Origin of the sequence: Flavobacterium sp. Root901 (genome assembly GCF_001429765.1) — a bacterium.
Classification (GTDB): Bacteria; Bacteroidota; Bacteroidia; order Flavobacteriales; family Flavobacteriaceae; genus Flavobacterium.
On record NZ_LMJB01000001.1, the window covers coordinates 173,015 to 230,685 of the forward strand.

Annotated in this window: 54 protein-coding genes and 1 other RNA gene (2 of these 55 running past the window's edge); 25 read left to right on the forward strand and 30 right to left on the reverse strand. The window is 33.9% G+C overall.

The features are described from left to right. The 5 genes from ASE21_RS00585 to ASE21_RS00605 all read right to left on the reverse strand — a co-directional run. On the reverse strand, positions 1-1,723 hold the 5' portion of the coding sequence (locus ASE21_RS00585; RefSeq protein ID WP_057120623.1) for a GNAT family N-acetyltransferase. It extends 665 nt beyond the left edge of the window; 1,723 of the gene's 2,388 nt are visible here — the first part of the coding sequence; it begins with the start codon at positions 1,721-1,723; the stop codon falls past the left edge of the window. A 62-nt stretch (positions 1,724-1,785) separates the two neighbouring features. Further along, a complete protein-coding gene (locus ASE21_RS00590) occupies positions 1,786-2,901 on the reverse strand; it encodes a heparan-alpha-glucosaminide N-acetyltransferase domain-containing protein (RefSeq protein WP_057120624.1) in 1,116 nt (371 codons plus the stop codon). A 2-nt stretch (positions 2,902-2,903) separates the two neighbouring features. Further along, a complete protein-coding gene (locus ASE21_RS00595; RefSeq protein WP_057120625.1) occupies positions 2,904-4,235 on the reverse strand; it encodes a lysine N(6)-hydroxylase/L-ornithine N(5)-oxygenase family protein in 1,332 nt (443 codons plus the stop codon). Positions 4,236-4,241: 6 nt separating this feature from the next. Then, complete coding sequence (locus ASE21_RS00600; protein WP_082603422.1) at positions 4,242-5,774, reverse strand: pyridoxal phosphate-dependent decarboxylase family protein; 1,533 nt, start codon at positions 5,772-5,774, stop codon at positions 4,242-4,244. Between the two features lie 172 nt (positions 5,775-5,946). After that, positions 5,947-6,573 carry a LuxR C-terminal-related transcriptional regulator gene (locus tag ASE21_RS00605; RefSeq protein ID WP_057120627.1) on the reverse strand — a complete coding sequence of 209 codons (627 nt, stop codon included), beginning with the start codon at positions 6,571-6,573 and terminating at the stop codon, positions 5,947-5,949. Positions 6,574-6,798: 225 nt separating this feature from the next. Here ASE21_RS00605 and ASE21_RS00610 point away from each other — a divergent pair, with 225 nt between their 5' ends. Continuing rightward, a complete protein-coding gene (locus ASE21_RS00610) occupies positions 6,799-7,545 on the forward strand; it encodes a polysaccharide deacetylase family protein (protein WP_242410200.1) in 747 nt (248 codons plus the stop codon). Between the two features lie 59 nt (positions 7,546-7,604). Here the strand turns inward: ASE21_RS00610 and ASE21_RS00615 are convergent, their stop codons facing one another. Continuing rightward, a complete protein-coding gene (locus ASE21_RS00615) occupies positions 7,605-8,627 on the reverse strand; it encodes an LLM class flavin-dependent oxidoreductase (protein ID WP_057120629.1) in 1,023 nt (340 codons plus the stop codon). A gap of 256 nt (positions 8,628-8,883) precedes the next feature. Here ASE21_RS00615 and ASE21_RS00620 point away from each other — a divergent pair, with 256 nt between their 5' ends. The 4 genes from ASE21_RS00620 to ASE21_RS00635 are packed head-to-tail and all read left to right on the forward strand — an operon-like array spanning position 8,884 to position 9,786. Further along, a complete protein-coding gene (locus ASE21_RS00620) occupies positions 8,884-9,063 on the forward strand; it encodes a DUF3606 domain-containing protein (protein WP_057120630.1) in 180 nt (59 codons plus the stop codon). Then, positions 9,032-9,271: a hypothetical protein gene (locus ASE21_RS00625; protein ID WP_199858492.1), complete on the forward strand. Its 240-nt coding sequence runs from the start codon at positions 9,032-9,034 to the stop codon at positions 9,269-9,271. The genes ASE21_RS00620 and ASE21_RS00625 overlap by 32 nt, the downstream gene beginning before the upstream one ends. Next, positions 9,261-9,479: a hypothetical protein gene (locus ASE21_RS00630; protein WP_057120632.1), complete on the forward strand. Its 219-nt coding sequence runs from the start codon at positions 9,261-9,263 to the stop codon at positions 9,477-9,479. Before ASE21_RS00625 ends, ASE21_RS00630 begins: the two co-directional genes overlap by 11 nt. A gap of 49 nt (positions 9,480-9,528) precedes the next feature. Then, on the forward strand, positions 9,529-9,786 hold the full coding sequence (locus ASE21_RS00635) for a hypothetical protein (protein ID WP_057120633.1): 258 nt from the start codon (positions 9,529-9,531) through the stop codon (positions 9,784-9,786). Positions 9,787-9,906: 120 nt separating this feature from the next. Here the strand turns inward: ASE21_RS00635 and ASE21_RS00640 are convergent, their stop codons facing one another. The 4 genes from ASE21_RS00640 to ASE21_RS00655 all read right to left on the reverse strand — a co-directional run bounded on the left by ASE21_RS00640 (position 9,907) and on the right by ASE21_RS00655 (position 12,812). Continuing rightward, a complete protein-coding gene (locus ASE21_RS00640) occupies positions 9,907-10,629 on the reverse strand; it encodes an SDR family oxidoreductase (protein ID WP_057120634.1) in 723 nt (240 codons plus the stop codon). Between the two features lie 89 nt (positions 10,630-10,718). Then, entirely contained in the window at positions 10,719-11,315 is a 597-nt protein-coding gene (locus tag ASE21_RS00645; RefSeq protein ID WP_057120635.1) for a Crp/Fnr family transcriptional regulator, read from the reverse strand. Positions 11,316-11,430: 115 nt separating this feature from the next. Beyond that, positions 11,431-12,120, reverse strand: a complete 690-nt coding sequence (locus ASE21_RS00650; RefSeq protein WP_057120636.1) for an SIMPL domain-containing protein — start codon at positions 12,118-12,120, stop codon at positions 11,431-11,433. Between the two features lie 53 nt (positions 12,121-12,173). Beyond that, on the reverse strand, positions 12,174-12,812 hold the full coding sequence (locus tag ASE21_RS00655) for a rhomboid family intramembrane serine protease (protein ID WP_057120637.1): 639 nt from the start codon (positions 12,810-12,812) through the stop codon (positions 12,174-12,176). A gap of 113 nt (positions 12,813-12,925) precedes the next feature. Here ASE21_RS00655 and ASE21_RS00660 point away from each other — a divergent pair, with 113 nt between their 5' ends. Beyond that, positions 12,926-13,801 carry a lysophospholipid acyltransferase family protein gene (locus ASE21_RS00660; RefSeq protein ID WP_057120638.1) on the forward strand — a complete coding sequence of 292 codons (876 nt, stop codon included), beginning with the start codon at positions 12,926-12,928 and terminating at the stop codon, positions 13,799-13,801. Positions 13,802-14,004: 203 nt separating this feature from the next. After that, the gene (locus tag ASE21_RS00665) at positions 14,005-15,489 is read left to right on the forward strand and encodes a glycosyl hydrolase (protein ID WP_128414637.1); all 1,485 of its coding nucleotides are present in this window, start codon (positions 14,005-14,007) and stop codon (positions 15,487-15,489) included. A gap of 60 nt (positions 15,490-15,549) precedes the next feature. On the opposite strand, the gene glmM is transcribed toward ASE21_RS00665, so the two are convergent. Continuing rightward, positions 15,550-16,938 carry a phosphoglucosamine mutase gene (glmM, locus tag ASE21_RS00670; RefSeq protein WP_057120640.1) on the reverse strand — a complete coding sequence of 463 codons (1,389 nt, stop codon included), beginning with the start codon at positions 16,936-16,938 and terminating at the stop codon, positions 15,550-15,552. Positions 16,939-17,178: 240 nt separating this feature from the next. Between glmM and ASE21_RS00675 the strand changes: the two genes are divergently transcribed. The 10 genes from ASE21_RS00675 (at position 17,179) to ASE21_RS00720 (ending at position 33,665) form a co-directional block, all read left to right on the forward strand. Next, complete coding sequence (locus tag ASE21_RS00675) at positions 17,179-17,763, forward strand: ACP phosphodiesterase (RefSeq protein ID WP_057120641.1); 585 nt, start codon at positions 17,179-17,181, stop codon at positions 17,761-17,763. Positions 17,764-17,795: 32 nt separating this feature from the next. After that, a complete protein-coding gene (gene ggt, locus ASE21_RS00680; RefSeq protein ID WP_057120642.1) occupies positions 17,796-19,478 on the forward strand; it encodes a gamma-glutamyltransferase in 1,683 nt (560 codons plus the stop codon). An 84-nt stretch (positions 19,479-19,562) separates the two neighbouring features. Beyond that, positions 19,563-21,347 carry a chloride channel protein gene (locus ASE21_RS00685; protein WP_057120643.1) on the forward strand — a complete coding sequence of 595 codons (1,785 nt, stop codon included), beginning with the start codon at positions 19,563-19,565 and terminating at the stop codon, positions 21,345-21,347. Positions 21,348-21,410: 63 nt separating this feature from the next. Then, a complete protein-coding gene (locus ASE21_RS00690; protein WP_057120644.1) occupies positions 21,411-22,367 on the forward strand; it encodes a Fic family protein in 957 nt (318 codons plus the stop codon). Between the two features lie 97 nt (positions 22,368-22,464). After that, positions 22,465-25,296, forward strand: coding sequence for an excinuclease ABC subunit UvrA (uvrA, locus tag ASE21_RS00695; protein WP_057120645.1), 2,832 nt, complete (start codon positions 22,465-22,467; stop codon positions 25,294-25,296). A 284-nt stretch (positions 25,297-25,580) separates the two neighbouring features. Beyond that, complete coding sequence (locus ASE21_RS00700) at positions 25,581-26,435, forward strand: hypothetical protein (RefSeq protein WP_057120646.1); 855 nt, start codon at positions 25,581-25,583, stop codon at positions 26,433-26,435. 340 nt (positions 26,436-26,775) lie between these two features. After that, positions 26,776-26,979: a cupin domain-containing protein gene (locus ASE21_RS22160; RefSeq protein WP_242410201.1), complete on the forward strand. Its 204-nt coding sequence runs from the start codon at positions 26,776-26,778 to the stop codon at positions 26,977-26,979. Between the two features lie 309 nt (positions 26,980-27,288). Next, complete coding sequence (locus ASE21_RS00710) at positions 27,289-28,017, forward strand: TIGR00730 family Rossman fold protein (protein WP_057120647.1); 729 nt, start codon at positions 27,289-27,291, stop codon at positions 28,015-28,017. 301 nt (positions 28,018-28,318) lie between these two features. Beyond that, complete coding sequence (locus ASE21_RS00715) at positions 28,319-31,066, forward strand: hypothetical protein (protein WP_057120648.1); 2,748 nt, start codon at positions 28,319-28,321, stop codon at positions 31,064-31,066. Positions 31,067-31,253: 187 nt separating this feature from the next. Further along, positions 31,254-33,665, forward strand: a complete 2,412-nt coding sequence (locus tag ASE21_RS00720; protein WP_057120649.1) for a thiamine pyrophosphate-dependent enzyme — start codon at positions 31,254-31,256, stop codon at positions 33,663-33,665. A gap of 163 nt (positions 33,666-33,828) precedes the next feature. On the opposite strand, the gene kdsB is transcribed toward ASE21_RS00720, so the two are convergent. The 3 genes from kdsB to ASE21_RS00735 all read right to left on the reverse strand — a co-directional run bounded on the left by kdsB (position 33,829) and on the right by ASE21_RS00735 (position 36,977). After that, positions 33,829-34,563, reverse strand: coding sequence for a 3-deoxy-manno-octulosonate cytidylyltransferase (kdsB, locus tag ASE21_RS00725; RefSeq protein WP_057120650.1), 735 nt, complete (start codon positions 34,561-34,563; stop codon positions 33,829-33,831). A 61-nt stretch (positions 34,564-34,624) separates the two neighbouring features. Continuing rightward, complete coding sequence (gene ygiD / locus ASE21_RS00730) at positions 34,625-35,455, reverse strand: 4,5-DOPA dioxygenase extradiol (protein WP_057120651.1); 831 nt, start codon at positions 35,453-35,455, stop codon at positions 34,625-34,627. Positions 35,456-35,567: 112 nt separating this feature from the next. After that, complete coding sequence (locus ASE21_RS00735) at positions 35,568-36,977, reverse strand: ATP-dependent RecD-like DNA helicase (RefSeq protein WP_057120652.1); 1,410 nt, start codon at positions 36,975-36,977, stop codon at positions 35,568-35,570. Positions 36,978-37,192: 215 nt separating this feature from the next. Between ASE21_RS00735 and ASE21_RS00740 the strand changes: the two genes are divergently transcribed. The 3 genes from ASE21_RS00740 to ASE21_RS00750 all read left to right on the forward strand — a co-directional run bounded on the left by ASE21_RS00740 (position 37,193) and on the right by ASE21_RS00750 (position 39,058). Further along, a complete protein-coding gene (locus tag ASE21_RS00740) occupies positions 37,193-38,014 on the forward strand; it encodes a DUF3822 family protein (RefSeq protein WP_057120653.1) in 822 nt (273 codons plus the stop codon). Then, positions 38,011-38,616: an RsmD family RNA methyltransferase gene (locus ASE21_RS00745; RefSeq protein ID WP_057120654.1), complete on the forward strand. Its 606-nt coding sequence runs from the start codon at positions 38,011-38,013 to the stop codon at positions 38,614-38,616. The genes ASE21_RS00740 and ASE21_RS00745 overlap by 4 nt, the downstream gene beginning before the upstream one ends. Before the next feature lie 247 nt (positions 38,617-38,863). Next, positions 38,864-39,058, forward strand: coding sequence for a hypothetical protein (locus tag ASE21_RS00750; protein WP_008467912.1), 195 nt, complete (start codon positions 38,864-38,866; stop codon positions 39,056-39,058). Positions 39,059-39,170: 112 nt separating this feature from the next. Here ASE21_RS00750 and ASE21_RS00755 read toward each other — a convergent pair whose 3' ends face one another. Together ASE21_RS00755 and rnpB are read right to left on the reverse strand one after the other, a co-directional pair. Then, a complete protein-coding gene (locus ASE21_RS00755; RefSeq protein ID WP_057120655.1) occupies positions 39,171-40,421 on the reverse strand; it encodes a cation:dicarboxylate symporter family transporter in 1,251 nt (416 codons plus the stop codon). Positions 40,422-40,452: 31 nt separating this feature from the next. Beyond that, an RNA gene (gene rnpB / locus ASE21_RS03395) (RNase P RNA component class A) lies at positions 40,453-40,769 on the reverse strand. A gap of 125 nt (positions 40,770-40,894) precedes the next feature. Here rnpB and ASE21_RS00760 point away from each other — a divergent pair. Next, positions 40,895-41,188, forward strand: a complete 294-nt coding sequence (locus ASE21_RS00760; protein WP_057120656.1) for a hypothetical protein — start codon at positions 40,895-40,897, stop codon at positions 41,186-41,188. A gap of 92 nt (positions 41,189-41,280) precedes the next feature. Here the strand turns inward: ASE21_RS00760 and ASE21_RS00765 are convergent, their stop codons facing one another. Both ASE21_RS00765 and ASE21_RS00770 read right to left on the reverse strand, forming a co-directional pair. Beyond that, the gene (locus tag ASE21_RS00765; protein WP_057120657.1) at positions 41,281-41,652 is read right to left on the reverse strand and encodes a LysM peptidoglycan-binding domain-containing protein; all 372 of its coding nucleotides are present in this window, start codon (positions 41,650-41,652) and stop codon (positions 41,281-41,283) included. A gap of 6 nt (positions 41,653-41,658) precedes the next feature. Continuing rightward, entirely contained in the window at positions 41,659-42,138 is a 480-nt protein-coding gene (locus tag ASE21_RS00770) for a BON domain-containing protein (RefSeq protein ID WP_057120658.1), read from the reverse strand. A 334-nt stretch (positions 42,139-42,472) separates the two neighbouring features. Between ASE21_RS00770 and dnaX the strand changes: the two genes are divergently transcribed. Further along, on the forward strand, positions 42,473-43,558 hold the full coding sequence (gene dnaX / locus ASE21_RS00775; protein WP_057120659.1) for a DNA polymerase III subunit gamma/tau: 1,086 nt from the start codon (positions 42,473-42,475) through the stop codon (positions 43,556-43,558). A gap of 404 nt (positions 43,559-43,962) precedes the next feature. Next, positions 43,963-44,250 carry a DNA polymerase III gene (locus ASE21_RS00780; protein ID WP_242410202.1) on the forward strand — a complete coding sequence of 96 codons (288 nt, stop codon included), beginning with the start codon at positions 43,963-43,965 and terminating at the stop codon, positions 44,248-44,250. A gap of 63 nt (positions 44,251-44,313) precedes the next feature. Here the strand turns inward: ASE21_RS00780 and ASE21_RS00785 are convergent, their stop codons facing one another. The 6 genes from ASE21_RS00785 to ASE21_RS00810 all read right to left on the reverse strand — a co-directional run bounded on the left by ASE21_RS00785 (position 44,314) and on the right by ASE21_RS00810 (position 49,731). Further along, complete coding sequence (locus ASE21_RS00785) at positions 44,314-44,892, reverse strand: NAD(P)H-dependent oxidoreductase (protein WP_057120661.1); 579 nt, start codon at positions 44,890-44,892, stop codon at positions 44,314-44,316. Between the two features lie 178 nt (positions 44,893-45,070). Next, the gene (locus ASE21_RS00790) at positions 45,071-45,631 is read right to left on the reverse strand and encodes a Crp/Fnr family transcriptional regulator (protein ID WP_057120662.1); all 561 of its coding nucleotides are present in this window, start codon (positions 45,629-45,631) and stop codon (positions 45,071-45,073) included. Between the two features lie 7 nt (positions 45,632-45,638). Further along, complete coding sequence (locus ASE21_RS00795; protein WP_057120663.1) at positions 45,639-46,214, reverse strand: TMEM175 family protein; 576 nt, start codon at positions 46,212-46,214, stop codon at positions 45,639-45,641. 20 nt (positions 46,215-46,234) lie between these two features. Beyond that, positions 46,235-47,125, reverse strand: coding sequence for a Ppx/GppA phosphatase family protein (locus ASE21_RS00800; RefSeq protein ID WP_057120664.1), 891 nt, complete (start codon positions 47,123-47,125; stop codon positions 46,235-46,237). Between the two features lie 36 nt (positions 47,126-47,161). After that, entirely contained in the window at positions 47,162-49,240 is a 2,079-nt protein-coding gene (gene ppk1 / locus ASE21_RS00805) for a polyphosphate kinase 1 (protein ID WP_057120665.1), read from the reverse strand. 5 nt (positions 49,241-49,245) lie between these two features. Beyond that, positions 49,246-49,731 carry a SixA phosphatase family protein gene (locus tag ASE21_RS00810; RefSeq protein ID WP_057120666.1) on the reverse strand — a complete coding sequence of 162 codons (486 nt, stop codon included), beginning with the start codon at positions 49,729-49,731 and terminating at the stop codon, positions 49,246-49,248. A 548-nt stretch (positions 49,732-50,279) separates the two neighbouring features. Here ASE21_RS00810 and ASE21_RS00815 point away from each other — a divergent pair. Both ASE21_RS00815 and ASE21_RS00820 read left to right on the forward strand, forming a co-directional pair. Beyond that, the gene (locus ASE21_RS00815) at positions 50,280-51,197 is read left to right on the forward strand and encodes a type IX secretion system membrane protein PorP/SprF (protein ID WP_057120667.1); all 918 of its coding nucleotides are present in this window, start codon (positions 50,280-50,282) and stop codon (positions 51,195-51,197) included. 10 nt (positions 51,198-51,207) lie between these two features. Further along, entirely contained in the window at positions 51,208-53,142 is a 1,935-nt protein-coding gene (locus ASE21_RS00820) for an OmpA family protein (RefSeq protein ID WP_057120668.1), read from the forward strand. 118 nt (positions 53,143-53,260) lie between these two features. On the opposite strand, the gene ASE21_RS00825 is transcribed toward ASE21_RS00820, so the two are convergent. The 6 genes from ASE21_RS00825 to pyrR all read right to left on the reverse strand — a co-directional run. Continuing rightward, the gene (locus tag ASE21_RS00825; RefSeq protein ID WP_057120669.1) at positions 53,261-53,761 is read right to left on the reverse strand and encodes a CAP domain-containing protein; all 501 of its coding nucleotides are present in this window, start codon (positions 53,759-53,761) and stop codon (positions 53,261-53,263) included. Positions 53,762-53,932: 171 nt separating this feature from the next. Continuing rightward, complete coding sequence (pdxH, locus tag ASE21_RS00830; RefSeq protein ID WP_057120670.1) at positions 53,933-54,577, reverse strand: pyridoxamine 5'-phosphate oxidase; 645 nt, start codon at positions 54,575-54,577, stop codon at positions 53,933-53,935. A 75-nt stretch (positions 54,578-54,652) separates the two neighbouring features. Then, the gene (locus ASE21_RS00835) at positions 54,653-55,558 is read right to left on the reverse strand and encodes a ribonuclease Z (RefSeq protein ID WP_057120671.1); all 906 of its coding nucleotides are present in this window, start codon (positions 55,556-55,558) and stop codon (positions 54,653-54,655) included. A gap of 87 nt (positions 55,559-55,645) precedes the next feature. Then, entirely contained in the window at positions 55,646-55,978 is a 333-nt protein-coding gene (locus ASE21_RS00840) for a hypothetical protein (RefSeq protein WP_057120672.1), read from the reverse strand. A 222-nt stretch (positions 55,979-56,200) separates the two neighbouring features. After that, a complete protein-coding gene (locus ASE21_RS00845) occupies positions 56,201-57,127 on the reverse strand; it encodes an aspartate carbamoyltransferase catalytic subunit (RefSeq protein WP_057120673.1) in 927 nt (308 codons plus the stop codon). A gap of 181 nt (positions 57,128-57,308) precedes the next feature. Continuing rightward, on the reverse strand, positions 57,309-57,671 hold the 3' portion of the coding sequence (pyrR, locus tag ASE21_RS00850) for a bifunctional pyr operon transcriptional regulator/uracil phosphoribosyltransferase PyrR (RefSeq protein ID WP_057120674.1). 177 nt of this gene lie beyond the right edge of the window; only the last 363 of its 540 coding nucleotides appear in the window; the start codon falls outside the window, past its right edge; it ends in the stop codon at positions 57,309-57,311.

The following is a 57,671-nucleotide window of genomic DNA, read 5'->3' on the forward strand; positions in this document are numbered from 1 at the left end:
GTTTTGCCACGGGACTTTCTCTCCACAATGAAGCGATCATTTTGTTGTACGGATTGTGTTTTCCAAAACTTTCAAAATACGGATTGATGTAACTTACAGAAGCGACTTCGCCCAACATTCCAAAACCAACTTTTTGCAGATACTGATCGCCGCTTAATAATTGATCCAGCCATTCTGCCATTTCAGGAGCTGTTCCTAAATAAAATACCGGTAAACCGCGCATAAAGCCCATATTTAGGATTGAAAGCGATGTTTTGGTATAGAATTTTTTAGGATTGCTTAAGTTGAATAATGTCCTGATGGATTGCTGCGCCTGATATAAATCGGGTCCGTAACCTACACAAATCAGTTTTTGTTTCGCAATTTCAGGCGAAAATAAATTGGCCAGTTTATTAAACCATTGCCATGGATGAACGGGAATAAAAAAATAATCGTTTGGATTTTGTCCTTTTTCTGAGATTACTTCATTGAATTTCGCAATTGTTTCAGTTCCTAATTCCTGCTGTATTAAAGTACCGTAATCCAGTTTTTGAGTTCCCGCATAAACGGTTCTGTCGCGGTGTCCTGCAAGCCATAAAATTCTAAACGGATTTCCGGCTTCGGGCGCGTAGGCTTTGTAATCCATGCTGTTGTAACCAATTCTTCCATTGTTCGCCACAAATCCCGGATGACCTTCCATCATCGCTTGTTCGATGGTTTGAAAGTCTGAATTGGCAAGCGATTTTGAAGTTGAATTTTCTTTTAATAATTTATAACAGCTTCCGTAAAGTGTACTTATAATTTCTTCAAGGTAAGAAGGAATGAGTTGTTCTGAAATTCCTAAACTTATTTTGAATTCCTGAATAAAATCAACAGCATCTAAAGGAATTACTGTTTCATTTTTATATTTTGAAATTGAATTTACTTCAATATTCAAATGATTCATGGCAAGTAATTGTGCCTTAAAAGTATATTTTACCAATTTATCATCAGCAAGCAGAGTATATTTATTTTCTGATTCTGATATTGGTTGTATTAAAAATTCGTGCGAAAACTCACAAATGGCTTTTTTTACCAGTAAACGATTGGCTTTTTCCCAAACATCCGACTGTATATGTGTTATGGCTTTTTGCGGAAATTCCAGTTGATTTTCGTTATTCATTTCGGTATAATTGAGGTTAAATGAATCTATTTTTTTAATGAATTGCTCTCTTGTACAAAATGCCAGTAAAGCGGTTTTATGCGGAAGATTGACAACGTGTGCATCTTCAAAACCTACACGATGGCAGATGTCAAACATTTTTTTATTTCGAATATCCGGCTCTACAAGAATTCTTTCGATAGTAAGATCCCTGAAAATGAATTTCATTATACTCGAAAAAATATGCCATGTAAACTGATGTACCGGTTTTGAAGGCGGCGCAACGATAATATGAATGCCGCAGTCGTAATCCTGAACATTATAATAGTTCCCAATACTGTCTTGTTTTGGATTATATCGTTCTAATAAAAACGAAATTTCTCCATTTACAAGTCCAATATAAACATCCGATTCTTTGCTTATTTTTTCATATTCTAAACGGACTTCTTCCAGATTTTTTCCCTGCATGCCCCAATATTGTGCATAATCCCGATTGACCCAGTCATGAATTATAACGGCATCTGTCGATAACTGCAGCGGCCGAAAATCGATAGTCCCGAAATTTGGAATGGCGGTGCTGTAAATAGGTTTATATGTGCTCATTTTTAATTTTAGATTCCTGATTTTAGATTTTAGATTTCTTAGTTTTTTGTGCTTTTTGACTATTAACTATTAACAATCAATTCATTGTTGTTTTTATTATCCCATTTTGCTTTTAATAACACCCTGATTACATTATAAACAAGCTGAATTCCTATACTTGATGCGATGACAACCGGAAATAAGCTTAGAACAAACCACTGGTCGTGCTGCCAGAAACCTAAAACATACATACCCCAGTTAATTAAAACCCATTGAATTACATATAAACTTGTTACATGTTTACTGCAAAAAATCAATACGTTGAATACGCTGTTATTTTCTTTAAACAAATGCACAATAATGTTTATGAACCAATATAAAACGAGATTTGCACCAAGTAATAAAATGCTTCCGCCTGGTCCTAAATGGTAATAATCGCCAAAATGATATTCCGGATTTGAGAAATTCAAAAGTCCGCCAACAGCTATAAAAAGTAAACCAACAAATAGCATTTTCTTAAAAAATACTTCCTGGTTTTCGTTTAGTTCTTTATACCATCTCCCTAAAAACATTCCAATTAAAATAAAAGCGCTCCACGGAAAAACAGGGAAATAAACATTAAACTGATTGCTGAAAAGTAAATCGCAGATATAATCTAATCCTGCAATTCCAACTCTAAAACCGCTTAATTCTTTTGAAACAGAAATGATTATTAAGGCTATAATCAGCGGGACATATTTACTTTTGCTATAATGATTAATAAGTCCCATAATAAACAATGTGATTCCGGCCAACTGCAAAATATCGCCCAAAAGCAAAAAGAAAATTCCTGTTTCTAACGTACCTGATTTTAAGCCATAAGCAGAAACGAAAGCTTCCGGAAGTCCGCCAAAAATAAATTCAGGAACCAGAAATTTTAAAAAATTCATTCCGTAACCTACAGCCAGAATGTATAAAGCTCTTTTGCAAACGGCTGCAAAAGTCTGTCTTCTGGATAATACAAAAGAAATTCCCATACTGACTAAAAACATGGTAGTTCCGCGGCCCAGCCACAAAATGATTTCTCCCAAAACGGTATTTGTCTGTGTTGGAATGCTGCCGTAAATTAACATGGTGTGAATCATCATCATCAAAATCACACTTATTCCTCTGGCAATATCAATTGCCAGAACTCTCTTTTTTTGTTGTACTGTTTCCATATTTATGCGATCGTTTCAAATGCGGGAGATTCAATAACTTCTGCTGCAGGAACACCAAATTCCTGAAAAGCAATCTTGGTTTCTACAGCATAATATTCAATTCCGGTTATTTCTTTAATGATGTATGAATTTCGATAACATGCCATTCCTAAGTCGGGCGTTACAAAACCGTGCGTATGTAATTCAGCATTTTGCACAAAAATTTCACTTGCATTATTGTCAATCGTGTAATTTCTGTTTACTGCAAAACGACCTTTTTTGTCCCACTGAATCCGGTCCGCAATTCCTTCTAAAAACTGAGGCAGTTTGTAACCATAACCTGTTGCTAAAACCAGTGCATTTGTTTTATGACGGTATCTTTTGTCTTGTTCTTCCTGATGTAATTCTAACTCAAAAGATTGCTTTTCTTCATCGTAAACAGCTTTGGTACAAGCTGAGTTAGTTCTTAAATTCACATCAATTTCAGTAATTACTTTTTTGCTGTAAATGGTGTCGAAAATTGCCGCTATCAAATCTTTATTTATTCCTTTGTACAATAATTTCTGGTTTTTAAGCAAATCATCTCTCTTGTCCGATGGAAGATTATAGAAATAATCTACATATTCGGGAGAAGTCATTTCGAGTGTCAGCTTACTGTAATCCATTGGAAAAAATCGCGAAGACCTTGTAATCCAGTTCAGTTGATAACCGTAAACATCTATTTCCTGCAATAAATCGTTGAAAACCTCAGCAGCACTTTGTCCGCTTCCTAAAACGGTAATTGATTTTTGTTTTTGAAGCTGAGTTTTATTCTGAATATAAGCAGAGGAATGAATGGCTTTTCCTTTTAACGACTGGCAGGATTTTGGAATGTGCGGTGTTGTTCCGGTTCCTAAAACAATCTTTTTAGTATTGTAAAGTGTAGTAATATTCGTTTTAGTATCAACGGTTTTTACGATATAAAACTCCTGATTTTCATCGTATTCAATTGCTGCTACTTCGGTATTAAAATAAATATTAGGCAGCTTTTTTATGGCCCATTGACAATATTGGTTGTATTCATTTCTTAACAACAAAAAGTTTTCCCGAATGTAAAATGAATACATTTTTCCTTGTTGTTTAATATAATTCAGAAAACTAAAAGGACTTGTAGGATCTGCCAAAGTCACTAAATCTGCCATAAACGGAATTTGTAAAGTAGTATCCTGAAGCAGCATTCCCGGATGCCAGTTAAAAGAGTCATTTTTATCAAAAAATAATCCGTCTAGGTTTTCAATTGGTGCCGTAAGACACGCCAGACTTAAATTAAATGGTCCTACTCCAACTGCTATAAAATCGTATATTTTGTTTTGCATTTTATTTTAATTTTTTAATGAATATTCATTTCCGTGATATACAATCAGCTCGATGACTTCTTCAATATCTTTTTGGGTTGTCAGCGGATTTAATAAAGTAAATTTGAGAAATACTTCGTTGTAGACTTTTGTACTGGTAATAATGGCTTTACCTTCATTAAAAACAGCTTTGCGGATGTAGCTGTTAATGCCGCAATACGAATTTTCATTCCCGGTAAAAGGTGTATAACGAAACACGACAGCGCTGATTTCCGGTTTATGAATAATTTCAAAATCGTCTCTGTTTCTAAGTAAATCTGCCGTGAACTGAGCGTTGGCAATGGCTTTTTCCATATAAGAACTCAAACCTTCTGTACCAATCATCCTTAAAGTAAACCATAATTTTAAGGCATCAAAACGACGTGTGGTCTGGATCGATTTTTTGACCATGTTTGGTATTCCTTCGTCTTCCTGCTCTTTAGAATTCAGATAATCAGCGTGGTATTTGATATAATCGACAAATGATTTATCTCGCATAAAAAAACCGCTGGAACTTACCGGCTGATAAAAAGTTTTATGATAATCGATTGTGACAGAATCTGATAATTCAATTCCGCTTAGTTTTTCTTTGTGCAGGCTGCTAATCAGTAAACCACCTCCATAAGCTGCATCAACATGAAACCAAATATCATTTTCATTGGCAATAGAAGCAATTTCTGCTAACGGATCAATAGAACCAAAATCAGTTGTTCCGGCCGTTCCAACAACTGCAATCGGAATATTTCCTAAGTCTTTCTGCTGCTGAATTACTTTTTTTAAAGCGCTGGTATTCATCTTAAAATCAGGATCAACAGCTACGGGGACAACAGCATTTTGTCCTAAACCTAATAGACTCAGGTTTTTCTTTAAACTAAAATGGCTTACCTCAGAACACAAGACCCTGAATTTTGAAGCTTCAGCCGGAAGACCGTCCATTTTTGGGTCTATTCCGTAGTGTTTTTTTATGTAATGATCCCTGGCCAAAAGTAATCCCATCATATTAGACTGCGTTCCTCCGCTGGTAAAAATACCGTCAGCGTTTTCAAGATAACCTAGTTTATCAAGCGTCCATTCGACCAGTTTTAATTCGATAAAAGTGCCGCCCGTACTTTGGTCGTACGTATCCATTGAAGAATTTAAAGAAGATATAAAAGCCTCAGCCACAAGTGCCGGCGTTAGAATAGGACAGTTAAGATGCGCTATATATTTGGAATTATGAAAATGAATGCAATCGTCTAAATAAATATCTTTCAATTCTTCTAAAACATAATCTAGACTTTTGCCTTTCTTATTTTCTTCGAGATAAATGTTATCTATTTTTTGTTTAATAGTCGAAATACTGGTTCCCGTAAATGGAGTATCTCTTTCTTCTAAATGATTTGCAATTGCTTTAATTGCCTTTTTCATGCTTTTCTTATAAATCTTAATTGATTTATCGTTATTTGAAAAGACATGTTTATCATACGCATTGACTATAGAAGCTTCCTGCAGTATTGTTTCTAACTTTTCCTGTGATTCCATTTGCGGTATTTATTTAGATTGGTTCTAAAGAATAATTTTGACAAATGTATATTTGTACGAAAATTAAATCAATACCATAAAAAAGTGAAAAACATTTCTATAATTGAGGTAGTTAAAATACCTCAATTATAGTAGGAAATAAATCATGAAATATGTTTATTTTATACGAAAATTACTTTATTTTGTTTTCTAACGCATACAAAATCAGTTCCGAAGTCGTGTGCCGGCCTGTTTTTTTCATTATATTTTTCCGATGTGTCCTGAAAGTATGAATGCTGATAAAAAGCTGCGATGCAATATTTTTTCCGTTATTGCCTTTTGCAATTTGTTTTAAAATTTCAAACTCTCTTAGTGTTAGTTTTTCATCAGCCGGGGCAGTTGGCAAAGCAAAAACATCAATAAAGGTATGCAAAGTTTTAGGACATAAATAGCGTTCTCCATGCTGGATTTTGTATAAGGCATCATAAATAGTTTGTTCTTCACAATCTTTTAAAATAAAGCCATTTATGTTATCTTTCAGGAAACTGTCAATAGTTTGTTTGTTCTTGAAATACGACAGGATTATTATTTTGCACTGAGGGTATTTATTATTGATAACCTTAAGATCATCGTCGTAAAACAAAAAAATATTATTGGGGTCGATAATCAAACATTCTATATTATTTTTATCCAAACACTTAAATAATTCTTCTCTTGAATTTACCACTTTTAAGCTCGGTGTTTTCACCAGCTTTTTAAGTGTGTGCCTCAATCCTATTATGTGTAGGTTTTCAGAATCGGCAATAAGAAAATTTTTCATTTTTATTATTTAGAATTAATCTAAACAAAATTAATACAAAAATGTTTCACAAAGCGTATAAGCATCAAAAAAATAGTTTTTTTCTTATTTTATAATTTTTTAGAAAAATTTGTCAGTTTAATTATTCAGAATATTCTCTATATTTGAATTCGATTTTTTGCCTTTTTTATTCCTTAACTATCACAAATTATGAAGATACTTTACACTAAAATGCTCCTTTTTTTAATGTGTTTAACTTTAATTTCCTGTGAAACTAAAAAGGAAAAGCCCCAGCCAAAACCTTATAAAGCCGGCGTAATTTTATCTTTTGATGATGCTTATGTCGATGAATGGTATGAAGCCGATCAGGTTTTGAAAAAATATGCATGGAAAGCGAGTTTTAATGTCTGCCGAATAGATTCTATTGGAGCGCCGCAGCTTAAAAAACTTCATGAAATGCAAAAATATGGACATGAAATTGCCGGACATGGTTATCATCATTATAATGCCGTTAAGTTTGTTCAGCAAAATGATATTACGCAGTATATGGAACAGGAAATCAATCCGATGCTTGCTTCCATGAAGAAAAAATCTTTTGCGGTAACTACTTTCGCTTATCCTTATGGAGAAAGGTCAGACGCGCTGGATCGTGCCTTATCAAGTAAATTCAGAATTATTCGCGGAAGAGCTTTTGGTGGAGAAGTTCCTGAAAAACAAGACAGTTTTTTTAATAATTCAAAAATTGTATTTGCTTTTGATATTGATAACAGTCACATTCATTTCAGTATTCCGTATTTACTGGAATTACTTGATTATGCAAAAAAACACAATAAAATTTTAATTCTGTGCGGTCATAAAACCGTTAAAGAAGTAACTGCAAATTATCAGACTAAAATAGAAACTTTAGAATTTATCTGCAAATACATGAAATTAAACGACCTGAAATTCTATAAACTTTCTGATTTAGATGCACTGCTTCCGCCGCAGCTGTAATGCGAATATTTTATCAAAAAAAATCCCTTTAATAATAAAAGGGATTTTTTGTTTGAAAATTAACGCCAGCCAAGTTCCGGAGCAATATATTTTAATATAGAGGACAATATATGTACGTTGTATTCAACGCCCAGTGTGTTTGGAATTGTCAGCAGTACTGTATCTGCTTCCTGAATTGCTTCATCCTGAGCCAGCTCTGCAATGAGTTTGTCCGGTTCGGCTGCATAGCTTTTTCCAAAAATGGCTCTTTTATCACTTTCTATATAACCAAAACTATCAGCAGCTTTACCCTGATCTCCAAAGTAATATTTATCCTGATCGTTTACCAATGCAAAAATTGAACGACTTACAGAAACCCGTGGTTCGCGTTGATGTCCGGCTTTTTTCCAGGCTTCTTTATATAATCTGATCTGTTCCGCCTGTTGTATATGAAAAGGCTTTCCGGTTTCGTCATATTTTAAAGTTGAACTCTGAAGGTGCATTCCGTTTTCAGCCGCCCATATAGCAGTAGCATTAGACGCTGCTCCCCACCATATACGCTCTCGCAATCCTTCTGAATGAGGTTCAAGGCGCAATAAGCCAGGTGGGTTTGGAAACATCGGGTACGGATTTGGTTCGGCAAACCCCTCTCCGTTTAGTTTATCTAAAAATTCCAGTGCTTTTTTGCGGCCCATATCGGCATCCGTTTGTCCTTTTTCAGGTTCATAACCAAAAGAACGCCAGCCATCAATAACCTGTTCCGGTGATCCCCTGCTGATTCCCAATTGTAAACGCCCTCCTGAAATTAAATCAGCGGCACTGGCATCTTCCACCATATACAGCGGGTTTTCGTATCTCATGTCGATTACTCCTGTTCCAATTTCTATCTGGCTGGTTTTCGCACCAATTGCAGATAGTAAAGGAAAAGGAGAAGCCAGCTGTCGTGCAAAATGATGAACCCTAAAATAAGCACCATCCAGACCTATTTCCTCTGCAGCAACAGCCAAATCGATAGACTGAAGCAGCGTATCGGCGGCTGTACGGGCTTTATATGAAGGATGCTCATTCCAATGCCCAAACGATAAAAATCCTATTTTCTTCATAAATAAGCTTGAATAATAACTAAAAAATTACTGCCGTCAATAACTTATAAAAAGTATATAATGCAAGTATTAAAGGTATCAAAAAATCAGATAAAATTCTAACGGCTGTAAAATAAGATCACAACAAATTATCAGATTATAGCCAACAGCTTAAAAACAAGGCAAGTATAGCAATCCTATAAAAATCGTCTTTTATAATATAACAGGATTCTTTTCTGTGATAGTAACTTTGGATAAACGCTAAAATTTAAAAATCATGGACGATAAATCAAAAATAGGAAAAGCTGATGATTCGCGTATCAATATAACCGAACCATATGAAGTACAGTACTGGTCTGAAAAATTCAATGTGCCGGAAGAAATCTTAAAAGATGCCGTTAGGGCTGCAGGTACAAATGTAGAAGATGTCAGAGAACATCTGGCAGAAAATAATTGATATCATGCCTTGGTATAACGGAGATTATCCTCCATCATATAAAAATCAGCCAAATGAGTTAAGGGAAAAAGCAGTAGAAATAGCAAACGCCCTGCTTCTCGATGGTGCAGAAGAAGGAATTGCAATTGCTACCGGATTAAAACAAGCCCGCGAACTTTTGAAAAATCATAAGGAGAAAACTAATAAAAGAGAAAATCATGGAAAATAATAAGTATAATCCAACCCATAACGAGCACAAAGATACTCAGAGTGCTCCGGCCAGTTCAGGATGCCCATTTTCAGGAGAAAGTGCTGCAGATACGGTACGTTTGAAGGACGGGCCATGGCAGACCAACGAAAAAGATGACAAACATCATAATACAGAAGGCAAAAGCATTGAAGAAGCTACAGATCCTTCAAAACTTTCACAATTATAAATTGATCCTGAACTTTTTAAATTAAATATAACAACTAAATAATAAAATTATGTCAAGAGAAAATTACGATAACTACGATCAGGATGAACGTATTTATCACGCAGCAGATGATTCCATAAATTCTGAACTTATGGAGAAAAAAGATCCGGCTATTAATCAGCATGAAACTGATTCAACAGGAATTCACAGTGATACCTTCGAAAATCATGAAACAAACAGCCGCGATGAGGATGATTTTGATAATGATGCAAACAGAAGAACGCTTGATGAAGAAAAAGCTGTTGAAGACGAAGATGAAGATAATTAAATTGAGTTCTTTTTTTAAAAAAAGAAATGAGATTTGGAATCTCAAAAAAATATCCTGAAAAGAATTTTAAGATTTCTTTTTCAGGATATTTTTTTATTTATCAATCTGATTTCCGGTAAATTATGATATTGATGTCCCGCCATCGACAATTAAAGTCTGGCCTGTTCCGTATTCCTGTTCCATTAAATACACAAATGTTTTGGCAATATCTTCTGCTTCTCCTACTCGTTTTACAGGCAGTGCATTTCCAATATTATTGTACATTTCATTTCTTTCATTCTCTGAAATACTGTCCCAAAGCTCTGTTTTTACAACTCCCGGCGAAACAATATTCACTCGTATTGGTGCTAATTCAATTGCAAGTACTCTTGTAAAACCTTCCATTGCAGCGCAGATACTCGCGCCTAATGCCCAGCCTTTATTGGGTTTGTTACTTGCAATTCCGCTTGTCAGGACAATTGAGCCCTTAACGTTGATAAATGGTGCGGCATATTTTACGGCTGTAAAAGCGCCCCAATACCGAATATTAAAATAATTTCTGGCTGTTTCTAATGCAGTATCTTCAACATTTGAAAGCATAATATTTTCACCCGCAGTAAAAATAAGGTGGTCAAACCGGCCGATTTTTTCAAAAAGATTTTTGACCTCAATTTCATTTGTTACATTAACAGTATAACCAACTGCCTCATTCCATATTTCCTGTAACGCTTTATCAATTCGATGCTGGTTACTGGAAACGATAATTACAAATGCTCCTTTTAATGCTGCAGATTTTGCTGTAGCTAAACCAATTCCGGCGCTTCCGCCAATTATGATTACTTTTTTTCCTTTTAGATTTTCCATTTTAAACTTTTTTTATCCTGACTATTATTTAGCCGGACAAAAGTAGAAAGTCATGTATGGAACGGATTTAACAAATGTTAAAAAACGAATTAGAATGCATTCTTTTTAATTCTGCTTAAAGATTGTTTGGCAATGCCAAGATAGGAAGCGATATCGGTTTGAGAAACTCTGGACGCAATCTCGGGCTGTCGTTCAATAAATTTTTGATAACGTGAGGTTGCATCTGTGCCTAAATAAAAATTACGAAGTTCAACTTTATTCAATAAAGCATTCTGGAAAATAGTATCGAGCATTGTTTTAAAATAAGGTAAATGCTCAATCAAAGCATCGAGTTTATTTCTTTGAAGAACAATTACTTCTGCATCGCAAGCAGCAATCACACTATCATTTGACAAGATTTTTTCAGTAAAACTTTTTAAAATGGTACAAAAATGGTTTTCGCTAAAAAAGAAATGGATATTGTCATTTCCTTTATCATTAATACTGACAATTTTTAAAACTCCTTTACAAACAAAAAATATCTGATCTGCAATTTTATTGTGCTGAATTAAAACCTCGCCTTCTTTTACGGTTTTATATTCTAAATACTGCTCTATAGTGTTTTTATCTTCAAAAGTAATTTTTTGAAAAACATCTAAATAGTTAAAGAACTGTTCGAGATTATTATTAGAATCTTCTTGTAGCATTTTAAATGACATTTTACTTTATCAAAGTTAGAAAGATTTTAATTTTATTGATAAAAAAATCCAAATCCCAATTTTGAAATTGGAATTTGGATTTAAAATATTGTGATTAAAATGTTTAATCCAGAATAAAACTCACACTAACATTTGCTGTAATTTCGATTTCGCCAATTGCTAAAGTTTCGTTTGAAGCTCCTGCATTATCCGCTTCCATTGATTTCATGGCTGCGTACATTGGCTGTGGGTGATAGATTTGTGAATTATCTGAGATCACATAAGCTTTACCTACTTTTTGTCCTAATACAGAAACATAATCTTCTGCTTTTGCTTTAGCATCTTTCATAGCTAATTTTCTGGCTTCTGATTGTAATGACGCTAACTTTGAAGATTCAAAAGAAACTCTGTCAATACGGTTAATTCCCTGTTGAACCAAACCTTCCATTAATTCATCATATTTAGATAAATCTTTTAGGATAATTTCTACAGTCTGTGTTGCATTATAGCTTGTTTTCTTTTTTTCGTAGTCATATTGTGGATTAAGTGCCACTTGTTTTGTTTTGAAATCTGCTGTTGGAAGATTCATTTTTTTAATGAATTTCAAAACAGCATCCATTTTTTCGTCATTTTGTTTTTTGACATCTTTAGCATTATTCCCTTTTGTTTCAACGGTAGCCGAAATACAAACCTGATCAGGTGCTGTTTTTACTTTTCCTTCTCCATTTACATTAATTTGAGGAATTTGTTTGGTTTCTTGGCCGTAAGACATAGTCATAAACATGATTGTTAAAAATAATACTAGTTTTTTCATTTCTGTGATATTTTAAGTTATTTGATTAAGGCATTTCAAAAGTTATGCCAGCATTATAATTTTCCGAGTTTAGCCATTCCAAAAAGTATCAAAATTGGAATAAGGAGCAGCACCACAATAAATGTATGATCTGAAACTAAAGAAGGCTGTTTTATCAAAGTAATTAAGTATCCGCCAATTGCGCCTCCAAAATGCGCCGTATGACCAATATTATCATTTTTAGCTTTCATTCCGTAAATAGAATACAATAAATATAAAATTCCGAAAAGATAAGCCGGAATCGGAATTATACCAAAAATTCCCAGTGTCATATCCGGCTGAAGCAAAATTGCCGAATACAAAACTCCTGTCACAGCTCCGGATGCTCCTACTGCACGGTAACTGTAATCATTTTTATGAAATAACATTGTAAGGAGACTTCCGAAAATCAAACTTCCAAAATAAACCAGAACAAAAGAAAAAGTACTCAAACCATCTATAACTACCGGTGCAAACATCCACAATGTAAACATGTTAAAAATCAAATGCATTATATCAACATGCAAAAAACCAGATGAAAGCATTCTGATTTGTTCTCCTGCACGAATGCTTCCGATATGAAATTCATATTTTCTAAAAAAATAAAGATCGTTAAAACCCTTATAGCTGATTAATACGTTGGCCACTATAATTCCAATTAAAATGGTATTCATAAATAATATTTAATGTGAAGTGTAAAGATAATTAATATCTGTCATAAGTTGATGAGATTCCAAAATATCCAGTCTATTCATTTTTACGTTATATTTGCAGAAAAAAATATTAGATGCAATTTATTGTTTATATAATAGCCTTTCCTTTACTTTGGCTAATTTCTATACTCCCATTTCGCTTATTTTATTTATTTTCAGATTTTGTATACTTTTTAGTTTACAGAGTCATTGCATATCGTAAAAAAGTAGTGCGCGAAAATCTGGCTCTTACTTTTCCTCATTTAAGCAAAGCGGAAAGAAAAGAAATCGAAAAAAAATTCTATCATCATATGTGTGACATGTTTTTGGAGATGATAAAAACAATGAGCATTACGCCTGAAGAAATGGAAAAACGTTTTCATGTAACTAATATAGAATTGGTTCAGGATTATGCAAAACAAGGCAAAAGTGTAATCCTTTTTGCTTCGCATTATGCAAGTTACGAATGGCTTTTAACAATAAACCCTAAAATTGGTTTTCAGGGAATTGCAGTTTATAAAAAAATTGCCAACCCGTATTTTGACAAGTTAATCCGAAAAATACGTTCAAAATATAATACAGAATTAGTTGAAACAAGGAAAGCGATCCCAACTATGGCGCAAAATCAGCGTGATGGTAAATTAAGTATGTACGGCCTTGCAAGCGACCAATCGCCTAAACTGGACAGAATTTTTCATTCGATGAAATTTATGGGAATTGAGGTTCCTGTACATACAGGTGCCGAAATGCTGGCAAAAAAATACAATTTGAGTGTTATAATGGTTAAAGTAAAAAAGGTTGCAAGAGGATATTATGAAGCTACATTTTTGCCAATTGCCGATAATCCGAATGATTATAAGAATTTTGATATCACTGAGAAATATTTAAAAGAGGTAGAAAAACAGATTCTCGAAGCTCCGGAATTTTATCTATGGACACATAAAAGATGGAAACATCGTGTAAAAGAATAATCTGCAAAAGAAAATCCAAAAAGCAATCTGTTTTTTGGATTTTCTTTTTTATACTAATTCAGTAAATTTACCAATCCGGTTTAAACCCGTTCAAACCCATCTTGATGGGTTTTTGTAATATTTTTTTTTGACTTAAAAATTACTCAAACCATATAAATTTGAAGTTAACTAAATCAATAAAAAAACCTCATCAAAATTTAACCATGATTAGAAAATTACTCTTTAGATTTTCGTTGATAATTCTTTCAGGTTCGGCTTTTGCCCAAAGTCCAAAACGCGGAATCGCTTACGGAAATAATTCAACTGCAGATTTATTAGCGCTTAAACCCGGCATTTCCTGGTGGTACAATTGGGGATCACTTCCGGAAAATGATACAAACGCAAATTATGCTTCTATTGGCATAGAATATGTTCCGATGATTTGGGGAAAATTAAGTGATACCGATTTACAGGCTTTTATAGACCGTATAAAACCCGGAGCCAAATATCTTTTGGCATTTAATGAACCTAATTTTAATGACGGAGCACGTTTGACTCCTCAGGAAGCCGTAAATGCATGGGCAAATGTTGAAAAAGTTGCCGCTGCAAAAAATTTAGAAATCGTCAGTGCATCTCCTGCTTTTAATGGTCCTGATAATTATGGCGGTTACAGCAGTCCTACCGCATGGCACGATCAATTTTTTCTTTTGTGCCCTAATTGTAAAGTCGATTATATTGCTTTTCATACTTACGATAGTTCTGCCGGTGCCGTTATTGGAGTAACTGGACTTTTAAAAAACTACAACCGTCCGGTTTGGGTAACTGAATTTGCAAATAGAGTAATACAGTCTGAAGCAGATAAAATTTCATTTATGAAGCAAATCGTAAATAGTTTTGAAAACGATCCTGATATTTACAGATATTCATGGTTTACGGGCCGCGTTCCAGCCAATTGGGCTGATATGCAGGAAGGTCAGTTATTAAGTCCTGCAAGCGGTGTTTTAAAACCAATTGGAACTGCTTATATAAACGAAAGTTTTACAACAAAAAAAATGACCGTTCCCGGAAGAATAACGGCCAATAAACATTACAGAAGAAAAGGAACCGGACTACAAAACACAACAGATTCCGGAACCGGACAAAACGTTTGTTTTATCGAAAGCGGCGATTGGAACGAATTTATGCTGAATGTTACAGATGCCGGAACTTATAATTTAACGTTTAGAGTTGCCTCACCAACTATTCCCGGAAAATTTGATATTCTAGTAAATAATGTTGTGGTAAAAACCGATGAAACCTTTCCTCCAACTGGTGACTGGCAGACTTATGCGGATAAAGTTGTAAACGGTGTTACGCTTCCAAAAGGTGAAGTTTATCTGAAAATTAAATTCAAATCAAACGATATGAATTTTAATTATATTGATGTTGCTGCGGCAAATTTGGGCGTAAATGATCCAAAGGCTGAGAGTGATTCTTTTACCATTTATCCAAACCCAATTAAAGTGCAGTCAACACTTCACATTAAATCGTTTACGACTGAACCTTTATCTTTAAAAATAATTGACATAAACGGAAAAGTATGTTTTGCATCTGATGATCACTTTACAAATGAAGATATTAAAATTGGAGATAAATTAGCAAGTGGCGTTTATATTGTAAATGTTTCTTACGGCTCGGTTAAAAAATCAATGAAAGTTATAAAAAACTAATTCAAAAAAAGCGCCTTTCAAATTACTGAAAGGCGCTTTTTTATTGTGTTATTACAAAAATTAAATCCCTGCAATCTCTTTTATTTCATCAATAATTCGAAGTGCTAATTTATCAGCCGCGTCTTGTGAAGGTGCTTCTGTATAAATTCTGATAATTGGTTCTGTATTTGATTTTCTTAAATGAACCCATTCATTTTCAAAATCAATTTTTACACCGTCAATTGTCGAAATATCTTCGTTTTTATATTTATCGGTCATAGCTGTTAAAATCGCATCAACATCAATTTGAGGTGTCAATTCAATTTTATTTTTACTCATATAGTACTCAGGATATGAAGCTCTCAAAGCAGAAACTGATATTTTTTTATTTGCCAAATGTGTTAAAAATAAAGCAACACCTACCAGACTGTCACGACCGTAATGCAATTCCGGATAGATGATTCCGCCGTTTCCTTCGCCTCCAATAACTGCATTATTTTTTTTCATTAATTCAACAACATTTACCTCACCTACTGCACTTGCTTCGTAGCTTCCGTTATGCGTATTTGTAACATCTCTCAATGCGCGGGAAGATGACATATTTGAAACTGTATTTCCTGGAGTTTTACTCAAAACATAATCAGCACAAGCAACTAATGTATATTCTTCACCAAACATTTCTCCGTCTTCGCTGATAAAAGCCAAACGATCAACATCGGGATCAACTACAATTCCTAAGTGGGCATTTTCTTTTACAACCAACTCAGAAATATCTGTTAAATGTTCTTTTAGAGGTTCCGGATTGTGAGGAAAATGTCCGTTTGGTTCGCAGTATAACTTTACAACTTCAACGCCCATTTGCTCTAATAAATTCGGGATAATAATACCGCCTGAAGAATTTACTCCATCAACAACAACTTTAAATTTTGCATCTTTAACAGCCTGAACATCAACTAAAGGCAAATTTAAAACTTCATCGATATGAATATCCATATAAGCATCATTTGCTGTAATTTCTCCCAAATTATCTACATCAGAGAAATCAAAAGCTTCTGCTTCTGCAATCTCCAGAATTTTAGCACCGTCGTCGCCGCTCAAAAATTCGCCTTTTTCATTCAGTAATTTTAAAGCATTCCATTGTTTTGGATTATGAGATGCTGTCAGTATAATTCCTCCGTCGGCTTTTTCAAGAGGAACCGCAACTTCAACTGTTGGGGTTGTCGAAAGTCCAAGATCAATTACATTGATTCCAAGACCGATTAAAGTATTTACCACCAGATTGTGAATCATTGGTCCGGAGATTCTCGCGTCACGGCCAATAACAACTGTCAGTTTTTCTTTTGAAGTATTATTTTTAAGAAAAGTCCCGTATGCCGATGCAAATTTTACAGCATCAACAGGAGTCAGGTTATCTCCTACTTTTCCACCGATTGTTCCTCGTATACCTGAAATCGATTTTATTAAAGTCATTTATGTGAGTTATGGTTATTTATTACAAATATAAAAAAGATGTTGAGATACTCAGATTCTAAGCTTCTAAGATTTCTGATTATTTTCTTAAAGCCCTGATTTTCTGGATCATTTCAGCATCTGTAAAACTTAACATATTATAACGTTAATATCTTCAAAATCGTGTTTAAAAAACTTTTCATACATTTACTAAAATAACTTAGTTTCTTAGTAACTCAGAAACTTAGCAACTTTAAAAAAATGAATTTCTTAGCACATATCTATCTTTCCGGTGATAATGACTTAATAAAAATTGGCAATTTTATGGCCGATGGTATTCGCGGAAAACAGTTTGAACATTTTCCAGAAGATGTTCAAAAAGGAATTCTTTTACACCGATTTATAGATACTTACACAGACTCACATGATGTTTTCAGACAAAGCACGAAACGCCTTCATGACAAATACCATCATTATTCCGGTGTAATTATCGACATTGTTTACGATCATTTTTTGGCTAAAAACTGGACCAGATATTCAAATGAAAATTTAGAAGACTTTATCAGTCGTTTTTACAATTCATTACATGAAAATTATACCATTTTAACTGAAAAAACACAAGGCTTAATGCCTTATATGATTGAAAGAAACTGGCTATTAAGCTACAGAACAGTCGAGGGAATCCATCAAATCTTAACCCAAATGGACCGAAGATCAAAAAATCTTTCAAAAATGCAGTTTGCAAGCGAAGAATTAAAAGAATTTTATAATGAATTTGAACAGGAATTTACACTGTTTTTTGAGGATATTCAATCTCAGGCCAGACAAAAATTACTTTCCTTATAAACCCTAACCATTTTATAAAATATATACTTGTTATGAAAAAAATTTCACTTCTGTTTTATTTTATATCATTTTATAGTTTTGCACAACATACAGCCTCACCAACTGGCTTAACAGCTTCAAAAGCAATGGTCGTTTCGGCTCGAATAGAAGCATCAAAAATTGGCATTGAAATAATGAAAAAAGGCGGTAATGCATTTGATGCCATGGCCGCAACAGAACTGGCCCTTGCAGTTGCTTATCCGTATGCCGGAAATCTTGGCGGCGGCGGATTTATGGTTTACAGAAAAGCAAATGGCGAAGTGGGAAGTTTAGATTATCGCGAAAAAGCACCTCTTGCCGCTTCAAAAAACATGTTTCTGGACAAAGACGGAAATGTTATACCCGGAAAAAGTACCGAGTCTCCTTTGGCTATTGGCGTTCCCGGAACGATTGCAGGAGTTTTTGCCGTTCATAAAAAATTGGGATCCCTGCCCATATCTGAAATTATTAAACCTGTTATTGCACTTGCAGAAAAGGGTGTCGTTGTAACTCAAAAACAACAAAAGCAGCTTGAAAATTATCATGATGCCATTGTAAAAGCAAACGGTCCAAATACTTTAATGGCCGGAAAATTTAAGGAAGGTGATACAATTAAATATCCTGCACTTGCCAATACTTTAAAACGAATTCTGAAAAATGGAAGAAACGAATTTTATAAAGGAAAAACGGCACAGGTTTTAGTAGATTATCTTAAGAAAAAAGGCGGTATAATTACGCTTAAGGATTTGGCTTCCTACGAAGCAAAATGGAGAAATCCACTGCAGTTTGATTATAAGGATTTAAAGATAACTTCGATGGCGCCGCCAAGCAGCGGCGGGATTTGCCTGGCTCAGATCATGAAAATGATTTCTCCTTTTTATTTATCCAAAATGGGACATAATTCAGAACAGTCAATTCAGATAATTGTTGAAGCCGAAAGAAGGGCTTATGCCGACAGAAGCCAGTTTTTAGGAGATCCTGATTTTGTTAAAATTCCAATTAAAGGACTTTTATCAGATTCGTATTTAAAAGAAAGAATGTCTGATTTTAAGTCTGAAAAAGCTACCTTATCATCTGATGTAAAAGAAGGAAAAATTACTTATAATGAAAGTACCGAAACAACCCACTATTCTATAGTAGACCAATTTGGAAATGCCGTTTCTGCAACGACAACAATAAATGATGGTTTTGGCTCAAAATATTATTGTGATGAACTAGGCTTTTTCTTAAATAACGAAATGGACGATTTTAGTGCAAAACCCGGATCTCCAAATATGTTTGGTTTAGTTGGAAATGAAGCAAACAGCATTGCACCGCAAAAACGAATGCTGAGTTCTATGACGCCGACAATTGTTGAAAAAAACGGAAAATTATTCATGGTTGTAGGTTCGCCGGGCGGTTCGACTATTATCACCTCGGTGCTGCAAACTATTTTAAATGTTTACGAATATAATTTAAGCATGCAGGAAGCGGTAAATGCACCTCGTTTTCATCATCAATGGCTTCCGGATCTCATTACTTTTGAACCTAATACATTTAATTACAGCACTATTGAAAGTTTAAAAGCAAAAGGATATTTAATCAACGAAAAGACGACGCCCGTAATTGGAAAAGTAGATGCCATTTTGGTTTTACCAGACAATACTCTCGAAGGAGGTGCCGATTTTAGAGGTGATGACAAAGCTGCCGGATTTTAAATCAAAAAGATTTTAGTCGAAAAACTGGACAAAATTCAATGTTTAAAGCTAAATTTGCATTCTCCGTAAATATTAAAAAACACAATGATCAAAAGACTTTTTCGAAGATTAGAAAGCATTATTGCTCTGGGACAATCTATTTTAACACCAAAGCAGTTTATTTTTTTATCAAGTGTTTTGGTCGGAATTTCCTGTGCATTTGCGGTAATTGTTTTAAAAACTTTTGCACACAGTGTATTTTCTTTTGCGACTTATATTAGTGGAATTTTAAAATTAGGTTTCATTAATAGTATCCTTCCAATAATTGGAATTGTATTAACTGTTGTGGTGGTCAATAAGGTTTTAAATGGAAGCATCCAAAAAGGAACTTCTCAAATTTTATATGCCGTTGCTAAAAAAGCAAGTATAATTCCGAAAAAACAAATGTATGCGCAGATTATAACAAGCTCTTTGACCGTAGGTTTAGGAGGATCTGCCGGATTAGAAAGCCCAATTGTGGTAACAGGAGCCGCGTTTGGATCAAATTACGCTCAAAATTACAAATTAGCTTATAAGGACAGAACACTGCTTATTGGCTGTGGAGTTGCGGCAGGAATTGCGGCAGCTTTTAATGCGCCAATTGCCGGAGTTCTTTTTGCAATTGAAGTTTTATTGGTCGATGTTAGTATCTCTGCCTTTACGCCTATTATGATTTCGGCTGCAACCGGAGCTTTGGTATCGGCAATTGTATTAGATGAAAGTATTCTTTTATCCTTCAAAAAACAGGAAACTTTTGATTATCATAATATTCCTTTTTATGCAGTTTTAGGATTATTAACCGGATTTCTAGCTGTTTATTACTCCAGAAATTTCCAAAAAATCGAACATTATTTCTCCGAATTAAAAATGGGTCCATATAGAAAAGCGCTGATTGGTTCTTCACTTCTGGCATTGCTTATTTTTATTTTTCCGACGCTTTTTGGTGAGGGTTATGAAAGCATTAAAACTTTATCAGAAAGTGATCCCGGACAATTACTTGACAATACCTTGTTTGCCAGCTGGAGAAATAATAACTGGATTTTGCTCCTTTTTGTAGGCTGCACAATGATGGTAAAAGTATTTGCATCCGGACTTACAATTGGAAGCGGAGGAAACGGAGGAAACTTTGCTCCTTCATTGTTTTTAGGATCTTATTTGGGATATTTTTTCTCTAAATTCATAAACTTAACTGGTTTATCAAAATTACCAATCAGTAATTTTACCATGGTTGGAATGGCCGGAATTTTGAGCGGATTATTTCATGCACCACTTACAGCGATATTCCTTATTGCAGAAATTACAGGAGGCTACGGTTTGATGATTCCGCTTATGATTGTGTCTTCTATCAGTTTTGCAATTTCAAAACGTTTTGAAAAATATTCTCTCGACGTAAAAAATCTGGCCAAAAAAGGCCATGCCTTCACAAGTAATAAAGACTCAAACATCTTATCTACTTTGGATATTGATACTATAATACAGACTGATTATCTGACTGTTTCTCCTGAAGAGCATCTAAATAAACTTGTTGATCTTATTTCACATTCAAATCAGGTTGTGTTTGCAGTTGTAAACAATGACAGAGAACTGGTTGGTGTGGTTCACTTTAATGATATCAGGGAAATTATATTTAATGCCTATCGTGTAAAATACACTTTGATTAAAGATGTAATGAAAACACCGCCCGCTACAATTTTATCAACAGACAGCATGGAAATTGTAATGACCAAGTTCGAAAGATCAAAATCAGCATTTCTCCCTGTTTTACGAAATGAAAAATACTTTGGTTTTATTTCTAAATCAATTGCACTTGAAGCTTACAGAATGAAGCTTCGTTCGATGACAATTGAATAAATTAAATATCGGATAAGTTAAAATTTTCAACTATCCGAAATTAAGAGCTATATTTGTCATATCATGTGGAATATAGATTTAGCATACCAAACAGAATTTCAATCAACCTTTGATCGATTGTACCAAAAAAAGCTTGATCTGCAAAATAGCAGACCATTGCCAAATATTGCTTTAAATAAAATTCGCGAAAGTTTATCTCTGGAATGGACATACAATTCAAATGCTATTGAAGGCAACACAATGAATTTGCGTGAAACTCAAATGGTGATTCAGGAAGGAATTACTATAAAAGGCAAATCACTTCGTGAACATTTTGAAACTCATAATCATGATAAAGCAATTGATTATTTATACTCAATAATTGACGACAATTACAAACTTCGAAGCATTGATATTTTATCTATTCATGGTTTAGTTTTACGCTCTATAGAAGAGGATTTTGCAGGCCGCATCAGAAATGGCGGTGTAAGAATTTCAGGAGCAAATTTTACACCTCCAAATGCTAACAAAGTTTCTGATTACCTCGACGAATTAATAGAGTTTATCAATACAAATCCTTTAGGGTTAAATGATATAGAACTTGCTACAATTTATCATCATAAATTAGTCTGGATTCATCCTTTTTTTGATGGAAACGGGCGTACAGTTCGACTAAGCATGAATTTATTACTAATGCGTAGTGGCTTTCCTCCGGCAATTATTTTAAAAAATGATCGAAAAAAATATTATGAAGCATTAAATCAGGCTAATAATGGTAATTATCAAAAATTGACTTTGTTAATGTGTCAGGCAATTGAAAGAACGCTTAATATATATTTAAATGCTATGCCTGGAAGCTCTAATGACTATCAGATAATTTCAGATATTGTCAGTGAACCAGAAACTCCTTATGGTCAGGAATATATTAGTTTACTTGCGAGAACAGGAAAAATTGATGCTTATAAAGAAGGCCGAAATTGGTACACAACTAAACAGGCCATTGAAGAATACATGACTTTAAGAAAGAGAAAACGCCGTTAAATTCAACTCAATTTTGTTACAATTTTTAACATAAACTTCTAAAGTCTAGTGCTAAAAGAACAAATCAAAGTGGTAACTTTGCGTTTTGCTCAAATTTATGCTAGATAAAGACAATACTATTGAAGTTCTTGGCGCAAGAGTTCATAATCTAAAAAATATCGATATTTCAATTCCACGGGAAAAACTTGTTGTTATAACAGGTCTTTCCGGTTCGGGAAAATCATCTTTGGCGTTTGATACCATTTATGCTGAAGGACAGCGTCGTTATGTTGAAACTTTTTCAGCGTATGCGAGGCAATTCCTTGGCGGATTAGAACGTCCAGATGTGGATAAAATCGATGGGCTTTCGCCTGTAATTGCTATTGAACAAAAAACAACCAGCAAAAGTCCGCGCTCAACCGTTGGTACTATTACTGAAATTTACGACTTTCTTCGACTTTTATATGCTCGAGGTGCTGATGCCTATAGTTATAATACAGGCGAAAAAATGGTTTCTTATTCTGATGAACAGATTAAAGATTTAATTATTCAGGATTATAAAGGAAAAAGAATTAACATCCTCGCCCCTGTAATTAAGGCAAGAAAAGGTCATTATGCCGAATTATTCCAGCAAATTACAAAACAAGGATTTTTAAAAGTTCGTGTAAACGGTGAAGTTCAGGATTTAATTGCCGGAATGAAACTGGATCGTTACAAAACACACGATATTGAAATCGTTGTAGACAGAATGGCGATCGAAGATAATCCGGATACACAAAAAAGACTGGCTGAAAGTATTAATACAGCAATGCATCACGGCGAAAATGTATTAATGATTTTAGATCAGGATACAAATGAGGTACGCTATTTCAGCCGAAACCTGATGTGTCCTACAACCGGAATTTCATATCAGAATCCGGAACCTAACTTATTCTCTTTTAACTCTCCAAAAGGTGCGTGTCCGCATTGTAACGGATTAGGGACTGTTCACGAAATCAATGTAAAAAAGATAATCCCAAACCCAAAATTATCGATTAAAAGTGGTGGTTTTGCTCCGCTTGGCGAATATAAATCTTCTTGGATTTTTAAGCAGTTAGAAACAATTGGAGAAAAATTCGGATTTAAAATCACAGATCCGATTGAGAAAATTCCGGAAGAAGCCCTGTCAATGATCTTATATGGCGGAAAAGATAAATTTGTCATAAACTCAAAAGATCTTGGTGTAACAAGAGAATATAAAATTGATTTTGAAGGAATTTCAAACTTCATCAAAAACCAATACGACGAAAGCGCAACCACGAGCATAAAACGCTGGGCAAAAGATTTCATGGACGAAATTAATTGTCCGGTCTGCGAAGGTTCACGTCTTAAAAAAGAAGCTTTATTTTTTAGGGTAAATGAAAAAAATATCACCGAATTGTGTGATATGGATATTTCAGATTTAACAGCGTGGTTTCAGGATTTAAATAATCATTTAACCGATAAACAATTATTAATTGCTTCTGAAGTTGTAAAAGAAATTAGAGACCGTTTGAACTTTTTAATGAATGTTGGTTTGAATTATCTGGCTTTAAGCCGAAGCTCAAAATCACTTTCGGGCGGTGAAGCACAACGTATTCGATTAGCGACACAAATTGGTTCGCAGCTGGTTGGTGTTTTGTATATTTTAGATGAGCCCAGTATTGGTTTACATCAAAGAGACAATGAAAAACTAATCCATTCATTAGAACAATTAAGAGATATTGGTAACTCTGTTATTGTGGTGGAACACGACAAAGACATGATCGAAACAGCAGATTATGTAATCGACATTGGACCAAAAGCAGGAAAATATGGAGGAGAAATCATCAGCATTGGAACTCCTGAAGAAACTTTAAAGTCAGACACTATTACCGCTCAATATCTGAACGGTAAAATGAAATTAGAAATTCCGAAAAAGCGAAGAAAAGGAAATGGAAAATTCCTAAAACTAACTGGTGCGACAGGAAATAATCTAAAAAATGTCTCGATTGAAATACCGCTTGGTCAATTAATCTGTGTTACGGGAGTTTCAGGAAGCGGGAAATCTACTTTAATTAATGAAACGCTCTACCCTATTTTAAATGCTTATTATTTTAATGGTGTAAAAAAACCGCAGCCTTATAAAAAAATTGAAGGATTAGAACACATTGACAAAGTAATTGATATTGATCAAAGTCCGATTGGAAGAACGCCGCGTTCAAATCCTGCGACTTATACTGAAGTTTTTACAGAAATCAGAAACTTATTTACCATGACTTCTGAAAGTATGATTCGTGGTTACAAAGCCGGACGTTTTAGTTTTAATGTAAAAGGCGGACGCTGCGAAACCTGTGAAGGTTCTGGTGTCAGAACTATTGAAATGAACTTTTTACCAGACGTTTATGTGGAATGCGAAACTTGTCAGGGAAAACGTTTTAACAGAGAAACTCTGGAGATTCGGTATAAAGGAAAATCAATTTCAGATGTTTTGGATATGACGGTAGATGAAGCTGTTCCGTTTTTTGAAAACATTCCGAAGATTTACAGAAAAGTAAAAACAATTCAGGATGTTGGTTTAGGATATATTACACTGGGTCAGCAAAGTACAACGCTTTCGGGCGGTGAAGCACAGCGTATCAAACTGGCCGGCGAATTATCGAAAAAAGATACAGGAAATACTTTCTATATTCTTGATGAACCAACTACAGGATTGCATTTTGAAGATATTCGTGTTTTAATGGACGTAATTAATAAATTGGTTGACAAGGGAAATACGATTCTGGTTATTGAACATAATATGGACGTTATCAAACTTGCCGATTACATTATCGATATTGGTCCAGAAGGCGGAAAAGGCGGCGGACAATTAGTTGCAAAAGGAACTCCCGAAGAAGTGGCTCAAAATAAAAAAAGCTATACGGCTAAGTTTTTGAAGAAGGAATTAGAATAAACACATTTTCATAATAACATCACTGGAAAAGTTTAAATTTCTAAGATTCTATTTATCAATGAAATATAGAAATCCTCATAGAACATCAAAAAATCCTTTAACAAGAATTGAAAAAAGTAAAGCTTTACCTGAAAAAATGTTTGACTGCCATGAAGTTTCGGAAAATTAGAAAAAAAATTTTCTGTTTTACTTCATAATTAATGCCGTTATCATATTTTTAAATTTCTCGTTAATTTTAAAGTTTTCTATATTTAAAACATAAAATTAGACATCCTAATATCAATATGACAAAAAATATATTTGTGATTTTCTTTGTGATTTTTACATTAGCTTCTTGTGATAAAAAAACTGTAATAGATAAAGAAATAGAAAGTTTAGAAATCAAACCTACGAATTTCACTTCTGTCGATACCATGTTTTATAAAAACAAAAACATTAAATCTTTACGATTAATTACAACTGCAACAGACTATCTAAATATTTCTTTTTATGAGTCTGGAAAGAAAAAATCAATTGGCCATGTAAAAAACAATCAGTGTCATGACAAATATATTGATTGGTATGAAAATGGAAAACTTAAGTGGATTAGAGAATATAATTATGGAAATCAAATTGGAAAAAGCGTAGAATACGAAGAAAACGGAAATTTATATCAACAATTTGATAATGACAATAACGAATCAACAACTTATTGGAAAAACGGAAAACCTAAATTAAAGTTTGTAGAAAATGGCCTGCATTATTATTTCTATAACAATGGAAATATAATGGAAAAATATGACCGAATTAATAAAGATGAATACTTTGTCAAATATTATAATGAAAATGGAGAAATTAAATTCTCAGGAAATTACAAATTTAATATTTTATACAAAGACGGGAAAAAATATAATGGGAAAATAATTTGTTATTTTAAAAACGGGAAAACCTCACATTTTGAAGAAGTTCTCAATGGTATTCCAATTGGTAAATTCTATAGTTATCATGGGAATGGAATTTTAAAATTTGAAAGTGAAGTTAAAGATGGGAAAGAGCTTTATTACAAATCTTATTATGAAAACGGAAAAGTTTATTTTATTAGAAACAGAATCAAAAACACATTTAGCCAATGGGATGAAAAGGGTAAATTAATAAAATAATCATACTCTTCATTTTGTTATTTTTATTTAATTGTTATCCCATTAGGTTTCGTAGGAACGGCAAAAATTGCAGCAATAAATTTTTAATCTATTGACGATTTTTATAAAAGAAATCCATTTATAATACAATACACATCGATTAAATGCCAACAAACTCATTTCTATCTGCGCACCATTTTAATCTCTTGATTATTAATATTTAAGAAAACAATCTAGAAAGAAATATTACATTTCAATTAATAAATCTACATTTTCATAACAATTCTTAAAAAAAGCACTAATTTAGTACGCCCTTTTTGTCAGGGCTTTTTCAATCCTGGCAAGTATTAAGAGAAAACCTATGAATCTAAAAGAGAAATTCAGTAACGTAGACCAATATTTTTCGCCTAAAATTATTGATGAAGTAAACGATCAGTATATTAAAGTGGCAAAAATAAAAGGTCAGGAAGTTCCATGGCATAATCACGAAAACGAAGATGAATTATTTTATATTGTAGATGGTGAACTTTTGATGGAAATTGAAATCAGCCATCATTCACAATGAAAAAAGGTGATTTATTTGTAGTTAAAAAAGGCATAAATCACAGAGTTTCTTCGATTGAAGAATGTTCTATAATGCTTATAGAATCGAAAACTACTGAACATACAGGGAAAGTTAAAAGCAAAATTACAAAGTCAATTGAAGAGCAAACGTATTAATTAAGAAATTGTTCTTTTTATAAACCAAATTTCAATTGAAAACTGATGCCCCAGCCCTGATGGGAACGGCATCCTTTTGTAGTGGGGTTCACTGCAAAAGATATAGTGGACAGCAGGAACGAGCTCCTGAAAAATAAATTAATAATAGCAAAAAATGAGATTAGAAGATTTTGACAACGATGAGGATAAAGTAATCCAGGATCGTTTGAAACAAAAAACGTGGAATGAAATTAGAACAAATGACAGCTGGGCGATTTTTAAAATCATGGCAGAATTTGTAAATGGATATGAAAGCATGGGACGTATTGGTCCGTGTGTATCGATTTTTGGGTCGGCAAGAACAAAACCGGATGACAAATATTATTTACTGGCTGAAAAAATAGCTTTTAAAATTAGTAAAGCAGGTTATGGCGTGATTACAGGAGGTGGTCCCGGAATAATGGAAGCTGGTAATAAGGGTGCACATTTAGGCGGAGGAACTTCGGTTGGTTTAAACATCGAGCTGCCTTTTGAACAGCATTTTAACCCCTATATTGATCACGATAAAAACCTGAATTTTGACTATTTCTTTGTGAGAAAGGTAATGTTCGTAAAATATTCACAGGGTTTTGTGGTTATGCCGGGAGGATTTGGAACTCTGGATGAAATGTTTGAAGCAATTACTTTGATTCAGACTAAGAAAATTGGAAAATTCCCAATTATTTTAGTCGGCGTTGAATTCTGGTCCGGATTGATTGATTGGGTAAAAACAGTTTTGGTTGAAAAAATGCATACTGTAAGTCCTGAAGATTTGAACTTGTTTAAAATTGTAGATACTGAGGATGAAGTTGTTGAAGCTTTGGATAAATTCTACAAAAAATACGATTTAAGTCCGAATTTCTAAAATATTTAAAAAATCTTATGAGCTAAATAAAGTAGCAAAGTTTAAGTATTCTTAAAAAAATCTGCACTTGTTGCGCTTGTAAGGTTAAATTTATACCGCAATACGATATAAAATGAAAGCTGTTTTTTAAAACAGCTTTTTTTATGCTATTTTTACATAAAACCAAAACATCTTTACACACGTAACTTAAGGTATATCTATAATTTTTTTGCGCCAATTCTTGAAATCATTTTATAAAATTATAATCCTAGTTTTTGTTTTATTGAGTTCGATAAAACAGTATGCACAACATCAGTCTAAGATGGAAGTGGCAGTTAATGTTGAACTAAAAACACTGAATATAAAACAAGATATTACGTATTTTAACACTTCAAATGACACTTTGGTTTCGATCGTGCTGAACGATTGGAACAACGCTTTCGCAGATAAAAATACGCCTTTGGCCAAACGGTTTTCTGATGAATTTTACAGAGGTTTCCATTTAGCAAAAGCTGTAGAAAGAGGAAATACAACGATTTTAAATTTGACCGATTCTGATTCAGCAGTACTTGAATGGGAAAGAACAGATAAAAATCCAGATTTTATTGTGGTCAGATTAAACCAGAAACTTCATCCGGGAGAAAAAATCGATTTGCATATTACTTATATTTCAAAAATTCCAAGTGATAAATTTACTCATTACGGTTATAACCAAAATGGGATGAATTTAAAAAACTGGTTTCTGACTCCTGCACGTTTTGAAAATCATCGTTTTGTGAGATACAACAACTTCAACTTAGACGATATAGCAAATTCAGTTGTGAATTATGAAATGGAAATAAAAATTCCCAATAATTATTCTGTTACAACAGATTTAGATTCGGTTTCAAAAGATATTTCAAATGCTTCCTATAGCAGCTATTCTTTTTCAGGCAATAACAGGACTGATTTTAGTTTAATTATAGAAAAGCAAAACAACTTTAAATCTTTTGATAACGGAACAATTGAAGTTTTATCTGATCTGAAAAACAAAAAAATCTCCGACGCTCAAAAAGCGATTGTTATTGACAGGGTTGCTGTTTTTGCAAATAATTTTATCGGGAAATATCCAAATAAAAAAATTACAGTATCGCAGGCAGATTATGAAAGAAATCCGTTTTATGGATTAAATCAGCTGCCGTCGTTTATCAGTCCTTTTTCTGATGAATTTATGTTCGAAATTACATTCTTTAAAACTTATCTGAACAATTATTTAAAGAATACACTTCATCTTGATCCGCGAAAAGACAATTGGGTTTACGACGCAATTCAAATTTATGCCATGATGAAATACATGGAAGAAAATCATCTGGACGAAAAAATGCTGGGAAGACTTTCGAGAATGAAACTTTTTAAAAGTTATAATATTACCAACCTGACCTTTAATGAACAATACAGCTATTATTATATGCTTATGGCTCGTAAAAATCTGGATCAGCCGCTTGGTGACCCAAAAAATACTTTAATAAAATTTAACGAGCAGATTGCCAGTAAATATCGTGCAGGTTTAAGCCTCAGCTATTTAGATGATTATTTGAATCATAATATTGTTCCTCAAAGTATACAGGAATTTTACAATCTCAATAAAGTACAACAAACAAACCGTTATGATTTTGAGAAAATCCTAACAGAAAAAAGTCCAAAAAATATCGATTGGTTCTTTAAAACGATAATTGATTCGAGAGAAATTATCGATTATAAATTTACAAATGTTTCTAAAACTGCAGACAACGTTCAGTTTTCTGTAAAAAGTAAAACCAATATTTATGCGCCAATTCCAATTTATGGTTTAAAGAAAAATGGTGTTGTATTTAAAGAATGGATCGAACCTAAAAATACGGATTCGGTTTACCATTTTGATCGAAAAAATGCAGACAAACTGGTAATTAACTATGAAAACGAAGTTCCCGAATTTAACCAGAGAAACAATTGGAAATCGTTGAAAAGTCTTGTGATAACCAATCGCCCGATAAAATTTAATTTTGCCAAAGATTTAGAAGATCCTTATTACAATCAAATATTATACATACCAACACTTACTTATAATTATTATGACGGCATAACGCCCGGAATTCGTTTTCATAATAAAACAATTCTCGACAAACCGTTTACTTTTGATATTAATCCTGCTTATTCTATAAAAGCGGGAACAATTTCAGGTTCGTCTGCTTTTTCGTTAAATCAGTTTTATCGAAACAGCACTTTATATAACGTAAGATACTCCTTAAGTCAAAACTATTTTCATTACGCGCCGGATGCTACTTACCTGAGATTAAATCCTATGGTTCAGCTCAGAATCCGGGAAGAAAACTTTAGAGACAATAGAAAACAGCTTATATTATTTCGACAGATAATTGTAAATCGGGAAGAAAGTAAATTTTCAACAGATAATTCCAAACCTAATTATTCTGTTTTTAATGCACGTTATGTCAATACAAAAACGGAACTGGTCAATCATATTAATTTTATGACTGATGTTCAGTTTTCGGGAGATTTCGGAAAACTATCTGCAGAAATTGAATATCGACGATTATTCGAAAACAACCGCAAATTAAATCTGAGATTATTTGCCGGGAGTTTCTTGTATAACAGAACAAATTCAGATTATTTTAGTTTTGGTTTAGACAAACCAACAGATTATTTATTTGATTATAATATTTTGGGAAGGTCTGAAACTACCGGAATTTTCAGTCAGCAGTATGTAAATGCCGAAGGAGGTTTTAAGTCTAAATTAAATCCTGCATTTGCCAATCAGTGGATGACAACCTTAAACGGGAGTTATGCTATATGGAACTGGGTTGAAGTGTATGGCGACGTGGGACTTTTAAAAAATAAACATCAAAATATCTATTTTGGTTATGACAGCGGAGTTCGTTTAAACCTTGTTCCGGACTATTTCGAACTTTACTTTCCAGTCTATTCTAATAACGGGTGGGAAATTTCTCAAAAAAATTATAACGAAAAAATTAGATTTGTTATCACTTTAGCACCAAAAGCATTAGTCACTCTTTTCACCCGAAAATGGTTTTAATTGAATAAATTTTAATCAAAAACATAAATAATTATCAATAAAAGAACAAAAACAATAAAAATACCACAAATAAAATACGTAGTTTGTTGATTTTAAATACAAATAATTAAATTATATTTATTTTAAAGAATTATGATTATTGATTGTTTTTAAGTAATTTCGCAGCATCAACATGACCACTACGATTATGATAACAGAAAAAAGCAATACTACCTTAACATTTGAAGATTTCAAAACGGAGGTATTGAATGACTACCGAATTGCAGTAACAAGCCGTGAATGTAGTCTTTTAGGTCGTAAAGAAGTATTGACGGGAAAAGCCAAATTTGGAATATTTGGTGACGGAAAAGAAGTTCCGCAGCTTGCGATGGCCAAAGCCTTTAAAAATGGGGATTTCCGATCTGGTTACTATCGCGATCAGACTTTTATGATGGCGATTGGCGAATTAACTGCAAAACAATTTTTTGCCGGTTTATACGGTCATACTGATTTAGCACACGATCCAATGTCAGCGGGAAGACAAATGGGCGGACACTTTGTAACGCACAGCTTAAACGAAGACGGATCCTGGAAAGACTTAACAAAACAAAAAAATTCAAGTTCAGATATATCTCCTACAGCAGGACAAATGCCAAGATTATTGGGATTGGCTCAGGCTTCAAAAATTTACAGAAACGTTAGCGGAATTACAATCAAAGACAAATTTTCTGTAAATGGTGATGAAGTTGCGTGGGGAACAATTGGAAACGCCAGTACTTCTGAAGGTTTATTTTTTGAAACTATAAATGCTGCCGGAGTTTTACAAGTTCCGATGGTAATGAGTGTATGGGATGATGAATACGGAATTTCTGTTCACGCAAAACATCAGACTACAAAAGAAAATATCTCTGAAATATTAAAAGGATATCAAAGAGATGAAGATTCTAAAGGCTATGAAATTTTCAGAGTAAAAGGCTGGGATTATGCAGAGCTGGTTTCAACTTACGAAAGAGCAGGCGCGATTGCCCGCGAAGAACATATTCCGGTTTTAATTCACGTAAATGAATTAACACAGCCGCAGGGACACTCTACTTCTGGTTCTCACGAACGTTACAAAAGTTCTGAAAGACTGGCATGGGAAAGAGATTATGACTGTATCCGTCAGATGCGTTTATGGATGATTGCCATCAACATTGCGTCTCCGGAAGAATTAGCAGAGCTTGATTTCGAATTAAAAAAAGAAGTTCTTGAAGCTAAAAAAGATGCCTGGAATGATTTTATTAATCCGATAATTGAAGACCAAAAAAATCTTTTGGATTTATTGGAGCAAATTGCGGAAGCAAGCATCAATCATAAAGACAGAATCAGAAAATATATCTCTGAATTAAAAGCTATAAAAGCACCTTTAAAAAAGGAATTACTGGTTTTTGCAAGAAAGATTCTTCGTTTTATAGAAGTTCCAAACAGTAAGGTTCTTTTATCAAACTGGATTACAAATTTTATTGAGGTTACTCAGGAAAAATTCAGCAGTAATCTGCATTCTGAGTCCGGTAAAAATGTATTTTCAGTAGAAAAAGTTCTTCCTGAATATGCAGAAAATGCAAAACCGGATTTAGACGGAAGAATGATTCTGCGTGATAATTTTGATGCTCTTTTTAGCAAATATCCTGAAACTTTAATTTTTGGAGAAGATGTTGGAAACATTGGTGACGTAAACCAAGGTCTTGAAGGCATGCAGGAAAAATACGGCGAACTTCGTGTTGCCGATGTTGGTATTCGTGAAGCAACAATTATTGGACAGGGTATTGGAATGGCATTGAGAGGTTTACGACCAATTGCTGAAATTCAGTATTTAGATTATTTGTTGTATGCTATTCAAATCATGAGTGATGATTTGGCTACTTTACAATACAGAACTGTTGGAAAACAAAAAGCTCCATTAATTATCAGAACACGCGGACACCGTTTAGAAGGTATCTGGCATTCTGGTTCTCCAATGGGAATGATTATAAATGCGATTCGCGGAATCCATGTTTTGGTTCCGAGAGACATGACACAGGCTGCAGGATTTTATAATACTCTTTTAGAATGTGACGAGCCTGCATTAGTGATAGAATGTTTAAACGGTTATCGTTTAAAAGAAAAAACACCTTTAAACTTTGGAGAATTTAAAACACCGATTGGAGTTGTTGAAACCCTAAAAGAAGGTGCAGATATTACTTTAGTTTCTTACGGATCAACTTTGAGGCTGGTTCAGCAGGCAGCTAATGAATTACTGGATTTAGGAATTGACTGTGAAGTTATTGATATTCAGTCTTTACTTCCGTTTGATATTAATAAGGATATTGTAAAAAGTATCGCTAAAACAAATCGTCTTTTAGTAATCGACGAAGATGTTCCCGGCGGAGCTTCTGCTTATATTTTACAACAAATTTTGGAAGAACAAGACGCTTATAAATATCTTGACAGCAAACCGCAGACTCTTGCAGCAAAAGCTCACCGTCCGGCTTATGGAACTGATGGTGATTATTTCTCAAAACCTTCTGCCGAAGATATTTTTGAGAAAGTATACAGCATGATGAATGAAGTTAATCCTTCTAAATTTCCGGCCTTGTACTAAAAAAATTTAGATTATTGCTATAATTGAAAAGCTCCAAAATAATTTTGGAGCTTTTTTTATAAAGTAAATAAATGCAAATTGGTTAATAATAACCACTAAAAAATAATGCTTTTTTCTATTAGTGGTGTCCTAATTTATTTTTTTTTGAAATCCGGATTGATCATCAGATATCTTTCAAAATCAATCTCGCCTTCTCTAAATCTTCAGCGGTGTCAATTCCAATTCCAACATGAGTGGTTTCAACCATTTTTATTCTTTTCCCAAACTCCAAATAACGTAATTGTTCTAATTTCTCCGAAGCTTCTAAAGATTTCATTGGAAGACTGTAAAAGTCTAATAACGCCTGTTTTCTAAAAGCATAAATTCCGATGTGCTGAAAATATCGAACACCTGCATTTTTTTCTCGTGGATATGGAATTACAGATCTTGAAAAATACAAAGCAAACTGTGATTGGTCAACGACAACTTTTACATTATTCGGATTATTGATTTCTTCTTCATTTGTAATTTCACGCATTAACGAAGCCAAATCTACTTTATGGTCCGGATCATTTTTAAAAGCTTCTAAAACCTGTTCTAAAGGTCCGGCTTCTGTAAAAGGCTCATCGCCCTGAACATTTACAACTATATCAACATCCAGATTCGCTACGGCTTCGGCAATTCGGTCGCTTCCTGATTCGTGTTCTTTGATACTCATAATCGCTTTTCCTCCATTTGAAATAATTTCATCAAAAATCAAATCCGAGTCGGTTACTACAAAAACATCATCAAACAATTTTGTAGAAAGAGCCGCTTCATACGTTCTTAAAATTACCGTTTTACCACCCAGATCCTGCATCAGTTTTGCAGGAAAACGTGTCGAAGCATATCGTGCCGGAATTACCGCTATTATTTTCATTTTTTATATCATTGCGAGGATCTCATCCCCAAATTAATTTATATTTTTTCTCAGCGAAATTTTACATGATTTTTACCGAAGTCATACTCAAAGAACCAGCCAGTAATTTGTCATTAAACAAACTCAAATCATCGGTTTTATCTTTTAATCCTAATGTGTAAAGAAGCGGCAGATAATGTTCCGGTGTCGGAACGGCCAGCTGCATCGCTTTATTCATTTTTTCGAAATTAATTAAAGGCTGAAAATCTCCGTTTAATAAATGATCGTTAACAGTTTGACGTGCTTCAATCGCCCAGTCATAACCGTAATTATCTTTATCAAAATTTCTGAAATCAACCATTCGAAGATTGTGAACTATATTTCCGCTGCCGATTATTAAAACGCCTTTGTAACGAAGTGCTTGTAATTTCTGAGCCAGTTCAAAATGATATTGTCCAGATTTGGTGTAATCAATACTGAGCTGAATTACAGGAACGTCTGCGTTTGGATATAAATGTTTTATCACGCTCCACGCGCCATGGTCTAATCCCCAGTGTTCGTCTAATTCGACCATTACGGGATCCAGAATTTTCTGTGTTTCAACGGCCAGTTCCGGACTCCCTTTTGCAGGATACTGCACATCAAAAAGTGCCTGAGGAAAACCACCAAAATCGTGAATTGTTCTCGGCATTTCCATTGAAGTCACTTTTGTTCCTTTGGTAAACCAATGTGCAGAAACACATAAAATAGCATTCGGCTGCGGCAGTGTCTTGGCCAGGTCCCGAAAACCAGCCACAAACTGATTTTCTTCAATGGCATTCATTGGGCTGCCGTGTCCTAAAAAAAGAACCGGCATTTTATCTGTATTCGAAAACGTTGACGAAATCGAATGTAAGTCATTTAGTGTTGTCATTGTAATTTGTTTTTTTCTTTAGCCAAGAATTACACGAATTCCACAAATTATTTTTTTGAATTTTTGAAATTAGTGCAATTCGTGTAATTCGTGTAATTCGTGGCTAAAAAAACTATTCCTCAAAACTCTCGTCTTTAAAACCTATCAAATATAATTTATTTTTGGCACGCGTCATAGCAGTATAAAGCCATCTGATATAGTCATGATCGATTCCGTTTGGCAAGTACGGCTGCTCTACAAAAACCGTATCCCACTGCCCTCCCTGTGATTTATGACATGTAATGGCGTACGAAAATTTCACCTGCAATCCGTTGAAGTATTCATTTTCTTTTACTTTTTGGAATCGCTTGTATTTCGTGGGCTCCTCTTCATAATCTTTCATTACTTCTTCATACAAACGATTGGATTCTTCATACGTTAAAGAAGGAGATTCACTTTTTATAGTATCTAAAATCAATACCGTTTCAAAAGGTTTTTGGTTTGGATAATCGACCATTCTAATTTTAACTTTGGCAAAAGTAAAACCGTATAGTTCTTTGATTCCGAAAAGCTCCAAAACTTCTATAATATCTCCATTGGCAATAAATCCGGCTTCATCACTTTCTTTCAGCCAGAAATAATTGTTTTTTACCACCATTAAAAAGTCGCCAACTGAAAGTTCGCTTTCTTTAAACAAAATCCTTGTTCGAATTTGCTCATTATACTGATTTGCCCTTTTGTTTGAGCGTACAATAAAAGCCGTATCTTCAATACTATAATTGCTGTAAGCCGTATTTATGGCATCCTGAATATCGTAACCGTCTGTTAAGCGAACAATGTCTTTAAACTTTTTAACATTAAATTTAAACTCGGTTATAAAGCCTTCCTTAAGCAATTCTCGCAGTTCTGTTGCATTGAATAAAATCCCTGAATTTTCTTCCTGACGCATTACTTCATCCAGTTCAATATGTTCAATTTCTTTATCATAATGCACGCCTAAAGTATGAATATCCAAAGCGGGACTTATATCTAAATTTACCGGCGGAAGCTGCGCTGTATCTCCCAGCAGAATCATTTTGCAATTGCTTCCGGAATACACATAATTAATTAAATCATCCAGAAGCGAGCCGCTGTCTAAAGTGCTGTCAGAAATCATGGAAGCCTCATCGACTATAAAAATGGTGTTTTTATGTTTGTTGACCTGTTTGGTAAAAGCCACTCCTCCACCCGATGATTTCTTAGGGAAATATATTTTTTTATGAATAGTAAACGCTGCTGTATTTGAGTAGTTTGCAATAACTTTTGCCGCGCGTCCGGTTGGAGCGAGCAAGACAAATTTCTTATTAATATCGCCCAGATTATTTACAATAGTCGAAATCACCGTTGTTTTTCCGGTTCCGGCATATCCTTTTAGCACAAAGATGGTACGGTTTTCCGGTTCGGTTAAAAAAATGGCAATTTTTTGAAAAAATATATCTTGTTTGTAAGTAGCTGCAAAAGGAAATCTTTTCTGTAAAATGCCGTAAAACAATGCTGAATTCATAAGGTAAATTTGAAATACAAAGTTCGCTTTTTTTAATCGCAATGGCAATTTTAAATAGTGATACTAAAAAATAACACAGCGATAATCGTTCGCTAACGTTCTTGTAATATTGTTTTTTAAAATTGCAATTATATTAGTTCCTTTTTAATTTGTAAGTTTGTGGTCACCTTAAATTCTTTCTTGAAACAAAACAGGTAACGAATTGTAAATCAATTATGTCATTACACAACAATAATATTACAACAAAAAATTATAAAAAACTTTCGATTCAGGTCTCGCTGAACGGATTTTCATTTTGCTGTTTTGATACTTTAAATAACACAATTACAGCATTTAATGAAGTTCAGTTTGATGCTTCTCAAAAACAAAATAAAATTGAGGAATCTTACGCTTCGGCATTTAAAAATCATCCTGAGTTAAAAGAAACTTATGATGATATTCTGGTGATTCATAACAACAATCTTTCAACTTTTGTTCCAACGCCTTTATTTGATGAAGATTATTTAGGAAGTTACCTGCAGTATACGACAAAAGTATTTGAAACTGATTTTTTTACTTTCGATCAAATCTCCAATTACGATATGCATTCGGTTTACATTCCGTATATCAATATCAATAATTTTTTAATTGATAATGTTGGCTCATTTGATTACAAACATGTGAACAGCATTTTGGTTGAGAAAATATTAGAAGCTTCGAAAAATAACGACGAGAAAAAAATGGTTGTACATTTCAATCCCAATCATTTTGAAATTATAGTAGTACAAAACCAAAAGTTATTGTTATTCAACTCTTTTGAATACCAAACTCCGGAAGATTTTATTTATTATATTCTTTTTACCGCCGAACAATTAAATTTAAACCCTGAGATTTTTCAATTAGAATTGTTAGGAACAATCAATCAAAACGATCCGTTTTATGCCATTGCTTACAAATATGTTCGAAATATTTCTTTTCTTGATGTAAGCGCTCTAAAAGAAAAAAATAATTATACAACTGCTCAGAATCAAAAACATTATATCTTATTTCAATCATGAGAATCATTTCAGGAAAATACAAAGGACGCCGGATTTTTCCACCAAAAAACCTTCCTGTAAGACCTACGACTGACATGAGTAAAGAAGCATTATTTAATGTTTTAAATAATCATTTTAGTTTTGACGGCTTAAAGGTTTTAGATTTATTTTCGGGAACCGGTAATATCAGTTATGAATTCGCTTCACGCGGAAGCGCACCAATTACTTCGATTGACGGTGATTTTGGATGCGTTAAATTCATCAAACAAGTGTCATCAGAATTCGATTTTGATATTGCCGCAACTAAAAGCGATGTTTTTAAATTTTTAGAAAACTGTAAAACTTCATACGATATCATTTTCGCCGATCCGCCTTACGGATTAGATCAGGCTGCTTTTGAAAGGATTGCACTTACCGTTTTTGAAAAAGAATTACTCTCTGAAGACGGCATGATGATTATCGAGCATTCTAAATACACAAAACTGGATCATTTAAGTAATTTTTCTTTTCAGAAAAGTTACGGAGGTTCATTTTTTAGTTTCTTCGAATTAAATTCTACCGATGATGAAGAAGAACTTCCTGGCGAATCGCCGCTAAAAATTGTTGAAGAAGACGAAGGATAATTTTCCTTTTAAACATAAAAATCCCTTGAAAATTCAAGGGGTTTTCTTTTTATTGCATTCGGCCTGAATTTCATTCACACTGCATCTGCAACATCATTTGTAGCAATCGAAACTATTCGAAATATTGGTTTAGAATTTAAAATTCAAAAACAGGTCTGCAAATCATATAAAGTTCACTAAACAATTGTGTAACACAATATAACATTTGCAATTATACATTTGTTAAAGAACTTTAAATCTAAAAACCATGAACCTAAAAAGATTTTTCGGAGGGTTATTGACAATCCTCGGAATTGTAGGACTTATTTATACAGCCGTAATTTTTGCCGGAACTTCGGGAGAAACCAGAGATATAAAATCATTAATTATTTATGGCATTTTAGGAATCGTTTTTTTTATGTCAGGAATCAGTTTGGTTCGTACAACAAAAGACGAATCTTAAATCGTATATTAGTCGCAAGACACAAAAGTCATTGCGAGGAACGAAGCAATCTCACTAACTATTACGCAAAGTTTGATTTTGCAAATGAGATTGCTTCGTTCCTTGTAATGACTTACTCTTCTAAAACAGGATTCAAATCAAGTTCTGTAAAATCTCTTTCTGTTTTTGAAATTATAATCGTTGCCACTGTATTTCCAATTAAATTGGTAATAGCCCTGGCTTCACTCATAAATTTATCAACTCCTAATAAAAAAGCCAAACCTTCAACAGGAATTTTGTGAAGCGCTGTTAAGGTTGATGCCAGAACGATAAATCCGCTTCCGGTTACGCCTGCCGCACCTTTTGATGTAATCATTAAAATTCCGATTACAGTTAATATTTCGAAGAAACTCAAATGAACATCATACAATTGAGCAAGGAAAATTACGGACATCGAAAGATAAATCGAGGTTCCGTCGAGGTTAAAAGAATATCCTGTCGGAATCACTAATCCAACAACCGATTTACTGCATCCCATTCGTTCTAGTTTCACCATTATGCTTGGCAAAGCAGCCTCAGAAGATGAAGTTCCTAAAACCAGTAAAAGTTCTTCTTTAATATATTTTAAAATTGAAAGAATGCTTATTTTGTAATATCTGAGAATACTTCCTAAAATCAAAAAGACAAAAAGTGCCATTGTGAGATAAACACAAAGCATTAATTTTCCCAGCGGAATTAAGGTTGCCAGTCCAAACTTTCCAATTGTGTAGGCCATTCCTCCAAAAGCGCCTACTGGAGCAAGATACATAACGTACTTTAATCCGAGGAAAACTACTTTAGAAATTCGTTCTAAAACCAAAATAGTCTGTTCTCTCTTTTTATAAAAATTCAAGGCAATTCCGCAGACAATTGCAGCCAGTAAAACCTGCAGTGTGAAATTAGAAAAGAAAAACTGGATCCATGAAAAATGCTCTGCAGATTTACTTGTATATTGGCTTGCGTCGCCTAAAGTCAATCCTGATTTGTCAATTTTTCCCGGCTGAAAAACATACGCAACTCCAACACCAATTGCCAGCGCAATGGTCGAGACTACTTCAAAATATCCGAGTGCTTTTACACCAATTCGGCCTACTTTTTTTAGGTTTCCCATTCCGGAAATTCCCAAAACAATAGTGAGGAAAATAATCGGGCCAATAAAAAGCTTGATAATGTCGACAAATTTTTTGCCTAAAATTTCCATTTTCATACCATTTTCAGGTGAAAAATGTCCTAATAAAACTCCGGAAATAATGGCAATTATAACCCAAAAGGTCAGGTTGGTAATTACAGTGAGAAAAATACTTTTGTCAGTTTTTGAGGAAGAATTTGGAGTGGTATTATTCATGAAATCAGATTGGTTAGTTTCACAAATATATAAAAAATGCAGACCTGTAAGCCGGATTCTGTCCCTGATAAATCAGGGCCTTATCATTTATCTAGATTCCGAATTACTCCGGAACTCAAGCTACCTACCCTTCAACAACGGACGAGAAGCCCTTAAATGCTGATATACTTGGTATTTCACCGCATAGAGTTTACCTGGTTTCACTACAGCATTACCTGTACATACTTTCTGCTGCACTTGTCCTAACTCCGATTAATCGGGGCCGACGGGCGTTACCCGCTATGCTTCTCTGTGGTGTCCGGACTTTCCTCTCTTCCTAAACGGAACAGCGATAAGGCGGTCTGCGCTGCAAAAGTAACACTTTAAAGACTAAAAATAATAATTTTAAATTTCTGATTTTAGTTGAATTTTCGTAACTTTTTAATTATAAAATAGTTATCTTTAAAATTCCATAACTTTTAATTCAGTCCATCATGAAAAGAATGTATCATTACGCAACTGTTTCAAAGGCTTTAGATCAATTGAATGAAAAAGGATTTACTTGCGATTTTAATCGAAATGCTGACATGATTAAAAAAAATCCTGAGAAATTTGAAATTGTTCATGTGTATCGATACGAAGGGGAATCTGACCCTGGCGATGAGGCAGTTGTATACGGAATTAAGTCCGTTAACGGTAAAAAGGGTGTTTATGTAGCAGGTTTTTCTGCCGATTCAGATCAGGAAACAGCCAAGTTTTTATTTGATTTAAGTATTAGGGGAAGGTAAAATTTAAAATCCTAAAATTAAAATTCCAAATTCCAAATTCCAATCTTACAAACGTAAAATGGAATTTGGAATTTTTTTATTGATTTTAAGCTTTATACTGTTGGTATTTTCAGTTTCCAGCCCGGTTGAATTAAATCGGGATTAGTGATAATATCTTTATTGGCTTCATAAATATCCTGCCATGAAACGCCGTAAGCTTTTCCTATTTTAGAAAGAGAATCTCCGTTTTCTACCGTATATTCTCTTGAAACTCCCTGGGCTACGTCAATATTCATAACGACATCTGCAGATCTGTAATCAGGATCAATTTTATTGTAAAGATCCCAAAGTTTATCTTTATCCGTTGCTGACTGCGCCGTACCGTCAATATACAAAACATTATTTTGTTCTCTTACCTGCAAATTGGCCAGCTGCAAATCACTTGCCAAATTAGTTAACTCGTTGTATTTTTCCTGTAAACTCATAACAATTTATTTAATGGTTAATTTGTTATCAACTTTTTGGGGTTTCAGTTCCTGAATTCTTTGAATTAAAGGCTGTAACTGATCTCTTTTAATTTCACCGGAAAGCGTTACTACGCCTCCAACAACTGTAGCGCTTACGCCATCATAAGATTTGATTACTTTCCCAACTGATTTATCCAGATCAGCATCTGAATTAATAATAACTGCAGCGGCCGCAGGTTCTACATTGGGCTGTGGAATCTGACAATTGTTAACTACAGATTTCACACCTTTAACAGATTTAACGGAGCGTTCAATATTTTTTTTGAAAGCTTCATCATCGCAAGTCCCCACAATTGTGGCAACACCTTCGTGAACTGTTACCGTTACTTCGGTTGTATCGCTTAATTTCTCTTTAATTGCTTTCTCGATATCTGCATCTTTAGGCGCACAAGCCAATAGAGAAAAAGCAAGCCCCGTTCCCAATAAAATTGATCGAATTTTCATAATACTATATTTTTAATAATTAACTGTCTAAAATTAAACAGATTAAAAACCAAAACATTATAGGATACGCTGAGGGATTTTATATTTTTTCCAGTAAAAAGAAATTGCAGAAGTACTTAATTTCTTTTTTTAAGAAATTTAAATAATGGAAAATTATATTTTGAAATAATGCACATTTACACAAAATCGAAATTGGTTATTATTTATATTTAATTATAAAAATAACGTTACTTTCTAGCATTCAAACCATTCAAAAATCCATTAAAAGTTTTATGATTTTCAGATTTGTGATTTGGTAATTTTCAGACTATATTTGCTATCGAATAAAAAGAATATGGAACAATTTGTAGTATCGGCCCGTAAATACCGTCCGCAGACATTTAAAGATGTTGTGGGGCAAAAAGCCATTACAAACACTTTGTTAAATGCTATTGAAAGCAATCACCTTGCTTCTGCCCTTTTGTTCACAGGACCGCGTGGAGTTGGAAAAACTACTTGCGCGCGTATTCTGGCTCGTAAAATAAATCAGCCCGGATATGATGATCCAAACGAAGATTTTGCGTTTAACGTTTTTGAGTTAGATGCTGCTTCAAACAACTCGGTTGATGATATTCGAAACCTGATCGATCAGGTTAGAATCCCGCCTCAGACCGGACAATACAAAGTTTATATTATTGACGAGGTTCATATGTTGTCTTCGGCAGCTTTTAATGCTTTCCTTAAAACATTAGAAGAGCCGCCAAAACATGCTATTTTTATTTTAGCCACAACAGAAAAACACAAAATCATTCCTACGATTTTGTCTCGCTGTCAGATATTTGATTTCAAAAGAATTACCGTAAAAGATGCTAAAGAACATTTAGCAGATGTTGCCCAAAGCCAGGGAATTAATTTTGAAGATGATGCGCTGCACATTATTGCTCAAAAGGCAGATGGCGCAATGCGTGATGCTCTGTCTATTTTTGACCGTGTGGTTTCGTACTGCGGAACTAATTTAACGCGTCAGGCCGTAACGGAAAACCTAAACGTTTTAGATTACGAAACTTATATTTCTATTACTGATTTAATTCTGGAAAATAAAATTCCTGAAATTTTGATCGCATACAATGAAATTCTTTCAAAAGGTTTTGACGGACATCATTTTATCGCAGGACTGGCGTCGCATTTTAGAGATTTGCTGGTGAGTAAAACGCCTTCGACAATTGCTTTACTAGAAGTGGGTGAACAAGCACAGCAAATGTACGGTGTTCAGGCTCAAAAATGTTCTCAGGACTTTCTGTTAAAAGGAATTGACATTGCAAACGACTGCGATTTAAAATACAAATTGAGTCAAAATCAGCGGCTTTTAGTCGAATTATGTTTGATGCAATTAGCCTCTATCAACTTTGATGGAGAAAAAAAAAAGTTGAGCAATTCATAATTCCGCCTACTTATTTTAAAAATGGTAGTTTTTCTATAACAGAAGTTAAGACTCCAAATTCAAAACCACAAACCTCAGAATCAGAAACTGTAAAGGTTTCAAATGCTGAATCTCAAATTTCAAATGTAGAGAAAACAGCTGCTGAAAATCATAATCAACCTGAGAGAATCACCGGGACTCATACTAAAACTCCTGTCGAAACACCAATAGCCCAAACAAGTAATGAGCCTAAAGTTTCTGCTTTTTCTCTGGCAAGTATCCGCAAGAAAAAAGAACTGGAAGAAAGCGGTAAAAACTATGTAAAACCTACGTCTGTACTGCCGACGGAAGATTTTACAGAAACGGAAATGCTTTTGCACTGGAATAAATATGCCGAGCGTTTGGGGCAAAAAGGTTTGAAGATCATGGAGTCGATCTTGTTAATCAACGATCCTGTTTTAAATGGAACTAATATCACTTATGAACTTCCAAATGAAGGTTCTAAACTGGAATTTGAAAGTCAGATGAATGCACTTTTAGGTCATTTAAGAGGTCACCTGCACAATCATGATATTACTATTGAGGTAATTGTAAATGAAAAAGTGGAAACAAAAAGAAGTTACAACGATCAGGACCGCTACAACCGTCTTTTAGAAATCAATCCAAATATTGAACTTTTACGCTCAACATTTGGGTTAGATTTGAATGTTTAATTTGTTGTCTGCCCCTAATTTCACAAATTTTCACTAATTTTTGTTGATGAAAATTTTAAAATTCTATTTATTTTTCAATCCAAAATCATAGATCTTTTCGAGCCATCTTGCTCTTTGCAGATCATCTGAACCTTTTATAATTCCAATGTAACTAACTTTTACAGGTTTTATGCCGCAGAATTCCAAAGTCGATTTTTTTAATTGATTTACGCTGGGGCGTCCAAAAAACAAGCTGTAGTACCAGCCTGGCTGATCCAGAGTTGTAATAATATGTGCCGTTTTTCCCTTTAATAACTTATCCCACCAAACGGAATTTTCTCTGTATTGAAAAGCCATTCCGGGTAAAAACAGCCGATCTATAAATCCTTTTGTGATAGCAGGAAGCCCTCCCCACCAAACAGGGTGAATCCAAACCAAATGATCTGCTCTTTTGATTTTTTCCCAGGATTCTAATAAATCCGGTTCTAATTCTGTTCTTTTTTGATAACCAAATTTCAAATTCGGATTAAAATTCAGAGAAGCGATCGTAATAGTTTCAATAACTGCTCCGGAAGCCGCAGCTCCTTTTTGATATTCGTCTGCAATAGCAAAGTTAAAACTGTCCGGATTTGGATGTCCGTTTATAATTAATATCTTTTTCATGAATATGTTTTTTACAAAAATATTATTCTGATGAAAAATTTTACCGGACAAATGTCCTAAAAAATGTGTTTAGTTTTCTCTCGCAGATATTAGATTTTAGATTTTAGATTTAAAAAATTATTCAAAAATAATAATCTGCGAGATCTGCAAAATCTGCGAGAGAACAAAAAAATCAAATCTAAATAACCGCTTTTCTGATTCGGCTTAAATGTCTTGGCGTTACGCCCAAATAAGAAGCTAAATATTGCAAGGGAATTAATTGAATGTATTTTTGATGGTTTTTATACAATTCTTCATAACGCCTGGCTCCGGACAATTTCTGAAAAGAAACCATTCTTTTATGCAGATTTACAAACTCCAGTTCTGTTAGCTTTCTTCCTGTTTCCTGCCAATTAAAACCTGATTGATATAGTTTTTCTAATCCTTTGCGATCCAAAACCTGTAATTCGGTATCAACTAAAGCCTGAATATTTTCTTCCACTTTTTCTGCTGTAATAAAACTGGCAAATGATGCCATGAATTCATTTTCAAAAGCAAAGCAATTGGTGATTTCATCACCTTTATGATTCAAAAAAAAGGAACGCAGAATTCCTTTCTTTATAAATACAATTTCATTACAAACCTGATTTTCAGTTAATAAAAGTTCTCCTTTTTTTAATGTCCGAAAAGTTATTAAATCATCCAAAAGAGATAATTCTTCTGCAGAGAAATCCTGAATAGACTGAAAAACAGTTTTCATTTAATTGTTATTTAGAAAAAACTCTTTCAATTCTTTTATCCGGAACAAGCCAGATCAAGGCCACAATAACATAGCAGGCACTCGATATCCACTGGTTGTAAAATGCAGATATAATTCCTATAACATTCAGAACTGCAGAAATTTTTCCTTTAAAATCTTTGTTTAGTGCTTTTGCCAAAAGCGAATCTTTTCCTTCTATATCCAAAACTATTTTCTGGAGAATGATATATGCAATGGCGCATCCCAATAAAATAATTCCATAAAATGCCAATGGTGCACTTGCAAAATTATGCTCTCCAATCCATCCTGTAGAAACCGGAATAAGAGAAAGCCAGAATAATAAATGCAAATTGCTCCAAAGTACTTTACCGTTTACTTTAGACAAGCCATGAAGTAAATAATGATGGTTATTCCAATAAATTCCAACGTAAATAAAACTCAAAACATAGCTCAAAAATTTAGGGATAAGCGGCTTTAAATCGGCAAAATCAACTCCGTGCGGCACTTTGATTTCCAAAATCATAATTGTGATAATAATAGCCAGCACACCATCACTAAAAGCTTCCAGTCTTGTTTTATTCATTTATTAAATTATTTGAAAAATTAAATTTTACCGTAATACATTGCTTTTACGATACCATCTGAAAGTCCGATCTTTGGAACAAAAATCTGGCGTGCGCCGCTCCATTTCATAGCATTCAGATAAATTCTTGTAGCATGTATAATTACGTCGGCACGGTCAGAATTTAAACCCAGCTCGGCAATTCTCTGCTCGTACGTCAACGAATTTAAGAAAGCATATTGTGAATTAATATAAATGTACGAAAGCGGTTTTTCCTGCTGTTTTCCGGACATTTTAAATAATTTATTAATGTTACCGCCGGAACCAATCAGCGTAACTTCCTCGTAATCGGCTGTATTGGTTTTAATCCATTTTTCGATTTCGTCCCAAACCACATCGTGAACCATATTATTAAGTAAACGAACTGTTCCGGCTTTAAAAGATCTTGAATTAATCATTTTTCCATCAGAGAATAAAGTAAATTCTGTACTTCCGCCTCCAACGTCTACAAAAAGATATGTTTCGTCTGTTTTTAATAAATGATGTAAATCTGTCGAAGCAATAATCGCTGCTTCTTTTTTACCATCTATAATTTCGATTTTGATATCGGCTTTTTTCTTAATTAAAGCCACTACTTCTTTGGCATTATATGCTTCGCGCATTGCCGAAGTTGCAAACGCCATATAACGTTCTACTTTATGTACTTTCATCAAAAGATTGAATGCTTTCATTGCATCAACCATTCGATCTATATTTTCTTCTGAAATTTCGCCTACGGTAAAGGCGTCTTGTCCCAAACGAATTGGCACACGAACAAGCGAACTTTTGTTAAACTGAGGTTCTTTTCCGTCTTGTTCTACAACATTCGATATCAGAAGCCTCATGGCATTTGATCCGATATCTATTGCTGCAAATTTCTTAATATTAATCATGCTCACTTTATGATTTGAAATTGATTTTTTAATTATTTAGTTTACTTTTTGAGGCGCCTCTTCCAGTACTGCAATTTTATTTTGATAATACTTATAGGTTTCAAACTGTGCTCTAAATGGGGCATGATGGTTTCGGGGCTTATATTTATTATCTAACTTATACGAGTGGTATCTTACTTTTACATTTCCTTTCCAGGCAATGTTAAAATTATCGATTAATTCTTTTTTAATTTCATGATCATAAATTGGACAGGTTACTTCTACTCTTCCATCCAGATTTCGGGTCATGAAATCGGCTGATGAAATGTATACTTCGTTTAATCCTGCGTTTCCAAAAATATAAACCCTTGAATGTTCGAGATAATTATCGACAATACTTATGGCTTCGATGTTTTCGCTCATTCCCGGAATACCCGGAATCAATGAGCAGATTCCTCTAACCTGAAGCTGGATTTTTACACCTGCATTGCTCGCTTCGTAAAGTTTATCAATCATTTTAAAATCTGATAAACTATTCATTTTTAATTTAATAAACGTTTTTCTTCCGGCTAATGCGTGAAGGATTTCACGATCTATTAATTTTATAAATTTTGTTCTTGTATAATGAGGAGAAACGATTAAATGTTTGTATCGGTGTACTCTATAGTTGATATCAAAGAATTCAAATATTTTAGAAATATCTTTTAAAATTCCCTGATTGCAGGTAAACAGCGTAACATCTGTATAAATTTTCGCGGTAGATTCGTTAAAATTTCCGGTTGAAATAAATCCGTAACGACGTGTTTTACCTTCTTCGGCTCTTTCTATAACACAAATTTTACTATGAACTTTTAAACCTTTAATTCCAAATATAAGTTCAATCCCTTCTGTCTGCATTTGTTCTGCATACGAAATATTTGAAGCTTCATCAAAACGGGCCTGAAGCTCGATCTGAACTACGACTTTTTTACCATTTTTAGCCGCATTAATCAAAGAACTGATAATTTGCGAATTCTTAGCCAAACGATATAAAGTAATTTTAATACTGGTAACTTTTGGATCTAAGGCAGCTTCACGCAGAAATTTTGTCAAGTATGAAAATGACTGATATGGCGCATGCAATAAATAATCTTTTTTATTGATTTTTTCGAGAATACTTCCGTCAAGACTCAACCCCGGAACCGGCAAAGGTTCGTTTGGTTTATAAAGCAAATCATAACGTCCAAGATTAGGAAAATCCATATAATCGCGTCGGTTATGATATCTTCCTCCCGGAATTATACTATCGGTCTCGACGATTTTCATTTTATCAAGGAAAAAACGCAGCGTATCATCTTCGATTAAACTGTCGTAAATAAAACGAACCGGCTCGCCAATTCTGCGGTCTTTTACAGAAGAAGCAATTTTTTCGAGCATACTTTTACTCAAATCACTGTCTATATCTAACTGAGCATCACGCGTAATTTTGATCATGTGTGCCGAAACACTTTTATAATCGAATATATTAAAGATGTTTTTTAATTTAAGACGAATAACGTCATCAATTAAAATAACATATTGTTTATCATCCTCAGAAGGAAGAACAACGAATCTGTTTATGGTTTTAGGGATTTCGATCAGTGCGTAACGAACCTCATCATTTTTTAATTCAAGACGAACCGCTAAATAACCCGCCGTATCTTTTAAAACAGGAAAAACCGCAAGATCATTCAGGATAATTGTTACTAATTCAGGACTTAATTTTTGCATAAAAAAGTCTTTTAGAAAACATTCCTGTTTTGCTGTAATCTGCTCTTCGTTTATAATAAATATATTTTCAGCTTCAAGTTCGGCTTCGATATTTCCGAGAATACGCAAACTTTCTGATTGCTGCTGAATTACAATTTCTGTAATATCTTTAATTAACTGATGAGCAGAAACTCCGCCTAAATATTTTTCGCCGGAAATTCCGGAAAGGCTTAACCTTCGAATGGCGGCATATCGAACTCTAAAAAACTCATCTAAATTGTTTGAAAAAATTCCAACAAATCGCAGTCTGTCTAAAAGAGGAACGGTATTATCTGCCGCTTCCTGAAGTACTCTTGCGTTAAACGCTAACCAGCTTTTTTCTCTATCGATATATTTCTGTTCGTACACTGTAATTATTTTAAGTCTTTGGGGAATAAAGTTTTATTGGTTTTTCCTTTATAGATTGAATCCCAGCTTTCTGACTCAAACTGCAGTGAGACAAAGCCAGAGGTTGGAACATTTTCTATAAAAACATCCCCAAATTTATTAACAAAATTTGTAATAGCCTCGTTATGTCCAAAAAGAATAACGCTTTCTAAACTATTATCACATGATTTAATAACTTTTTCTAATTGTTTAAGATCGAAAGTATAAAGTTCATCTTTAAAAATGATACTTTCTATAGGATACGAAATATTCTGGGCAAAAATCAAAGCCGTTTCTGCAGCACGCGCCGCTGTACTGCTCCAGATTATATAAGTTTTAGGAAGATAGTCTGAAATATTTACTGAAACTTCATGAGCGTCCTTGATTCCTCTTTTCATAAGCGGCCTGTCGAAATCTTTTAAAGGAGCTTCCCAACTTGATTTTGCATGACGTATTAAAATTAAATTTTTCATAAGCTAGAAGGTTTGAAACCCCACCAAAGAGGTTACTTTTTTATTAAGTTCTAATTTACAAAAGTTATTTTAATACTTCCCTTTTTTTTATTTCCGTTAACAATAAATGCAGATTTTAATACGAATACGAAATTCTCAAAATGCTGTTATTTTCCGTTTTTTTTCTCAAAACAGAAACCTAATAAATCATTGATTTTTAAATACAGTAATGTTTATAGTTCTTGAGCGAAACGAAACATTACAATGATACTGGAAATGATTTGACTAAACCTACCATGCACAAGAACAATTAGAAAAAACTGACAATTCCCAATTTCTGCATTATTAACTACAAATCAATAGATGATTTGGCTCCATAATTTAAAATAATGAAAAAACAGATTTTTATCTCTCTCAAACCAAAAGATTACTAAATATACAATTTATTCTTATTCAGACAATTACGTAAAAATTATAAAAAAATTCCGTAATTTTAAAGACGGAAAAATGCTGGCTTTCTACTAAAGGAATTAATGAGTGAAATAAGTAGTAATTAATACCCATCTATTATGAGAACAAAATTATTTTTCTTCGTCATTATGTGTTTAACAATTTCAGGTTACGCACAACAAGATGCACAATATACACAGTATATGTACAACACGATTAATATAAATCCTGCATATGCAGGATCTAGAGGTGCTTTGAGCATTTTTGGTCTCTACAGGACGCAATGGGTAGGTTTAGACGGAGCACCGGAAACGAGTGCCTTTTCGATTAATACTCCAATTAATAACAGCAAAATTGGGGTTGGACTTTCTTTGGTAAATGATAAAATAGGCCCTACAAACGAAAATAACCTCTCAGCAGATCTCTCTTACACCATTCAAACATCGGCTGCTTTTAAGCTGTCTTTTGGAATAAAAGCCACCGCCAACTTATTTAATCTCGATATCAACAAATTAAACCCGGAGGATCAAAACGATCCTCAGTTTCAGGATCTCGATAATAAGTTTTCACCAAATATAGGAGCCGGGATTTACTGGCATTCTGATAAAGCTTATGTTGGCTTATCGGTACCTAATTTTATCGAAACCAACCAATATGATGATAATGATATTGCTATTTATAAAGACAAAATCAGTTATTACTTAATAGGAGGATACGTTTTTGATCTGGATCGCAACCAAAATTTCAAACTTAAACCTGCCGTACTGGCTAAAATGACTGAAGGCGCGCCGCTTCAGGTTGATATCTCAGCCAACTTTATGTTTGCGGAAAGATTCGTTCTGGGAGCGGCCTACAGATGGAGTGCTTCTGTGAGTGCAATGGCCGGGTTTCAAATTACAGAAGGACTTTATATTGGATACGGTTATGACCGTGAAACCACCAAATTAAACAATTATAACTCAGGATCTCATGAGATATTCCTTCGTTATGAATTCATCAAAAGCAACAGCAAAATGACCACCCCTCGTTTCTTCTAAAAAAATCATCATGAAAAACTATACTCTTTTATGTTTTATAATTCTAAATGTTTTTTATGGCTTCTGTCAGGAGTCTAAACTCAATTTAGCTGATAAAAAATACGATAGTTATGCGTATGTAGATGCTATTAAAACTTATGAACGTATTGCCCAAAAAGGATACAAATCAGAAGACTTATATAAAAAACTTGGAAATTCTTATTATTTTAATTCTGATTTTGAAAATTCGGCCAAATGGTATTCGGAACTTTTTGCTTTGAATCCTTCCCCTGAAGCCGAATATTACTACCGATATGCACAGTCTTTAAAGTCAACCGGACAATGGGATAAAGCAGATGTAATTCTTAACCAATTCAATACCAAATACAAAAACGATACAAGAGCCAGACTTTATAAAGAAAATGCAGATTATCTGGACAGAATCAAAGCCAATTCCGGACGTTATAAAATTGAAGATGCCGGCATCAATTCTAAATATTCTGATTATGGAAGCATAATTCACGACAACAAAATCTATTTTGCATCGGCACGGGATACCGGAAATTTCTCTAAACGCAAACACAAATGGACGGGTGAATATTATACCAATATTTATGATGCCGATATTGACACCCTGATCGGCGAAATATCCAGGGTAAATAAAATAAGAAGTGAAATAAATAAACGTTTTCACGAATCGTCTCCGGTTTTTACCAACGATGGAAATACGGTTTATTTTACCCGAAATAATTTTTTGAACGGCAAAAAAGGAAAAGACGCCAATAAAAATACCCTTGTAAAAATATACAAAGCCAGTCTCGAAAATGGAAAATGGACTAATATTAAAGCACTTCCTTTTACAAGTGATAATTATAGTACGGGACATCCTGCACTCAGTCCGGATGAAAAAATACTTTATTTTGCATCTGATATGCCGGGAACAATAGGTCAGTCTGATATTTATAAGGTCAGTATTAACACTGACGGAAGTTTTGGAAATCCACAGAATCTCGGAAAAGAAATCAATACCGAAGGGAAAGAAACTTTTCCTTATGTAACCAGCGAAAATGAGATTTATTTTGCATCTGACGGACATCCCGGACTCGGAGGACTGGATGTATTTGTTGGTCAGATTGAAGCGGACGGATCTATTAGCAGCATTGAAAACCTTGGCGGCGATATTAATTCTCCTAAAGATGATTTTGCTTATATCATTGATCCTGTTTCAAGAAAAGGCTATTTTTCTTCTAATAAGGATGGCGGACTTGGTTCTGACGACATTTACCAATTTCTCGAAACTAAACGTTTAAAATGTATGCAGGAATTAAGCGGAGTTATTACAGATGCTTCAACCGGTGCAATTCTGCCTGGAACAAAAGTAACTTTATATGATGATATGCAAAAAACCAAAAATTCCGGTATTGCTGATTCTGCCGGAAGATATAATTTTGATGTCGAATGTGGAAAAAACTATAATATAAGAGCAGAAAAACCAGATTATGCTACTAAAGAGGTGAATGTTACTATTGGGAAAACAACAGGAAAAACAGACCTTACTATTCCACTGGAAAAATCAGTCTGCAAAGTGATGATTGGCGATGATCTTGGGAAATGTTTTAATATAAAAATGATCTATTTTGATCTTGATAAATCAGACATTACAACTGCGGCAGCATTGGATCTTGAAAAAATATTAGATGTTTTAAATCAACATCCAAACATGAAACTTGATATTCGTTCTCATACAGACAGCAGGGCCTCGCATCAATACAATCAGGCATTATCTGACCGTAGAGCAAAATCAACTATTGAATGGCTTATTAAAAACGGCGCGGCCAAAAATCGTTTATCCGGAAAAGGATATGGAGAAACAGAATTGGTAAATAACTGTTCAGATAATGTAGAATGCTCTGAAACAGAACACCAAATGAATCGAAGAAGCGAATTTATTATCACAGGATTGTAAATAAAAAGAACTTTAAACTTAAAAAAGCTGTCTAAAATCAGACAGCTTTTTTAATAAAAACGTCATTACAATTCAGGAATTGTAACAACAAACTAACCAACCAGTTCAAATGTTTCTTTTAAATCTTTACAAATATATTTGTATAATATTTCTTTCCGTTAGCATCAGTTAAAACTGAAATCCCAAAATGAGTATAATCGCCTTCAATATTTTCTTTATGTGCAGCGCTTTTCAGCCAGCCTTGTAAAGCTGCTTTAGAGGTTTGGTAATTGTACGCTACGTTTTCTCCCACTTTTTTAGCACCAAGCTCACTTACAATATTCTTTGAGCGAGAGGCAAAACCATTGTGATTAAGATCATTATTTTTAATCATGTACCGAGTGTGTTCTTCGCATTTACTAGAAATATAATTGTTTATCTGCAATGCTTTTAGACCAATACTTACTCTGTATTTGTTTATTAACTTCATTGTTTCCAGCTCTGAGGAATTATAGCTGTAATTAGTAGTTGCTTCTGGAGTTGCAGCACTACTCTTTTTTCCATCTATATTATTTGCAGAGCATGAGTTCATTGTGACAGACATCACAATGAACACCATGGCGCACATAATCTTTTTCATATCATTAGTAGTTTAAAGATTTAAAGTAAATGTTGGGGCAAATTCTTTAAAATTATTATGTGACAATTTCTCCTTATTTATGCTTCAAAACTATTCAATATATCGGTTAAATGCAAAAATAATCGATGAAATACATTATTTCATTTTAAATAAACATAAAAATCTTACAAACTAAGATGATAGGCGTTCAATCTTCCAGGAAAAATCAGATTGGCTGGTATAACGAATTCTGTCATGTAATCTGTTAGGTCTTCCCTGCCAAAATTCTACTTGAAGAGGAGTAACTACAAATCCTCCCCAGTTATCTGGTCTTGGGATTGGCTTTCCTTCAAATTCGGCTTCTAACTTCTTTAGATTTTCTTCTAAAAAAGATCTCGACGGAATAACTTCACTTTGATGAGAAACAATTGCGCCCAGCTTACTTCCTTCGGGACGGGAATCAAAATAATTATCTGAAATAATTTCAGAAGTTCTTTGGGCTATTCCTTTTATAATGACCTGTCTCTCCATATCCTGCCAAAAAAATGACAAACACACATTTGGATTCGCCGTAATGGCTTTTCCTTTTTCAGAATCGTAATTGGTATAAAATATAAATCCTTCTTCGGAGAATTTTTTCAGCAAAACGACACGAGATTTTGGAAATCCATCCAGACCAATTGTCGAAATTGTCATGGCATTTACTTCTCCGCTTCCGCCAAAATCCTCAACTTCATGAAACCATCTTTTAAAAAGATTAATGGGATCTTCCGGAATGTTAGTTTCTAACAATTCACTTTTCTCGTAAGACTTTCTGTAATTACTTAAATCGTTCATCTTCTTTTGTTTTTTTTATTTCAGGTTTCAAGCTGCAAAAAACTAATAAGCTCAGCATCTTAGAATCTTAGATCTTTAAAAATTAAACGAAACCCCGTCATCTCCTAAAAGTACATTTGGAAAAACTTCTAAAGCTTCTGTTTTAAATGGTTCTATTCCGTCGTAACGGGTTGAATAATGTCCTAAAATTAAATGTTTTACATTGGCTTTCAGGGCAATTGTTGCTGCTTCTTTAGCAGTTGAATGTAAAGTTTTTTGAGCCAAAGCGGCTTCCGAATTTAAAAATGTAGCTTCGTGATATAAAACATCTACATCTTTTATAATGGGTATAATATCTTCGTTATAAACCGTATCCGAACAAAAAGCATAGCTCATTGGCGGGACAGGATCAAAAGTCAGTTTTTCATTTTCAATAACGCTTCCATCATCAAGCGTAATATTACCTCCGTTTTTTATTTTTTGATAATAAGCCACATGAATGCCATATTGTTGTACCGCTTCAGCATTTAGTTTCCTTTCTGCCGGTTTTTCCTGAAATAAATAACCGTTAGTATAAACGCGATGTTTAAGCGGAATTGTTTTCACAATTACTTTCTGATCTTCAAAAATAACTTCACTTTCTTTTGACTCCAATTCATGAAAAAAAAGCGAATAAGTTGTCCAGGATTCTGTTAATTTTAATTGAAGCAGAATTAGTTCTTTAATTCCTTTCGGACCGTAAACATGTAAATCGGTTGTTCTTCCTAAAAGTGAGAAAGTAGAAATAGTTCCAATTAATCCATACAAATGATCGCCATGAAGATGCGAAATAAAGATGTGGTTAATCTTAGAAAATTTGATTTTGTTTTTTCGAAGCTGTACCTGAGTTCCTTCTCCGCAGTCAATTAAAAACAAACGGTTTCTAATTTCTAAAACCTGTGAAGTAGGATTTGTAAGCGTTCTGGGAGTTGCGGCATAACAGCCAAGTATAGTTAAATTCATTATTAATTTTAGATTTAAGAGTTCAGATTTTAAATTTTAGATTGAGTGCTGAACTAAAATCTGAAATCAACAATCTAAAATCTAAAATTAAAACCCCAGGTCTCTTTCAATTTCTTCCATTTCGATAATATCATGCGCCTCCAAAAGTGAAGGAACAACAGCCAATTTATCTGAAATAGCATTAAAGTCAAGATCGGATGCCACAATTACAAATGATTTTTTTGCTTTTTTATGCACTTTTGAAAGTGGTAAAAAAGCCTTTAAATCTTTTTCCGTTACAGCAGAATCTGATGATAAATCGATTATAATATTTTGTTTTTCAAAGGTTTTAAACTGCTGCGTTACTTTTTCCAAAAAAGCATTTACATCTCCTTGTGTATCCTTAATCGTAACGGTATGTCCTTTTTGATCTACTTTCATTTTTTAATGTATGGGGCTTGTATAAAAATTGATTTTCTGAGAGCTAAGGTACGAAGTTTTTTTATTTGTTGTTTCAAGTTTAAGGTTTCAGGTTACACGTTTGTCAGGCTGAGCGAAGTCGAAGCCTCTTTTCAAAAAGAATGTTCTTGTGCAAATCCCTTCGACTTCGCTCAGGGTGACAACGTATAAACTGAAAACTTCGACTGCGACTGAAAACTTAATTTATTGTATTTTAGATGCCAAAAGGTAAATAACTGCCATTCTGATCGCTACACCATTTTCAACCTGATTCAAAATTACAGAATGATCAGAATCAGCAACTTCAGAAGTAATTTCTACTCCTCTGTTTATTGGGCCCGGGTGCATGATTACGATTTCTTTACCAAGGGAATCCAAAAGCGGTTTATCGACTCCGTACTGCTGTGCGTATTCACGTGTTGAAGGGAAAAAGTTGACATCCATACGTTCATTTTGTACACGAAGCATATTGGCAACGTCACACCATTCAAGAGCTTTACGTAAGTTTGGTTCAACCGTAACTCCCAAAGATTCAATATATCTCGGAATTAATGTTTTTGGCCCGCATACTTTTACTTCCGCACCCTGCATCTGCAAAGCATATATATTTGATAAAGCTACTCTGGAGTGTAAAATATCTCCAACAATAACTACTTTTTTTCCGGCTACATCGCCTAATTTTTCCCGGATTGAATAACTGTCTAATAAAGCCTGAGTTGGATGTTCGTGTGCACCGTCTCCGGCATTTACAATACTGGCTTTGACATTTTTAGATAAAAAATAAGCCGCTCCGGGATTGGAGTGGCGCATTACAACCATATCAACTTTCATGGAAAGGATATTATTTACAGTATCAATCAGGGTTTCTCCTTTTTTAACTGATGACTGAGCTGCAGAAAAACTGATCACATCAGCAGATAAACGTTTCTGCGCCAATTCGAAAGAAAGTTTTGTTCTTGTACTGTTTTCGAAAAATATATTGGCAATGGTAATATCTCGTAATGAAGGAACTTTTTTAATAGGTCGGTTTATGACTTCTTTAAAATGATCTGCCGTTTCAAAAATCAGGTTAATATCATTCTCATTGATATATTTTATTCCTAATAAATGATCTACGCTTAATTCTTTCATGTTTAATATTTAACTGTTTTTACTGTTTAATCGTTTTTGACGTTTAATCGTTTATTTGTTTTATCGTTTAATCGCCCTCTCTTGGCCGTTAAATCTATAAACAATTACGCTTCAACTATTTTTAATTGTTTAATCGAAATGAATCGATTAAACAATTAACCGATTAAACGATTAACCAAATTTAATTTGTCACTAAGTGAACAATATCTTCACCATCATTTTCTTTCCAGCTCACAATAACTTTTTCGCCATTAATAGCATCTACCTGACGGCCGCGGTAATCGGGCTGAATTGGTAAATGACGGCTGAAACGTCTGTCAATCAATACTAATAATTCAATTTCAGAAGGTCTTCCAAAAGACTGAATTGCAGTTAAAGCAGAACGAATACTTCTTCCGGTAAACAATACATCATCAATAAAAATGACTTTTTTGTCTTCGACTATAAAATTGATTTGAGTTTTATTGGCTTCAAGAGGTTTATCTGTACGGCGAAAATCATCCCTGAAAAAAGTGATGTCGAGATATCCCAAAGAAATTTCAGG

What these genes read in the sequence shown, in the direction of transcription:
- ASE21_RS00700 (WP_057120646.1), top strand. Translation starts at nt 25,581, where the DNA reads ATGACAAAAAATATATTTGTGATTTTCTTTGTGATTTTTACATTAGCT.
- ASE21_RS00765 (WP_057120657.1), bottom strand. Translation starts at nt 41,652, where the DNA reads ATGAGTTTACAGGAAAAATACAACGAGTTAACTAATTTGGCAAGTGAT.
- ASE21_RS00665 (WP_128414637.1), top strand. Translation starts at nt 14,005, where the DNA reads ATGATTAGAAAATTACTCTTTAGATTTTCGTTGATAATTCTTTCAGGT.
- ASE21_RS00780 (WP_242410202.1), top strand. Translation starts at nt 43,963, where the DNA reads ATGGAGTCGATCTTGTTAATCAACGATCCTGTTTTAAATGGAACTAAT.
- ASE21_RS00690 (WP_057120644.1), top strand. Translation starts at nt 21,411, where the DNA reads ATGTGGAATATAGATTTAGCATACCAAACAGAATTTCAATCAACCTTT.
- ASE21_RS00815 (WP_057120667.1), top strand. Translation starts at nt 50,280, where the DNA reads ATGAGAACAAAATTATTTTTCTTCGTCATTATGTGTTTAACAATTTCA.
- ASE21_RS00660 (WP_057120638.1), top strand. Translation starts at nt 12,926, where the DNA reads ATGCAATTTATTGTTTATATAATAGCCTTTCCTTTACTTTGGCTAATT.
- ASE21_RS00620 (WP_057120630.1), top strand. Translation starts at nt 8,884, where the DNA reads ATGGACGATAAATCAAAAATAGGAAAAGCTGATGATTCGCGTATCAAT.
- ASE21_RS00630 (WP_057120632.1), top strand. Translation starts at nt 9,261, where the DNA reads ATGGAAAATAATAAGTATAATCCAACCCATAACGAGCACAAAGATACT.
- ASE21_RS00750 (WP_008467912.1), top strand. Translation starts at nt 38,864, where the DNA reads ATGAACCTAAAAAGATTTTTCGGAGGGTTATTGACAATCCTCGGAATT.
- ASE21_RS00635 (WP_057120633.1), top strand. Translation starts at nt 9,529, where the DNA reads ATGTCAAGAGAAAATTACGATAACTACGATCAGGATGAACGTATTTAT.
- ASE21_RS00720 (WP_057120649.1), top strand. Translation starts at nt 31,254, where the DNA reads ATGATAACAGAAAAAAGCAATACTACCTTAACATTTGAAGATTTCAAA.
- ASE21_RS00710 (WP_057120647.1), top strand. Translation starts at nt 27,289, where the DNA reads ATGAGATTAGAAGATTTTGACAACGATGAGGATAAAGTAATCCAGGAT.
- ASE21_RS00600 (WP_082603422.1), bottom strand. Translation starts at nt 5,774, where the DNA reads ATGGAATCACAGGAAAAGTTAGAAACAATACTGCAGGAAGCTTCTATA.
- kdsB (WP_057120650.1), bottom strand. Translation starts at nt 34,563, where the DNA reads ATGAAAATAATAGCGGTAATTCCGGCACGATATGCTTCGACACGTTTT.
- ASE21_RS00645 (WP_057120635.1), bottom strand. Translation starts at nt 11,315, where the DNA reads ATGCTACAAGAAGATTCTAATAATAATCTCGAACAGTTCTTTAACTAT.
- ASE21_RS00655 (WP_057120637.1), bottom strand. Translation starts at nt 12,812, where the DNA reads ATGAATACCATTTTAATTGGAATTATAGTGGCCAACGTATTAATCAGC.
- ASE21_RS00715 (WP_057120648.1), top strand. Translation starts at nt 28,319, where the DNA reads ATGGAAGTGGCAGTTAATGTTGAACTAAAAACACTGAATATAAAACAA.
- ASE21_RS00610 (WP_242410200.1), top strand. Translation starts at nt 6,799, where the DNA reads ATGTGTTTAACTTTAATTTCCTGTGAAACTAAAAAGGAAAAGCCCCAG.
- pdxH (WP_057120670.1), bottom strand. Translation starts at nt 54,577, where the DNA reads ATGAACGATTTAAGTAATTACAGAAAGTCTTACGAGAAAAGTGAATTG.
- ASE21_RS00685 (WP_057120643.1), top strand. Translation starts at nt 19,563, where the DNA reads ATGATCAAAAGACTTTTTCGAAGATTAGAAAGCATTATTGCTCTGGGA.
- ASE21_RS00590 (WP_057120624.1), bottom strand. Translation starts at nt 2,901, where the DNA reads ATGGAAACAGTACAACAAAAAAAGAGAGTTCTGGCAATTGATATTGCC.
- ASE21_RS00790 (WP_057120662.1), bottom strand. Translation starts at nt 45,631, where the DNA reads ATGAAAACTGTTTTTCAGTCTATTCAGGATTTCTCTGCAGAAGAATTA.
- ASE21_RS22160 (WP_242410201.1), top strand. Translation starts at nt 26,776, where the DNA reads ATGAATCTAAAAGAGAAATTCAGTAACGTAGACCAATATTTTTCGCCT.
- ASE21_RS00845 (WP_057120673.1), bottom strand. Translation starts at nt 57,127, where the DNA reads ATGAAAGAATTAAGCGTAGATCATTTATTAGGAATAAAATATATCAAT.
- ASE21_RS00605 (WP_057120627.1), bottom strand. Translation starts at nt 6,573, where the DNA reads ATGAAAAATTTTCTTATTGCCGATTCTGAAAACCTACACATAATAGGA.
- ASE21_RS00745 (WP_057120654.1), top strand. Translation starts at nt 38,011, where the DNA reads ATGAGAATCATTTCAGGAAAATACAAAGGACGCCGGATTTTTCCACCA.
- ASE21_RS00625 (WP_199858492.1), top strand. Translation starts at nt 9,032, where the DNA reads ATGTCAGAGAACATCTGGCAGAAAATAATTGATATCATGCCTTGGTAT.
- ASE21_RS00760 (WP_057120656.1), top strand. Translation starts at nt 40,895, where the DNA reads ATGAAAAGAATGTATCATTACGCAACTGTTTCAAAGGCTTTAGATCAA.
- ASE21_RS00795 (WP_057120663.1), bottom strand. Translation starts at nt 46,214, where the DNA reads ATGAATAAAACAAGACTGGAAGCTTTTAGTGATGGTGTGCTGGCTATT.
- ASE21_RS00735 (WP_057120652.1), bottom strand. Translation starts at nt 36,977, where the DNA reads ATGAATTCAGCATTGTTTTACGGCATTTTACAGAAAAGATTTCCTTTT.
- ASE21_RS00825 (WP_057120669.1), bottom strand. Translation starts at nt 53,761, where the DNA reads ATGAAAAAGATTATGTGCGCCATGGTGTTCATTGTGATGTCTGTCACA.
- ASE21_RS00640 (WP_057120634.1), bottom strand. Translation starts at nt 10,629, where the DNA reads ATGGAAAATCTAAAAGGAAAAAAAGTAATCATAATTGGCGGAAGCGCC.
- ASE21_RS00835 (WP_057120671.1), bottom strand. Translation starts at nt 55,558, where the DNA reads ATGAATTTAACTATACTTGGCTGTTATGCCGCAACTCCCAGAACGCTT.
- ASE21_RS00740 (WP_057120653.1), top strand. Translation starts at nt 37,193, where the DNA reads ATGTCATTACACAACAATAATATTACAACAAAAAATTATAAAAAACTT.
- ASE21_RS00615 (WP_057120629.1), bottom strand. Translation starts at nt 8,627, where the DNA reads ATGAAGAAAATAGGATTTTTATCGTTTGGGCATTGGAATGAGCATCCT.
- ASE21_RS00755 (WP_057120655.1), bottom strand. Translation starts at nt 40,421, where the DNA reads ATGAATAATACCACTCCAAATTCTTCCTCAAAAACTGACAAAAGTATT.
- ygiD (WP_057120651.1), bottom strand. Translation starts at nt 35,455, where the DNA reads ATGACAACACTAAATGACTTACATTCGATTTCGTCAACGTTTTCGAAT.
- dnaX (WP_057120659.1), top strand. Translation starts at nt 42,473, where the DNA reads ATGGAACAATTTGTAGTATCGGCCCGTAAATACCGTCCGCAGACATTT.
- ASE21_RS00820 (WP_057120668.1), top strand. Translation starts at nt 51,208, where the DNA reads ATGAAAAACTATACTCTTTTATGTTTTATAATTCTAAATGTTTTTTAT.
- ASE21_RS00810 (WP_057120666.1), bottom strand. Translation starts at nt 49,731, where the DNA reads ATGAAAAATTTAATTTTAATACGTCATGCAAAATCAAGTTGGGAAGCT.
- ASE21_RS00770 (WP_057120658.1), bottom strand. Translation starts at nt 42,138, where the DNA reads ATGAAAATTCGATCAATTTTATTGGGAACGGGGCTTGCTTTTTCTCTA.
- ggt (WP_057120642.1), top strand. Translation starts at nt 17,796, where the DNA reads ATGAAAAAAATTTCACTTCTGTTTTATTTTATATCATTTTATAGTTTT.
- ASE21_RS00840 (WP_057120672.1), bottom strand. Translation starts at nt 55,978, where the DNA reads ATGAAAGTAGATCAAAAAGGACATACCGTTACGATTAAGGATACACAA.
- uvrA (WP_057120645.1), top strand. Translation starts at nt 22,465, where the DNA reads ATGCTAGATAAAGACAATACTATTGAAGTTCTTGGCGCAAGAGTTCAT.
- ASE21_RS00650 (WP_057120636.1), bottom strand. Translation starts at nt 12,120, where the DNA reads ATGAAAAAACTAGTATTATTTTTAACAATCATGTTTATGACTATGTCT.
- ASE21_RS00595 (WP_057120625.1), bottom strand. Translation starts at nt 4,235, where the DNA reads ATGCAAAACAAAATATACGATTTTATAGCAGTTGGAGTAGGACCATTT.
- glmM (WP_057120640.1), bottom strand. Translation starts at nt 16,938, where the DNA reads ATGACTTTAATAAAATCGATTTCAGGTATACGAGGAACAATCGGTGGA.
- ASE21_RS00800 (WP_057120664.1), bottom strand. Translation starts at nt 47,125, where the DNA reads ATGATTAATATTAAGAAATTTGCAGCAATAGATATCGGATCAAATGCC.
- ASE21_RS00675 (WP_057120641.1), top strand. Translation starts at nt 17,179, where the DNA reads ATGAATTTCTTAGCACATATCTATCTTTCCGGTGATAATGACTTAATA.
- ASE21_RS00785 (WP_057120661.1), bottom strand. Translation starts at nt 44,892, where the DNA reads ATGAAAAAGATATTAATTATAAACGGACATCCAAATCCGGACAGTTTT.